Origin of the sequence: Actinomadura sp. RB99, assembly GCF_014706005.1 — a bacterium.
Lineage (GTDB): Bacteria > Actinomycetota > Actinomycetes > Streptosporangiales > Streptosporangiaceae > Spirillospora.
Window position 1 is genome coordinate 1 of record NZ_JABMCA010000076.1, and the last position, 46,094, is coordinate 46,094.

The window sequence follows — 46,094 nt, forward strand, 5'->3', positions numbered from 1 at the left end:
TCAAAGAAATCCCCACCACCCCCGAAGAGATGGCACGGGGCGACCCGGCCGAACCGGCCAGGTCGATAAAGGCACTGGCTTTTAACACGCTGTTGAGTTCTCAAGAAACGGACACCCACCGTGTGAGATCCGCTTTCGCGTTTCCCGCTCCGGGGCGACTGCTCTTACTTTATCAGATCCGCTCGGAGTGTCAATTTCCGGGCTTTTCCGATTGCCTTTCCGGTCCGCTTGCGCGTCCCTTCCGGGCGGTGTTGCCATTTCACCAGATCCGGCGCGATTTGCAAAATCGGCCCTTACCGATGCCATCACCGCACGGCTGACACGGCGAAGCCGCGTCGGCTGCTGAGTGGTGGTTTCCCCGTCGGCCGGCCGCCAAGAGGGCGTCCTGCATCCGTGAGGGGGACGAGGGGTTAACTTACGTGGTCCGCGGAGCCTCGTCAAATCGACACGCTCCAGCGCCGGTGCGGGGACGCCCTGCTCCCGGGTGCGGCGCGCTGAGCAGGGTCGATGCGCACGGGGCGAGCGGGACGGGGCCGTCGCCGGAATGTCCGCCGCCCTCCCTACGCTCTAGCGATCACCCAATGAGAGGACGGATATGACCGACAATGAGCGCGCTCTGGTGCTGGGCGGAGGCGGGGTCGCGGGCATCGCCTGGCTGAACGGGCTGCTGTTCGGGCTCGCCGAGGAGGGCGCGGACGTGACCGGAGCCGACCTGCTGGTCGGCACGTCGGCGGGCTCCGCGGTGGCGGCGCAGGTCGCGAGCGGGCGGCCGTTGAAGGAGCTGTACGCGCGGCAGGCGGACCCGGCTTTGCAGAACCGCGAGCTGGTGCCGACCGGGGTGTCGGTGAGCACGGTCATGGAGACCTGGATGCAGCTCGCGTACGAGAACGAGGGCGATGCGGCGGCGGTGCGGCGGGGGCTCGGTGCGCGGGCGCTCGCGGCCGAGACCGTGACGGAGGCCGAGCGGCGCGCGGTGATCGAGGAGCGGCTGCCCTCCCATGAGTGGCCCGCGCGGAAGTTGCTGGTGACGGCCGTGAACGCGCTGACGGGCGAGCTGCGGGTGCTGGACCGTGACTCGGGCGTCGGGCTGGTGGACGCGATCGCGGCGAGCTGCGCCGTCCCGATGATCTGGCCGCCGGTGACGATCGGCGGCGTCCGGTACGTGGACGGCGGGGTGCACTCGGCGAACAACCTCGCTCTGGCCGCCGGGTACGAGCGGGTCCTGCTGCTCGCGCCGATGGACGACCCGACCCTGGACGACGAGATCGGCGCGGTGAAGGCCGCGGGCGGTCAGGTCAAGGTGATCCGTCCGGACGAGGCGTCGACGGCGGCGTTCGGCGCCGATCCGCTGGACCCGTCGACGCGGACGCCGGCCGCGGGCGCGGGGCTCGCGCAGGGCAGGGCGGCCGCGGCGGAGATCGCCGCCTTCTGGAACTGACCGGCCGACGGTCCGCGGCGGCCGGCGGGAGCCGCCGCGGACCGCGGCACGGTCAGGAGGTGGTCGCCGGTTCCGCGGGCGGGACGGCGGCTTCCTCGTCCTGCGGGGGCGTGCGCGTGAAGACGTTGAACACGAGGTTCAGCACGATCGCGCTGATGCTGCCGATGGTGATGCCGCTGTTGAGGATCGCCGCGACGTCCTTGGGCATGTTCTCGCCGAACTGCGGGACGACGGTGGGCAGCAGCGCGAGCGCGATGCTGACGGCGACGACGAGGGCGTTGCGCTCCTGGCGGAGGTCGACCTTGCCGAGGGTCTGGATGCCGACGACGGCGACCATGCCGAACATCGCGACGGCGGCGCCGCCGAGGACGTCCGGCGGGATGGACGCGACGTAGGCGGCGGCCTTCGGGAACAGACCGAGGACGATCATGACGGCGCCGGCCGCCACGACCACGAACCGGCTGCGCACCCCGGTGAGCCGGACGAGCCCGACGTTCTGCGCGAAGCACGTGTAGGGGAAGGCGTTCAGGGAGCCGCCGAGGAAGGTGGACAGGCCGTCGGCGCGCAGCGCGCGGGTGATGTCGGCGTCGGTGACGTCCTTGCCGACGATCTCGCCGGTGGCCTTGGAGTCGCCGACGGTCTCCACGACGGTGACCATCATGACCAGCAGCATCGCGATGATCGGTCCGATGTGGAAGGTCGGGGCGCCGTAGTGGAACGGGGTGGTGACGCCGAACCAGTCGGACTCGCCGACCTGGTCGAAGGCGGTGTCGCCGAGGGCGTAGGAGACGACCGTCCCGCCGACGAGGCCGAGGAGCACGGCGATGCTGCTGAGGAACGGCCGCCGGAGCCGGTAGAGCACGATGATGAACAGCAGGGTGCCGCCCGCGTACATGAGGTGCTTCCAGCTGCCGAAGTCCTTGCCGGCGGCCTTGGCGGCGGCGCCGCCGGCGGCGTCGGTGAGCGCGTTCGGCAGCAGCACCAGTCCCATGATCGTCAGGACGGTGCCGGTGACGAGCGGCGGGAAGAACCGCAGCACGCGGCCGAGGAACGGGGCGGCGACCAGGGTGACCAGGCCGGCGGTGATGGTGGCGCCGTAGATCGCGAGGAGCCCGGCGGTGGCGTTCTCGGCGCCCTGCCCGATGGCGATCATCGGTGCGACGGCGGTGAACGTGACGCCCTGCACGATGGGCAGCCGGATGCCGATCCTCCAGACGCCGAGCGACTGGATGATGGTGGCGATCCCGCAGGTGAACAGGTCGGCGTTGATCAGGTAGACGAGCTGCTGGGGGGACAGCCCGATGGCGCCGGCGACCAGGATCGGGACGACGACGGCGCCGGCGTAGAACGCCAGGACGTGCTGGAAACCGTAGAGGGCGAGCTTGGGGACGGGGAGCACCTCGTCGACGGGGTGCCGGCGCGGTCCTTCTTCGGGCATGCCTGCCTTGCCTTCCGGGGGTGGGTCCGACCAGGTGGACGCCCTGATCACGACGGCAGAAGATACCGGTTTCCGGATCTCGCGCCGTCGCCCGGCCCCACCCCTCGGGGCCGCGGCGGCTACGCGGGGTCAGTGAAGGCGGCCTCGCGCTTCTCGAAGTAGGCGCGGACGGCCTCGGCCTGGTTCGGCGAGCCGCGCAGCGCGCCGAGCTCGCGGGACTCCTCCAGGTACTGGCCGGCGAGGTCGCCGCCCTCGGCGGCGCGGTTGAGCAGGCGCTTGGCGGCGCGGATCGCGTCGGGGCTCCGGCCGGCGATCTCGCGGGCGAGGTCGGTGGCGGCGGCGCGCGGGTCGCCGGCGGTGCGGGTGGCGAGGCCGAGGCGGACGGCCTCGTCGCCGCCGACCATGCGCCCGGTGAAGGTGAGCTCCTTGGCGACGTCCTCGCCGACGAGGCGCAGGAGGGCGGCGGTGCCGGTCATGTCGGGGACCAGGCCCCAGCGGATCTCCAGCACCGACAGCTTCGCGTCCGGCGCGACGATCCGGATGTCGGCGCCGAGCGCGATCTGCAGGCCGCCGCCGAGGGCGTGCCCGTGGACGGCCGCGATGACCGGCTGCGGCAGTTCGTGCCAGGTGTGCACGGCCTGCTGGCCGAGGTTGGTGATGCGGCCGGGCTCGCGGTCGGTGATGTCGGACGGCGGCCCCTGGGACCGCTGCCCGCCGGAGGACCCGGCCCCGGAGCCGCCGCCGGACGGCGCGTCCCCGGCCATCGCGGCGAAGTTGGCGAAGTCGAGCCCCGCGCAGAACGCGCGGCCCTCCCCCGACAGGACGACGGCGCGGACGGACGGGTCGGCCGCGAGCGCGTCGCCGGTCTCCGCGAGCGCCTCGAAGGTCGCGAGGTCGAGGGCGTTCAGCTTGTCGGGGCGGTTGAGCCGCACGTCGGCGACTCCCTCGTGGACGTGCACGGTCACGCGGTCGGTCATGCCGGCCCCCTTCGTAAGTGCGGTCTTACTCGACCGATCATCTCAGGAGATGTCCTTGATGACCGCGTTGCCCGCGGCGGCGGCGCGGGCGTAGAAGCCGCGGAGGACCTCGACGTCCTCGGCGAGCCATCCCCTCGTGACCATGTCGCTTCCGTCGTGGTCGTGGAAGGAGTACGGGCCGATCTCCAGCAGCAGGGGGTAGCGCTCGCGGATGAGGGCATCGAAGTCGATCCCGCGCAGGTGGGCGTCGACGGCGCGCACCTCCGCGGGTCTGAGCAGGATCGGCGTGTTGAGGCGAGAGGTGCCGCCGGTCAGGACGAGTCCGCCCATGACGACGTCGCGGGCGGGCGCCGGGCCGAGCGGGACGCCTTTGGCGTCGTCGTCGTTCTCGCATCCCGTCAGCAGGATGTGGATCGCGTCCCAGGTGCGCGTCGTGTGCGCCGATTCCAATTCGCGGAGCGACTCGCCCCACGCGTCGTAGAGCCGGCGCAGGCCGCCGCGCAGGCCGTGCGGATGGTCGAGGAGCGCGTGGACCTCGGTCCAGTCGTGCCTGCCGAGCGTCATCCAGAAGCCCACGGCTGCCCCCGGCCGATCTCGTTCATGCCGGACATTGTGCCCGCCGTTGATCAGGTCACGGGAACGATTTCCGCGCGGGCCAGGCGGCCGCCCTCGATGTCGAGGAGGCCGATGGTGCCGTGCGGCTGCCGGCGCCGGTCCGTCGGCGAACCGGGGTTGAAGATCCGGACGCCGTCGCCGGTCTCGTCCAGCGGGATGTGGGAGTGCCCGAAGACGACGAGATCGGCGGCGGGGAACCAGCGCCGCATCCGGGCGGTGCGGCCGCGGGCCTGGCCGCTGTCGTGGACCATCGCGACGGCGAGCCCGCCGAGGTCGAGTTCGAGCCGTTCGGGGGCGCCCCACGCCGCGACGTCCGGGCCGTCGTTGTTGCCGAGGACGGCGTGGACGGGCGCGTACTCGGCGAGCTCGTCGAGGACGGACGCGACGCAGACGTCCCCGGCGTGCAGGATGACGTCGGCGCCCCGCAGGTGCTCGGCGACCCGCGGCGGGCACCCCTTCCAGCGCCGGGGCGCGTGGGTGTCGGAGACCACCACCGCTCTCACGCCTCCATTGTCCGACGGCGGGCGCCGGCGGCCCGCGCCGGGGTCGCCCGGCAGTGGCAGGCGTCGAGACCAGGGGCGCGATCAGGGGGCGGGGCGGACGTGGCCGAGCTTGTCGGGGTTGAGGACGGCGAACAGCCCCCGCACGCGGCCGTCGCGGACGTCGAACGCGGTGAGCTGCTCCTGGCCGTCGATGTGCGTCCAGAGCGCGGGCGCGCCGTTGGCCTCGACGATCCGGACCTCGCCGAAGCCGTAGCGGGAGCCGAGCCCGGTGATGAACGCGGCGATGGCGGCGCGGCCCTCGACGGGGCGGAGCGCGGCGCGGACCCTGCCGCCGCCGTCGTTCCAGGCCACGACGTCCTCGGCGAGCAGCTCGGTGAGGGCGGCGAGGTCGCCGCCGCGTGCGGCGTCGAGGAAGCGGCCGAGGAGCTCGGTGTGGTCGGCGGTGGACGGGCGGAACCGGTCGCGGCCCTCCGCGAGCCGTGCCGCCGCGCGGCGGTGGTGCTGGCGGCAGGTCGCGGCGGGGACGCCGACGATGCCGGCGATCTCCTCGTAGGGCAGTTCGAACGCCTCGCGCAGCACGAACACGGCGCGTTCGGGCGGCGACAGCCGCTCCATCATGTGCAGGGTCGCGTAGGAGAGGGTGTCGGTCATCTCGGCGGTCTCCAGCGGCCCGAACGCGGCGGCGGACACCGGTTCGGGCAGCCAGGGGCCGGGATAGGCCTCGCGGGTGACGCGGGCGGAGCGGAGCTGGTCGAGGGCGAGCCGCGACACGATCGTCACCAGGTAGGCGCGGGCGTTGCCGACCTCGGCGGGGTCGGTCCGGGTCCACCGCAGGTACGCCTCCTGGACGGTGTCCTCGGCGTCCCACATGCTGCCGAGCAGCCGGTAGGCGAGCCCGAGCAGCAGCGGGCGGTGCTCCTCGAACGCGCCGGCGGCGTCTTCTCGCTCGTCCATGCGGGCGATCATGCCGCGTCGCGGCCGGCGGCGCCCGCCCCGCCGGCCTCCATGCCGTGCACCCAGCTCGGGTGGCGGGGCCGCCAGTCGAGGCGGAGCCGGGCGCGGCTGTTGTCGGCGCCGCGCAGCCCGTTCATGAACGCCACGCCCCAGCCTCCGACGGCGAGCCGGGCGAGCGCGGCGGGAGCGCGTTTGGGCGCGGGCGCGTCCAGCATCCGGGCGTAGCGGGTGAGGAAGTCCGCCATCGTGACGGGCGTGTCGTCGACGATGTTCAGGGCGCCGGTGACGTCCTTGTCGAGCGCGGCGACGATCGCGGTGGCGGCGTCGTCGGCGTGGGTGAAGGACAGGACGGCGTGGCCGCCGCCGACCACCGGCACCTTTCCGGCGCGGACCTGGGCGGTGAACGACCCGTCGGGCGCGTAGGCGGACCCGGGGCCGTACAGGTGCCCGAAGCGCAGGACGAGGCCGCCGGCTTCGGCGGTCATCGTCTCGAGGTCGACGAGGGCGGCCAGGACGGGCGCGAACTGCTTGGGGGTGCGCTCGGTCCACAGCGGCGCGTCCTCGTCGGCGAGCCCGGCGGCTGGCCGGTAGGCGTAGGCGAGGCCCTGGGCGAGGACGCGGGCGGTCCCGGCGGCGCGGGCGGCGTCGTAGAGGTTGCGGGTGCCCTCGGTGCGCAGGCGGTTGGTGACCGCGAAGTCGCGGGCCAGGTGCTTCGGGTCGAGGGCGGCGGGGATGGCGGTGAGCAGATTGACGACCGCGTCGGGCGCGGCCTCGCGGACGGCGCGGGACACCGCGTCCCGGTCGAGCGCGTCGGCGGCGAGGGTGCGTCCGGCCGGGCCGTCCCCGGAGCGCGACAGGCCGATCGCCTCATGGCCGACGGCCTCGAGCAGCGGCATCAGCCGGCGGCCGATGACTCCGGTGGATCCGGCGACGAGAACGCGCATGACGACTCCTGATGTCCGTCCCGGCATGGGCCGGGAGAAGGTCGCTTACGGCATCAGGACGGGGCGGGTCCGCCGGACGTGACAGTCCCGGATGTGATTCAGGGCACATGACCGGATCCGGGTGATTTAGCCACTCCGGGATCTGGACACCGGTGGGAAACAACTGTAAGCGCGGTGTCATTACCCCCTGCTGACCTGCGGGGTTACGCTCGAAGTCCTCGTGAATCGTCCACGGGATCCGGCCGTACGCCCCCGGCCGCTCCGACACGGCGACCCAGCACCGCGAGGGTCAAGGGGGCGGCCGGGCACCGAGGTGGAAGACCACTCCCTTGCACCGTCCCGGAGCCCGGCCGCCGCCCCTGCCGGCTACGAGGTCAGGTAGAGCTTGCGGTCGAAGACGCCGGAGCCGGGGGTGCTCTCGCCGCGGCCGATGGCGGCGCCGCTGCCGGTGCCGCTGGACGGGCAGAGCCCGCTGCTGCCGGACTCGCGGACGAGCTGGATGGCGCTGGACTTGCCCTGGAGGTCGTCGTCGGGCAGCGGCCGGTTCGGGTTGTCGCGGTTGTAGACGTCGAACGTCAGCCCGTCGGAGCCGCCGGTGCGGAAGCCGTAGATGCACGTGACGGTGAGGCCGAGCACCTGGCCCTTCAGGGTGATGCGCAGGTCGCCGCCGATGGCGATGACGCCGTCGCGCCCGCCCTGCACGGGGGCGTAGCCGATCTGACCGGACCGGTCGGACACGCCGCCCAGGTCGAGGACGGTGGCGGGCGAGCTGAACCCGTTGGACGTGTGGCACGCGCCGATGGAGGCGGCGGTCAGCTCGCCGGCGCCGGCGGAGGTCGTGGTGCCCTGCATCTGCGCGCTGTCGCAGGTGCCGGTGACGTTCGTGCCAAGGAAGCTGGTGGAGAAGTTCAGCGTGCCGACGGTGGAGATCTGCCAGTTCCCGGCGTAGGGCGCGCCGGTGGCGGTGTCCTGGCGGATCGTGGTGGTCGCGGCGGACGCGGGGCCTGCGGCCAGCGCGAGCGCGGCGCACGCGACGGCCGCCGGTGCGGCGAGCCGGGCGAGTCGGGCGGGAGCTTTCACGGGGTTCCTCCTCGGAGAGGGTTTCCTGCGTCCGCGCGCGGGGGCGCCCGCGCGCGGCCCCCTGCGCGCGGCCCGCGGTTTCCCGCCGTGACCGCGCCGATCACTCCTCGTTCATACCCGAGTGATCCCGGAAAGGGTAGAGCGATCGAGAAAGAGACCCGCAATTCATAGGATTCCGATAAACGGACGCCGGAGATCGCTCATCCGGCCGCGAATCGGCGCTCGGCGAATGCCGGTTCCCACCGGAACTTATAACCGAAATCGGATTGGAACGATCACATGGCGGGAAATTCGGCGGATGTGCGGAATCCCGGTGGGAAGGCGCGCGGCCGGGCTTGGGAGGTAGTGGACGGACCCGGCCGCGCGCCTGGTCCGTCAGCGGAACGCCGGCGTCATCGCGTAGACGCGGTTGGGCTTGTTGTAGCCCACGAAGACGCGCGATCCGCGGCCCGCGGGAGCGACGGCGAGGCCCTCGCTCTCGCCCGTCAGCGGGATGGTGATCGTTTCCAGGATCGTGCCGGCACGGTCCAGCACGGTGATCGTGTTGTTGGTGTAGTACAGGACCTTGTCACCGGACATTTCCAAACCCTGCGGAACGCCCTGGTAACCGAGCGGGAACGTCGAGCGGACATTCCCGCCGAGGTCGGTGAAGGCGAAGACGAACGGGCCGTTGTCGCCCGGTCCGGCGTGGACGAGCAGCCCGTCGCGCCGGTCGTCCACGGCGACGAGACCGGAATTGCCGAGGGAGCCGAAATCGATGGTGCGGACGATGCGCGGCTCGCCCGTCCAGTCGACGACGTTGACCTTGGTCGGGTTGGTGCCGCCGCCGGTCGCGACGTAGAGCAGGCCGTCGGCGCCGCGGACGCTGATCTCGGCGGCGTGCCCGACGTCGAGCGGCGCGCTCTCCCTGACCTTGGTGCCGTCGGGGCGGTACTCGCGGATGACGCCCCGGCCGCCGCCGACGTCGAAGCCGACGAAGAAGCGGCCGCGGTGGTAGGCCAGGCCCTGCATGTTGCCGGTGTCGGGGACGTTGAAGACGAGCTCGAAGGTGTAGGAGCGTTCGGCCGCGGCGGCGGGGCGGGCCGTGCCCGCCAGCGCGGCGGCGCCGGCGAGCGCGGCGGCGCCCGCGAGGCCGAGGGCGGTGCGTCGGGTCAGCGGGGTGTCGGCGGGTAGGCGGGTCGGGTGCATCGTGCCTCCTCGTGGTGGGGGTCGCGCGGGGAGTCGGGGCGGCGGCCGGGGTCAGGCCGGTCGCGGCACGGTGAGGGCGCCGGGGTTCGCGCAGTGCAGGAGGGGCTCGCCGCGCAGGTGGCGGCCGACGTCCTCGGCGATGATGCGGGCGGCGTTCGCGGCGGTCTGCTTGCTGGCGCCCGCCAGGTGCGGGGTGACGATGACGTTCGGGGTGGTCAGCAGCCGCGACCCGGCGGGGATGGGCTCCTCGGGGAACACGTCGAACGCGGCGGCGAACAGGTGCCCGGACTCGACCGCGTCGCAGGCGGCCTCGTAGTCCAGCAGCGATCCGCGCGCGCAGTTGACGATGATCGACCCGGGCGCCATCGCGGCGATCTGCGCGGCGCCGATCATCCCGGTGGTCTGCGGGGTGGCGCGGGCGTGCAGGGAGACGATCTGCGCGCGCGCCAGCAGGTCGTCGAGCTGCACGAGTTCCGCGACGTCGGCGAGGTCGCCGAGATCGTCCAGGTACGGGTCGTGGACGAGGACCTTCGCGCCGAGCGCGGCCAGCATCCGGGCGACGCGGCGCCCGACCGCGCCGCAGCCGACGAGCCCGACGGTGCTGCCGAGCAGTTCGAAGCCGACGGCCTCGTAGCGGTAGTAGTCGCCGCGCCACTGGCCCGCGACGAGGTCGCCGTGGGTCTGCGGGATCCGCCGGACGGCGGCGAGGATCAGCGCGAGGGTGTGCTCGGCGGTGGCGCCGGCGTTGCGTCCCGGGGCGTAGCAGACGGCGACGCCGTGCTCGGTGGCCGCCTCCAGGTTGGCGTTGACGGGCCCGCCGCGGCTGATCCCGAACAGCTCCAGGTCGGGGCACGCCTCCAGGACGCGGCGGGTGAGCGGCGCCATCTGGGTGACGCAGATCCGCGCGCCGCGCAGCGCCTCGATGAGCCGCTCCTCGGTGCCGGACGCCTCGTCCACCTCGGCGACCCGCCCGAACGGCTCGACCGGCCACGGCAGCGTGAGCTCGGTGAACTCCAGGTCGCCGGGGGCGGCGGCGCGCAGCGCGTCGATGAACAGGCGGTTGCGGACGAACAGGTCACCGGCCGCCAGGACGCGGGTCGTCATTGCAGGCTCCAGGGAACGAGCGATCCTTCGATCGCGGTGTTGAACTCCAGGAGGGCGGCGTCGCCGTCCCGGAGCCGTATCTCGGTCAGTGCGCAGTTGCCCAGCGACGGGAACCGCCGCCGGTAGTCCTTGAGCGGCAGCCCCAGCAGCCGGCACAGCGCGAGGCGCAGCGCGGTGGAGTGCGCGACGACCAGGACGCGGCCGCCGGGGTGCCGTCCGGCGATGTCGTGCAGGCACGCGGTGAAGCGGCGCGCGGCAGCGGCCGGGTCCTCGCCGCCCGGCAGGTGGCCGGCGACGGGGTCGGCGCGGAAGGCGCGCAGCGCGTCGGGGAACGCGCGCTCCATCTCGTCGCGGGTGAGGCCCTCGCCGCGCCCGAAGTGCAGCTCGCGGAGCCGCGTGTCGACGACGGGGTCCGCGCCGATCGCCTTGGCGGACGGCTCGGCGGTGATCCGGGCGCGGCCGAGGTCGGAGCACCAGACGGCGTCGGGCCGGGCGGCCTCCGCCCACGCGCCGAGCAGCCGGGCCTGCTCCAGGCCGCGCCGCGTGAGCGCGACCTCGCTGGTGCCGGCGTAGCGGTTCTCGGCGTGCCATTCGGTCTCGCCGTGGCGGACGAGCACGAGGCGCGTCATCGGGCCGTCCTCTCGCGTGCGTGGTCGGCGGTGGGTGCGGGCAGCCACCCGCGCTTCTCCAGTTCGCCGACCATGCGCAGGTAGGCGTCGTCGAACCGGCCGGTGCTCCCCGGCCGCGGGTCGACGGTGGCCGCGACGGCGACCATGCGGGAGGCGACCTCGGCGACGTCCCGTCCGGCGGACGCGGCGAGGACGGCGGCGCCGAGCGCGGGCTCGGCCTGTCGGGGCAGCACGACGGGCCGTCCGAGGACGTCGGCGCGCAGCTGGCACCAGTACCGCGACTTCGCGGCGCCTCCGGTGAGGGTGAGATCGCCGCCGGTGGGGGCGCCGAGCAGGTCGAGGTGGTCGAAGCAGAGCCGTTCGATGAACGCGACGCCCTGCAGGACGGCGGCGTAGGCGTCGGCCTCGTCGCCGGTCGCGCCGAGCGTGAACCCGCGGGCGTCCGGCGCGACGAACGGGAACCGCTCCCCCGCGCCGACGAGCGGGTAGGTGAGCGCGGCGGCGGGTTCCCGCTCGGCGGCGCGGCGGTCGAGGCCGGCGAGGTCGCGGCCCGGGTAGTCGCGGGTGAGGGCGCCCGCGCCGGTGCTGGACGCGCCGCCGGGCAGCCACCGCCCGTCCGGCGCCTTGTGGGAGTACACGACGCCGAACGGGTCGTGGACGAGGTCGTCGGTGACGCCCTTGAGCACCAGCGTGGTGCCGAGGACGGAGTTCCACGAGCCGGCTGTGAGGCGGCCGGTGCCGAGCTGGGCGGCGCACCCGTCGGTGGCGCCCGCGATCACCGGCGTGCCCTCCGGCAGCCCGGTCGCCGCGGCGGCGTCGGCGCCGACGGTGCCGAGCGGGGTGCCGGAACGTTCCAGCTCAGGGAGCAGCTCCGCCGGGACGCCGAGCGCGTCGAGGACGTCCAGCGGCCACGCCTCGGCGACGAGGTCGGCGCCGGTCTTGAGGGCGTTGCTGAGGTCGGCGGCGACGGGCCGGCCGGTCAGCCGCCGGTTCACGAAGTCGGCCTGGTGCGCGAGGCGCGCACCGTCCGGCAGGCCGGGGGTGTTCTCCAGCAGCCACAGCAGCTTCGGCAGCGCCCAGGCGGGCTGCATGCGCTGGTAGCCGAGCCTGCGCCACACCTCGCCCCCGGCCTCGTCGATCCTCTCGACGGCGCCGGCGGCGCGGGTGTCGTCGTACATCAGCGCCGGGGTCAGGGGCCGCCCGCCGCGGTCGGTCAGCAGGACGGTGCCGGACGTGCCGTCCACCGCGACGGCCTGCACCGCGCCCGCCGGGACGTCGCGGAGCGCCTCGCGGCAGGCGGCGGTGACGGCCGTCCACCACAGCTCCGGGTCCTGCTCGTGGCGCGGACCGTCGCGCCGGCCCGACAGCGGCGCCGTCCCGCTGCCCGCGACCTCACCGGACGCCGTGACGGCCAGTGCCCGCACGCTTTGCGTGCCGAGGTCGATCCCGACCCACACGGGTTCGGCGCTCACCGCTCACCCCCGCGCTCGCGCATCGCGGCGAGCGTGGGCCACGCGGGCGCGGTCGCCCGCCGGATGTCCAGGAAGTCCTGGTACGCCTGCGCGTAGTGCGCGGCGCGCGCGGGATCGGGGTCGCAGACCTCGCCCGGCCGGACGTATCTGGCGGCCGCTTCCCCGGCGTCCTCGGCGCGGCCGGTGGCGAGCAGCCCGACGATGAACGCGCCGCGCGCGCCCGACTCGGCGTCGGCCGACCGGACGACTGGGACGCCCGTGACGTCGGCGAGCATGCCGAGCCAGAACGCGCTCGCGGAGCCGCCGCCGCTGACCCGCAGCTCGGTCGGGCGGGTCCCGGCCGCCTCCAGGCAGTCCCGGACCACCAGGCTGAGCCCTTCCAGGACGGCGCGGGCGAGGTCGGCGCGCTCGTGCTCGACGGTCAGGCCGTGGAAGGCGCCGCGCGCCCGCGGCTCCAGGAACGGCGCGCGCTCCCCGGCGGGCGACAGGTACGGCAGGAACACCAGGCCGCCGGCGCCGGGCGGGGACTGCGCCGCCAGCGCGGACAGCGCGGACGGGTCGTCGCCGAGGCCGAGCGTCCGGCGGGCCCAGTCGACGACCTGGCCGCCCGCGAGCGTCGGGAACGCCCGCAGCCACCGGTCCGGCAGGCCCATCGCGACCGTGAAGCCGGACGGCTCGCCGTCGAGGCGCGGCTCGTCCACGACCATCTCCGTGCACAGCGTCGTGCCGAGGATCGTGCACGCCTGCCCGACGTCGACCGCGCCCGCGCCGATCGCGGTGGACGCGATGTCGTAGGGGGCGAGGACGACCGGGATCCCGGCGGTGAGGCCGAGCGCGCCGGCGGCGTCGGGCGTGAGCGGGGCGGCCCGCTCGCCGTCGCCGAGCAGGTCCGGCAGCAGCGCCGCCGCCCACTCCATGCCGTAGAGGCGGAGCAGGTCGCGGGAGAACCCGCGCTCGCGGACGTCCATGAACGGCGCCGACGCGTCCGAGGAGTCCACCGCGATCCGGCCGGTGAGCCGGGAGAAGACCCAGCCGCCGCAGGTCAGGGACGCCGCGGACCGGGCGAGCCGGTCGGGGTCGTGCTCGCGCAGCCAGGTGAGGATCGCGTTGGGCAGCCCCGGGAACGGCAGCGACCCGTTCGCGCGGAACGCCTCGGCGATGACGCCGGAGCGCGCCCAGCCCTCGACGGCCGCGGCGGCGCGGCCGTCGTTCCACAGGATCGCCGGGCCGGTCGGCTCGCCGGCGGAGTCGACGAGCCAGCAGCCGTCGCCCTGCGCGGTGAGCGCGAGCAGGTCGACGCCCGCGCCCGCCGCCGCGACCCGGGCGGCGGCCTCGCGCACCGCGCCGGCCACCGCGTCCCAGACCTCGGCCATGTCCTGCTCGGCCCGGCCCGGCGCGGGCCGGGACACCGTCGTCGGCCGGCGGACGACGGCCAGTTCCGTGCCGTCCTCGGCGTATCCGACCGCCTTGATCATCGTGGTGCCCGCGTCGACGCAGACGACCGCCATCGGCTCTCCCGTGAGGTGCGGAAACAGGGTGTCAGGCGCGGCCGTGCGTCCGCCGCGACCGGCGGGCGACCGAATCCAGCGCCACGGCCAGCAGCAGCACCGCGCCGGTGACCATGAAACGGTAGGACGAGTCGAGGTTCAGCAGCGTCAGCCCGCTGGAGATCGACTGGATGACGACGATGCCGAGCAGCGCCGCGAACGCGTTGCCGCGCCCGCCGAACAGGCTCGTCCCGCCGATGACGGCCGCCGCGATCGCGTTGAGGTTCACGTCGCCGCCGCCGCTGCTCTGGTTCGACGCCGCCAGCCGGGCCGCCGCGAGGATCCCGCCGACGGCGGCGAGGGTCGTGCACACCACGAACGCCGAACTGTATACCGCCTTGACGTTGATGCCGGCGCGCCGGGCCGCCTCGACGTTGCCCCCGACCGCGTACACCGACTTGCCGTACTTCGTCCGGGACAGGACGTAGTGCGTCGCCAGCACGAGGCCGAGGAACAGCACGAACATCCAGCCGACGCCGCGGTCCCGGCTCAGGTACCAGACGGCGACCGCGAGGCCCGCCAACAGGACGGCGCTGCGCAGCACGAGCGTCTGCTCGGTGGTGGCGGGCAGGCCGGCCCTGCGGCGCGCCGCCGCCCGCGCGTGGCCCGTCCAGTACAGCGCGCCGGCGCCCACCGCGACCAGCGCGTACGCCAGCCACGCCGGGACGAAGTCGAGCTGCGCGAACGTCACCAGCCACGAGTCGAACGGCAGGTTGATCGAGCCCTTCGGGCCGAGGATCCACAGCTGCAGGCCGAGGAAGCCGAGCAGTCCGGCGAGGGTGATGACGAAGCTCGGCACGCCGAGCCGGTTGAACACCTGCGCGTAGAACCAGCCGATCAGGCAGCCCGCTGCGGCCGCGGCGACGAGCGCCACCACGGCGGGCATCCCGTGGTCGACGAACAGCACCGCGGTGGTGGCCGCGCTGAGCCCGCTGATGGAGCCCACCGACAGGTCGATCTGCCCGACCAGCAGCATGAACACCACGCCGAGCGCGATCACCCCGACCGGGACGCACTCCATCGCCAGGTTCACCAGGTTCGCGCTGGACAGGAACACCGGGTTCAGGATCTGCATGACGGTCCAGATGACCACCAGCCCCGCGACCACCGGCCACACGCCGAGGTCGCCGCCGCGGACCCGGTCCGCCATCCCGGTGAGGGTCGCGCGCAGGCCGCGGTCCTGCGGCTCGCCGGGCGGCGCCTGCTCCACCGGCGGCGCCGTGGTGAGATCACTCATCGCCGTCCCCCTTCGTCGTCGCGATGCGCGCGACGGGCTCGCCCTCGCCGTCCTCGCCGGCGGCCGCGCCGCCGGTGCCCGTGTCCGATGCGGTGCCGGACTCCGCGGCGGCGTCCTCCGCGGACGGGCGGGCGCGCTTGGAGCGGCGGCTGACCACGTTGTCGGTCGCGCCGGTGATCGCCGCGACCAGCTCCTCCGCGGACGTCGCCTCCGCGTCGAACACGCCGTTGTTGCGGCCGAGCCGCAGCACCGCGACCCGGTCCGCGACCGCCTTCACGTCCGCCATGTTGTGGCTGATCATGATGACGCCGAGGCCCCGCTCGCGGAGCCGCTCGATCAGGTTCAGCACCTCGGCGGTCTGCGCGACGCCGAGCGCGGCGGTCGGCTCGTCCAGGATGATGACCTTCGGGTCGCCGAGCAGGGAGCGGGCGATCGCGACCGTCTGCCGCTGCCCGCCCGACAGCGCCGCGACCGGCGCCTCCACCGACGGGATCTTCGCCGACAGCTGGCGCAGCAGCTCCCGGGACCGGACCTCCATCGCGACCTCGTCCAGCCGCAGCGCGCGCAGCTCCCGGCCGAGGAACAGGTTCTCGATGACGTTGAGGTTCTCGCAGAGCGCGAGGTCCTGGAAGACGGTCGCGATACCGAGCTGCTGCGCCGCCGCGGGGCTCGGGACCGACACCTCGCGGGACTCGAAGGTGATGGTCCCCGCGTCCGGCGGGTGCACCCCGGACAGGACCTTCACCAGCGTGGACTTGCCGGCGCCGTTGTCGCCGACGAGCGCGACGACCTCGCCCGCCGCGACGTCCAGGTCGACGCCGGTGAGCGCGGCGACCGCGCCGAAGGACTTGCTGATGCCGCGCAGCGACAGCAGCGCGCCGTCCTTCGCGGCGGCCGGGGCGGGGGCCGTGGGGGTGGGCGTGGGTGACATGACCGACCTTCGTGGATCGTTGCCTGTGCCGAGCCGGTGCTCGATACCGGTGCTCGGGCCGCTACTTGATGCCGAGCTGGGTGCAGCCCGCGGCGTAGTCGGCGGTGCAGACCTGCGACGCCTTGAGCGCACCGCCCGGTCCGAGCAGCACGGTGGCGATGTTGTCCTTCGTCACCACGGTCGGCGTGAACAGCTCCGACGGGGTGTTGAACAGGGTCGCGTTCGGCTTCGGCTTCTCGCCCTTGACCAGCTCGTACGCCGCCTGCGCCGCCGCCTCCGCGACGATCTTGATCGGCTTGGAGATGGTGTTGTACTGGTCGCCGTTCACGATCCGCTGCGCGGCGGCGAGCTCGGCGTCGTTGCCGGTGACCGGCGGGACCGGCTTCCCGGCCGCCTTGAACGCGGCGACGCTCGCGCCGCCCGTGCCGTCGTTGGCGGCGACGACGCCGGCGATCTGCCCGCCGAACTTGCTGATCTGGCCGCTCACCCAGTCCTGCGCCTTGGCGGGCTCCCAGCCGGGGGTGTCGTACTCGGCGAGGAGCTTGAAGCCGGACGGGTCGACCGCGCTGTGGATGCCCTTCTTGATCAGGTTCGCCGCGGCGTCGGTGGGCGAGCCGTTGACCTCGAGGATCCCGCCCTTGGCCTTGGCCTGCTTCAGGTGGTCGACCAGCGACTGGCCGATCATCGCGCCGATCTTCTCGTTGTCGAAGGAGACGTAGAAGTCGGCCTTGGCGGCGGGGATGGGCCGGTCGTAGGCGATCACGGCGACCTTGCGGGACTGCGCCATCCGGACGATGGACGCGGCCGCCGCCGAGTCGACGGGGTCGATCACGATGGCCTTCACGCCCTGCGCCAGCACCGAACTCGCCTGCTGCTGCTGCTTCGAGGCGTCCGCGCCCGCGTTCTGGTACAGCACCGAGCAGCCGCCGCACAGCTGCTTCATCTTGGCCTTGAACAGCGGCGCGTCGTACAGCTCGTAGCGGGTCGAGGCGATGTCCGGCATGAGGAACGCGATCTTGGCGTTCTTGGCGTCGCCGCCGGTCGAGCCGGCGCTCTTCGACGAGCACGCCGCGGCGGGGGCGAGCACGGCCAGGGCCGCGCCGGCCGCGGCGGCCGTCCGGAGGGAAAGCTTCGTCACTGGGGTCTCCTCGGTGCTGCGCCCGTGGGGGGAAGGGCGGCCGATCCAGCGCGGCGGCCGTCCGAGCCGGGTCCGGCGGCCGTCGCGGGGAGAACGTAACATCAGGAACGTTAGAAGTGTCAATACCAGGACGTTAACTAACAATCGGTGGCGTGATCTGGTGGCGAAGCGACGTCAGAACGCCCACGTCACAACTCGATATCGACCGTGCAGGCCCTCTAGGCGGCACGGGTCGTCATGGTGTTGGTTCTAACATCGCCCATCACATGACGGGCGGGCGGACGCGCGGAACGAGCGCTCGGACGCGCGGAACGGACGTGCGCAGGCGAGGGAACGGACGTGCGCAGGCGCGTGGAACGAGCGCGCTCAGGCGCGCGGGGCGACGTCGTAGGCGACCTTGTGCAGGTCCAGTTCGCGGAGCGCCGCGGCGGACGCGCCGTCGTCGGTGATCACGCGCTCGAACTCGCCCAGCGGCGCCACCCGGTGCAGCGCGGTGCGCCCCAGCTTGGTGTGGTCCACCAGCAGGACGTTGCGGACGGCGCTGCGCAGCATCGCGCGCTTCACCACCACGACCCGCTGCTCCTGGTGGCAGGCGTTGCCCGCGGACACCGCCGACGTCGACACGAAGCACATGTCGACCTGCAGCGACTCGATCGCCTCGACGCACGAGACGCCCATGAAGGAGTTGTGCAGCGGGTCGTAGTCGCCGCCGAGCGCGATGAGCCGGACGCCCTGCACGGGCGCCAGCAGGTTCAGGCCGTCAAGGAAGTTGGTGACGATCGTCAGCGGGCCGGCGTCCTTGATCCGGCGGGCGAGCGCGAGGGCGGTGGTGGAGTCGTCCAGCATGATCGCCATGCCGGGCTCGACCAGCTCCGCCGCCGCGGCGGCGATCGCCTCCTTCTCCTCGCGCATGGACTTGCCCCGGTAGGCGACGCTGCTCTCGAAGACGCCCGAGCGCTGCGCGGTGACCCCGCCCCGGTACTTGCGGACGATGCCCTGCCGCTCCAGCTCGTCGAGGTCGCGGTGGATGGTCATCAGGCTGACCCCGAACCGCTCGACCAGCTCGGCCGCCGTCGCCGAGCCCTGGGCGAGGACCGCCTCGGCGATCGCGTCCTGGCGTTGCGCGGGCCCCCGCCGCTGCCGGTTGCTCATGCCCCGCTCCTCCGTCCGGACGCCGCGAGCGCGGCGGGTCGAAGCGAAGTTAACATCACCGATGTTAAGACCTCAACCGGCGCTGTCACTCCCCGTGGTGGCGGGCAGGCCGGCGTCGCGCCATGCCTTGAAGCCGCCGACGACGTCGGTGGCGCGGGTCAGGCCGAGGTCGTGCAGGGCCGCGGCGGCCAGGCTGGAGGTGTAGCCCTCGGAGCAGAACACGATGACGCGCACGTCGTGCCCGGTGGCCTGCGGCAGGCGGGCGTCCGACCGCGGGTCGAACCGCCACTCCAGGACGTTGCGCTCGACGATCAGTGCGCCGGGGATCTCGCCCTCGGCGGCGCGCTGCGCGGCGGGGCGGATGTCCACCAGCAGGGCTCCGTCGCGGGACTCGGCGTGCGCCGTGCCGGGGTCGAGCCGGTCGAGCCGGGCGCGGGCGGCGGCGAGGATCTCATCGATGCTGCGAGGCATGTCCCCCAGCATGGCAGCAGATTCCCTACTGAGCGAGTCGGAAAACAGGCCTGCCGCGTCCCGCCCTGGTCCGATCCCGCTCGCGCGGGCCGGGGCGGTCTGCCCGTCCCGCTCCGCGCGGTACTACCGTCGTCGCCAGGGGTGCCGCCTCGGCGCGGCGGCCCGGGTCCAAAGCGTAAGGGGCGGATGTGGGCGATCAGGGCGATCTCGTGGCGGCGCTGCGGCGCGCCGGGGTCAGCGGGGTGGACGATTCGGCGCTGGCACGGTCCATGTACGCCTCGGACGCCTCGCTGTACCGCGTCTCGCCCGCGGTCGTGGTGACGCCCCGGGACACCGGCGAGCTGCCCGCGGTGCTGGCGGTGTGCCGGGAGTTCGCGGTGCCGCTGACGATGCGGGGCGCGGGGACCTCCATCGCGGGCAACGCGGTCGGACCCGGCGTGGTCGTGGACGCGAGCCGGCACCTGAACCGGGTGCTGGAGATCGACCCGGACGCCGGGACGGCGCTGGTCGAGCCCGGGATCGTGCAGGCGCGGCTGCACCGGATCGCGGGCGGGCACGGGCTGCGGTTCGGGCCCGACCCGTCCACCCGGACGCGGGCGACCCTCGGCGGCATGATCGGCAACAACGCCTGCGGATCGCGGGCGCTCGGCTACGGCCGCACGTCCGACAACGTGCTCGGCCTGGACGTGGTCGCCGGGACCGGGGAGCGGCTGCGGCTCGGCGACGTCCCCGGCGCCCCCGCCGGGGGCACCGCCCAGAGCCCGCTGCTGGACCGGCTGCGCGACCTCGTGAACGGGCGGCTAGCGCTGATCCGCACCGAGTTCGGGCGGTTCGGCCGGCAGGTGTCGGGCTACTCGCTGGAGCACCTGCTGCCCGAGCGGGGCTTCGACGTCGCGCGGGCGCTGGTCGGCAGCGAGGGGACCCTCGCGGTGACGCTCGCGGCGCGGCTGCGGATGGTCCGCGAGCCCGCCTGCCGGCTGCTGGTCGTGCTCGGCTACGGGTCGATGGCCGAGGCCGCCGACGCCGTCCCGGCGATCCTGCCGCACGGCCCGGTGGCCTGCGAGGGCCTGGACTCCCGGATCACCGACGTGGTGCGCGGACGGCGCGGCCCGGACGCGGTGCCGCCGCTGCCCGAAGGCTCGGGCTGGCTGCTGGTGGAGCTGGCCGGCCCGGAGATCGGCCCGCTGCGCGACACCGCCCGCAGGATCGTCGCCGAGTCCGGGAGCGCAGGCTCGGCGCTGGTCGAGGACACGGCGCTCGCCGACGCGCTCTGGCGGATCCGCGAGGACGGCTCGGGCCTGGTGGCGCGCACACCGGACGGCCGGCAGGCGCACGCCGGCTGGGAGGACGCGGCCGTCCCGCCCGAGCGGCTCGGCTCCTACCTGCGCGAGTTCGAGGCGCTGCTCGACGGGCACGGCCTGTTCGGCGTCCCGTACGGGCACTTCGGGGACGGCTGCGTGCACGTCCGGATCGACTTCCCGTTCGACCGCCCCGGCGGCACCCGCGTGTTCCGCGACTTCCTCAACGAGGCGGCGGCGCTCGCCGCGCGGCACGGCGGCACGATGTCCGGCGAGCACGGCGACGGGCGCGCGCGCGGCGAACTGCTGCCGCACATGTACTCCCCTGAGGCCCTCGACCTGATGGCTCAGGTCAAGGACCTCTTCGACCCCGACGACCTGCTCAACCCGGGGATCATCGTCCGTCCCGCCCCCGTGGACGCCGACGTGCGGACGGCCGGCATCGCCCCGGTCACCCGCGCGGAGCTGCCGACGCTCGGCCTCGCCTACCGCGGCAACGCGGGCGACCTGGCGCGGGCCGTGCACCGCTGCACCGGCGTCGGCAAGTGCCGCGCCGACAACACCGGGAACGGCGGCGTGATGTGCCCGTCGTACCTCGCCACCAGCGAGGAGAAGGACACCACGCGCGCGCGGGCCCGCGTCTTGCAGGACGTCGTCTCCGGCCACCTCGGCCCCGACGGCTGGAGGACCCAGGCCGTCCACGACGTCCTGGACCTCTGCCTGTCGTGCAAGGGCTGCGCGTCCGACTGCCCCACCGGCATCGACATGGCGTCCTACAAGGCCGAGGCCCTCCACCAGCGCTACCGGCGCAGGCTCCGGCCGCGCGCCCACTACGCCCTCGGGCGGCTGCCGCGCTGGACGCGCCTGGCCGCGAAGGCGCCCGCCGCCGTGCCTGCACTGAACGCGGCGATGCGGTCGCGCGCGCTGCGGCCGCTGATCGCCTGGGCCGCCGGCATCGACCGCCGCCGCTCGCTGCCCGCCTTCGCGCCCGTCCCGTTCCGCCGCCGGTTCGCCTCCCACCGCAGCCCGGCGGGCCGCAACGGCGAGGTGGTCCTGTTCGTCGACACCTTCACCGACGCCTTCTCCCCGGACGTCGCCGAGGCCACCGTCAAGGTCCTCGAACACGCCGGCTACCAGGTGTCCGTCACCGCGCGCCCGGTCTGCTGCGGCATCACGTGGATCTCCACCGGGCAGCTCCACGGGGCGCGCGCGCAGCTCCGCCGCACCGTCCGGGCCCTCCTCCCGCCGGTGCGGCGCGGCGCGAAGGTCGTCGGCATGGAGCCGTCCTGCACCGGCGTGCTCCGCTCGGACGCCGAGGAGCTCCTGCGGGGCGTGGACGCGGCCGCCGCCCGCGAGGTCGCCGCCGCCACCCGCACCCTCGCCGAGCTGCTCGCCGAGACCCCGGACTGGACGCCGCCCGACCTGTCCGGCGTCACCGGCGTCGCGCAGCCGCACTGCCACCACCACGCCGTCATGGGCTGGACGAAGGACGCCGCCCTGCTCAGGGGCGCGGGCGCCGAGGTCGCCCGGCTCGGCGGCTGCTGCGGCCTCGCCGGCAACTTCGGCGTCGAGAAGGGCCACCACGAGGTCTCCGTCGCGATCGCCGAGCACCAGCTGCTCCCGGCCGTCCGCGACGCCGCCGAGGACGACGTCGTGCTCGCCGACGGCTTCAGCTGCCGCACCCAGCTGGCCGACCTCGCCTCACGCGAGGGCGAGCACCTGGCCCAGCTCCTGGCCCGCCACCTCCCGGAGTGACGTTCAGCGGCGGGCGAGGGTGCGCGACAGGGTGAGGGCCGCGGTGTGGACCGCCGGGGCGACGGCGGCCAGCCGCATGCGGTTGGACCACCCGGAGACCGACAGCGCGCCGATCGCCTCGCCGTCCGCGCCGAGGACGGGGCTGGCCGCGCAGAGGATGCCGTTGCCGGACTCCTCCCGGTCGTAGGCGACGCCCTCCTCGCGGATCCTGGCCAGCTCGCGGGTGAACAGCCCGGGCGCGACGACGGTGCGCTCGCCGACCTTGACCAGCCCGGCGTCCAGCACCGCCTGGACGACCTCGGGCGGTGAGAACGCGAGGATCGCCTTGCCGACGCCGGTGGCGTGCGCGGGCAGCCGGCCGCCGACCTGCGAGGGCATCCTCGGGGCGTCGGAGGCGCCGAGGATCTCCACGTACACCACCTCGGCGCCCTCCAGGACGGCGAGGTGCACGGTCTGCCGCGTCGCCTCCCGCAGGTCGGACATGTAGGGGACGGCGGCGTCCCGCAGGACGCGCTGCCGGGGCACCCGCTGGCCGATCTCGAACAGCCGGAGGCCGAGCCGCACCCGCGTCCCCTGCCGCTCCAGCAGGCCCGCCTCCACCAGGTCGAGCGCGATGCGGTGCGCCGTCGAGCGCGGCAGGCCGCTGCGGCGGGCCAGCTCCGCCGCGCCGAGGCCGTCGTCGTCCGCCCGGAAGGCGGTCAGCACCGCGACGGCGCGGCGCAGGAACGTGTCATCGGACGGCATGGCCCCACTGTAGAAGACGTGTCCCACCACGTGGGACGACCGCGTTGCCCGGAGGGCCGCCGGCGCGGAAGGCTCGTCGCAGAGACGACGAAAGGAACGGCCATGGACCCGGGCTCTGCTCCTCCCGAGGGGGGACGACACCCCACGCCCGCCGGCCCGGCTGCGCCGGAATGGGTCGAGAAGGCCGCCGGCGCGCTGCTCGACGCGTACGCCACCGGCGTCCCGATCCCGCCCCTCACCGCGTCGCACCCCGACATGTCGGTGGACGACGCCTACGCGATCCAGCGCGCCCAGGCGGACGCGTGGACCGCCGCGGGCGCCCGGATCAAGGGCCACAAGGTGGGCCTGACGTCGGCCGCGATGCAGCGCCAGATGGGCGTGGACCAGCCGGACTTCGGCATCCTGCTCGACTCGATGTTCCTGCCGGAGAGCGCCCCGATCGACGCGGGCCGCTTCCTGCAGCCGCGGGTGGAGCCGGAGATCGCGTTCGTGCTGGGCCGGCCGCTGTCCGGGCCGGGCGCGACGGCCGCCGACGCCGTCGCCGCGGTGGAGTACGTGCTGCCCGCGCTGGAGGTCATCGACTCCCGGATCGCGGACTGGAAGATCACGCTGCCGGACACCATCGCCGACAACGCCTCCAGCGGCGGCCTGGTGCTCGGCACCCGGCCCGTCCGCCTCGGCGACCTCGACCTCGCGCTGATGGGCTGCCTGCTGCACCGCGACGGCGTGCTGATCGACACCGGCGCCGGCGGCGCGGTGCTGGGCTCGCCGATCAACGCGCTGGTGTGGCTGGCCAACGTGCTCGGCGAGCGCGGCGTCGCGCTGGAGCCCGGGCACGTGGTGCTGCCCGGCTCGATCACCGCGGCCGTCCCGGTCGCGCCCGGAGAGACGCTGACGGCGACGTTCGCCGGGATCGGTTCGGTCACCGCCCGGTTCGGAAAGGAGGAGCTCACATGAGCAAGCTGACGGCCGCCATCGTCGGGCCCGGCAACATCGGCACCGACCTGCTGGTCAAGCTGACGCGCAGCGAGCTGATCGACGTCCACTCGATGGTCGGGGTGGTGCCCGAGTCCGACGGCCTGGCCCGCGCCCGCAAGATGGGCGTGCCGGCGTCGGCGGAGGGCGTGGACTGGCTGCTGGACCAGCCGACGCTGCCCGACCTGGTGTTCGAGGCGACGTCGGCGAAGGCGCACCTCGCCAACGCCCCGCGCTACGAAGAGGCCGGGATCACCGCGATCGACCTGACGCCCGCCGCGGCGGGCCCGCTGGTGTGCCCGCCGGTCAACCTGGACACGGTGTCGGACGCGCCGAACCTCAACATGATCACCTGCGGCGGGCAGGCGACGATCCCGATCGTGCACGCGGTGTCGTCGGTCGTCCCGGTGCCGTACGCGGAGATCGTCGCGTCGATCTCCTCGCGGTCCGCCGGCCCCGGCACCCGCGCGAACATCGACGAGTTCACCGAGACCACGGCGCGCGCGATCGAGCAGGTCGGCGGCGCGGTCCGGGGCAAGGCGATCATCATCCTGAACCCGGTCGACCCGCCGATGATCATGCGGGACACGGTGTTCTGCGCGATCCCGTCGGACGCCGACACCAAGGCGATCTCCGCGTCGATCGAGAAGATGGTCGCCGAGGTCGCCACGTACGTGCCGGGCTACACGCTGCGCGCGGAGCCGCAGTTCGACGAGCCCCGCGACATCTGGAACGGGATGGCCCGCGTCGCGGTGTTCCTGGAGGTCCGCGGCAACGGCGACTACCTCCCGCCGTGGGCCGGCAACCTCGACATCATGACCGCGGCCGCCGCCCGGGTGGGCGAGCAGCTCGCGCGCAGGAAGGTCACCTCATGACGGAGCAGACGGCGGAGAAGATCCGCATCACCGACTCGACGCTGCGGGACGGCAGCCACGCGATGGCGCACCGCTTCACCGAGGAGCAGGTCCGCGGCGTGGTGCACGCCCTGGACAGCGCGGGCGTCGAGGTCATCGAGGTGACGCACGGCGACGGCCTCGGCGGCTCGTCGTTCAACTACGGCTTCTCGCTGGAGGACGACGTCAAGCTCGTCGCCGCGGCCGTGGACGAGGCGACGCAGGCGAAGATCGCGGTGCTGCTGCTGCCGGGCCTCGGCACGGTGAAGGACCTGAAGATGGCGCACGACGCGGGCGCGTCGGTGGCCCGGGTCGCGACGCACTGCACCGAGGCGGACGTGTCGCTGCAGCACTTCGCCGCGGCCCGCGAGCTCGGCATGGAGACCGTCGGGTTCCTGATGCTGTCGCACCGGGTCGGCCCGGAGGAGCTGGCGAAGCAGGCGCGGATCATGGTGGACGGCGGCGCGCAGTGCGTGTACGTCGTCGACTCGGCGGGCGCGCTGGTGCTCGGCGAGGCGCAGGAGCGGATCAGCGCGCTGGTCAAGGAGATCGGGCACGAGGCGCAGGTCGGCTTCCACGGCCACCAGAACCTCTCCCTCGGCGTCGCCAACTCGGTGCTGGCGCAGCAGAACGGCGCCCGGCAGATCGACGGGGCGCTGTGCGCGCTCGGCGCCGGCGCGGGCAACTCCCCCACCGAGGTGCTGGTCGCGACGTTCGAGCGGCTCGGCATCCCGACGGGCGTGGACGTGCAGGGCGCGATGGCCGCCGCCGACGACGTGGTGAAGCCGTTCCTGCACCGGCTGCCGTTCGCGGACCGCGGCGCGATCACGCAGGGCTACGCGGGCGTGTACTCCAGCTTCCTGCTGCACGCCGAGCGGGCGGCGGAGCGCTACGGCGTGCCGGCGCACGAGATCCTGCAGAAGGTCGGCGAGGCCGGCTACGTCGGCGGCCAGGAGGACATGATCATCGACGTGGCACTGCAGCTCGCCGCCGAGCGCGACCGCGCGTCCTGACCGGTCCCGGTCCCTCAGGCCCGGGAGCCCGCTCAGGCGAGCGGGCTCCCGTCCAGATCGTCGAGGAGGGCGCGGGGGTCGTCGTAGACGGCCGCCGCGCCCGCCTCTTGCAGCTCCTCCCGGCTCCATCCGCCGCTGAGGACGCACGCGCACGGCATCCCGGCGCGCGCGGCGGCCTCGACGTCCCAGCGGGTGTCGCCGACGAACACGGCGCGCCCGGCGGGGACCCCGGCGCGCTCCAGTGCCAGTTCGACCAGGTCGGGGGACGGTTTGCTGGCTCCGACCTCCGATGACGAGGTGGCCTCGTCGATCGCGTCGTCGGCGTCCAGGGCCGCGCGCAGCGCCTTCAGCTCGGGGGTGGCCGCGGAGCTCGCCAGCACGACGCGGCGGCCGCGGCGGTGGCAGGCGCGCAGCAGGTCGGCGGCGCCGTCGAACGGCTTGAGCCGCGTCCAGTACTGCGCGTAGAGGGCGCTGTGCGCCGTCCGGATCGCGTCGTCGGCGTCGCGGTCCCGGTCGCTCGGCAGCAGGTGGTCGAGCAGCTTGTCCGAGCCCATCCCGATCGCCCGGTGGACGCTCGCCATCGGGACGGTGTGGCCGTGCTGCAGGAACGCCTGCCACCACGTCGTGGCGTGCAGGTAGTTGGTGTCGACCAGCGTCCCGTCGACGTCGAAGAGCACAGCATCGATCATGCCGGGGCCCTACCCGGCAGGCGCCGGGGGAACCGGCGCCGGCCGCACCGTTGGGCGCGCGTGCGGCCGGCGTCGGGGCTTCGGCGGCGGGCGTCCGGGACGCCGGACCGGTCCGTTGCCCGGAACTCTAGGCGCACTTTGGCGACACGCCAATAGCTGTTGGCGCATCGCCAATAACGAATCCGCTGGCTCCGGCGGCGCGACCGACCTGGGAGGCCGCGGCGCGCGTCACCGCGCGCAAGCGACCGCCCCGCGGCCGGAGCCGCGGGGCGGTGGGCGGACGGGGCCGGCGCGTCAGTGCTCGTGCACGATGACGCCTCGGATGTTCTTGCCGTCACGCAGGTCCTGGTAGCCCTCGTTGACCTGGTCGAGCGTGTACCGCTTCGTCACCAGCGCGTCCAGGTCGAGCTTGCCCTGGTCGTACAAGCGCAGCAGGCGCGGGATGTCGTACTGCGGGTTCGCCGACCCGAACAGCGTGCCCTTGATCGTCTTCTCGAAGAGCGTGAGCACCGCGCCGGACACGTGGATCGTCAGCTTCTCCGGATGGGCGAGCCCGGTCACCACGAGCGTGCCGCCCTTGCCGATGACGTTGAACGCGGCGCCGACGACCTCCTCGTCCACCACGCCGACGGTCACCAGCGCCTGGTCGGCGCCCTGCCCCCAGGTCAGCTCCATCACCTTGGCGAGCGCCTCGTCAGCGTCGCCGAACGCGTGGGTGGCGCCGAGCTCGACGGCCTTGTCCCGCTTGAACGCGACGGGGTCGACCGCCACGATGTTGGCCGCGCCCGCGTGCCGGGCGCCCTGGACGGCGTTGATGCCGATGCCGCCGATGCCGAACACCACGACGGTGTCGCCGGGCCGGACGCCGCCCGCGTACACCGCGCTCCCCCAGCCGGTCGGGACGCCGCAGCCGACCAGCACCGCCGTCTCCAGCGGCAGCCACTCGTCGACCTTCACCACCGAGTGCTGCGAGACCGTCGCGTACTGGCTGAACGTGCCGATCATGCACATGGCGCCGTAGTCCTCGCCGCCGCCGTGGAAGCGGAACGTGCCGTCGGGCAGGTCGCCGTTCAGGATGGTGGCGCCCATGTCGCAGATGCTCTGCCGCCCCGTCGAGCAGTACCGGCACGTCCCGCAGTTGGGGATGAAGCTGCACACGACGTGGTCGCCTGGCGCGACCTTGGTGACGCCGGTGCCGACCTCCTCGATGACGCCGGCGCCCTCGTGCCCGCCGACGATCGGGAACCGCGGCACCAGGTCCCCGTCGGTGAGGTGCAGGTCGGAGTGGCACAGGCCGGCCGCGACGTAGCGGATGAGGACCTCGCCGTCCTTCGGCCCGTCCAGGTCGAGCTCGGTGATCTCGAACGGCTTGCCGGGTCCCGCGAGTACTGCTGCCCTGGTCTTCACGCGCCTGACCTCCGGTCCGTGAGTGAGGTACCTCACAACGTAACCCCGCGGGCGGTCCCCGGAAAGGGCGCGGGCCGGGGCGGGGCGCGCCCGGCGAGCCGGACGCGCCCCGCCCTCACTCCGGGTTCTCGATCCGCACCAGGCCCTCGGCGACCGCCCACTCGATGGACGCGCGCAGCGCCCCGCAGTGCCGGATGCGGGCGCCCGGCTCCCCGGCCGCCACCCGCGGGGCGATCTCCCCGCAGGCGGCGCCCGCCGCGGCGGTCCACTGCACGCTGGTGTGCGGCGGGCTCTTCTTCTCGACCAGGACGCGGGCCCCGCACGCCCGGCACTCGACCGGCTGCACCGCTAGCTCCGCATCGACTCGGGGACCGTCGAGAACAGCACGCCGTTCGCCACGTTCTCGGCGACCTCCTCGCGCCACGTCTCGACGGCGCGGGAGGTGTCGATCTCGAACTCGAACCGGTCGGTCATCTCGGGCGTGACGTCCTCGACGTCCACGTAGAACTGCTTGTACCAGCGGCGCAGCTGGTAGACGGGGCCGTCCTGGTCGCACAGCAGCGGGTTGTCGATCGCGGTCTTGTTCTTCCAGATCTCGACGTCCTGCATGAAGCCGAGCCCGACGCCCTCGGCGACCTGCGCGGCGGTCGCGTCGGCCTCCTCGGCGGACATGCCGGGGAACTTCTTCACGATCACGCCCCACTGGAGCATGAAGGACGTCGGGCTGATCGGGTAGTGGCAGTTGATCAGGACGGTCTCGACCGTCATGTCCTCCGCCTTGTTCCACAGGTAGTCGATCATGTAGGACGGGCCGTAGTAGGCGGCCTCGGACTTCTGCTCGATCTTCTGCGGCGGGCCCGGCACGAACCCGAGGTAGGCGTCGTCGCGGGACGTCCCGTCGAAGAACTGGGTGGCGACGTGGCCCTCGAAGACGTTCTTGAAGTACGTCGGCAGCGCGTAGTGGATGTAGAAGAAGTGCGCCATGTCCACGACGTTGTCGACGATCTCGCGGCAGTGCGAGCCGTCCACCCGGAGCGTGTTCCAGGTCCAGTTGCTCCACTCGTCGCTGAACGCGCCCTCGATCCGCGGGATCGTCACCTCGGGCGGCGGCGGGTTGCCCTGCGGGTCGTTCCAGACGAACAGCTGCTTGTTCTCCTCCAGCACCGGCCACGCGCGGGTGCGGGCGCCGCGCGGCGCGCGCTTGGCGTAGGGGATGCCGGCGCACTTGCCGTCGCCGCCCCAGCGCCAGTCGTGGAACGGGCAGGCGATCACGTCGCCCTTGACGGTGCCCTGGGTCAGGTCGCCGCCCATGTGGGGGCAGTAGCCGTTGAGGACGTTCAGTTTGCCGTTCTCGCCCTGGAAGACGACGAGCTTGGTACCGAACGCCTCGACGGCATGCGGCCGGCCGTCGCGGAACGCGTCGGCCAGGCCGAGGCAGTGCCAGCCCCGGGCGAACCGCTCCGGGGGCGGGGCGGCCTCGATGACGCGGTGGTTCATGACGTGCCTCCTTGCGCGGCCGGCTCGTCGCCGGCGGCCTCGACGGTGGCTGCTTGCTGGGCGATGTGGGTGGCGGCGGCGTAGCCGAAGGTCATGGCGGGGCCGATGGTGGCGCCGGGGCCGGGATAGGTCTCGCCGGTCACCGCCGACGAGCAGTTCCCGGTGGCGTACAGGCCCTCGATGGCGGACCCGTCCGCGCACAGCACGCGGGCGTCGGCGTCGGTGACGAACCCGCCCTTGGTGCCGATGTCGCCGGGGACGACCGGGACCGCGTAGAACGGGCCCTTCTCCAGCGGCGCGAGGTTCGGGTTCGGCAGCGTCGGGTCGCCGTAGTAGTTGTCGTAGGCGCTGTCGCCGCGCCCGAAGTCGGCGTCCTTGCCGGCGCGCGCGAACGCGTTGAACCGCTCGAAGGTCGCTTCGAGCCGCCCGGCGGGGACGCCGATCGCGGCGGCGAGTTCGGCGGGCGTGCTCCCGGTCCTGAGGAAGCCGCTCTCCCGCCACTTCTTCGGGAACGGCTGGCCGGGGAACAGCCCGACGAACACGTAGCGGGCCTTGGCGCGCGCGTCGACGATCATCCAGGAGTCCATCGCGGGCGCGCCGTGCGCGTACATCCGGTCGACGAACTCGTGGTACGGCAGCGACTCGCGGGCGTACCGCTCGCCGTTCCCGTCCACGATCACCATGGACGGGATGGCGCGGTCGGCGACCAGGAAGAACAGCCTGCCGTCCGGGGTCGGGACGGACGGCGCGCCCCACACCTTGTCCATCAGGTCGACGGCGGCGCCGAGCCGCAGCCCGGCGCGGAGCGTGTCGCCGGTCTGGCCTTCGGCGGCGTGCGTCCACTCCGTGCTCGTCGGGGACGGGAGGTACCGCTCGCGCAGCGCCTGGTCGTGGGAGAACCCGCCCGCCGCGAGGACGACGCCGCGCCGCGCGCGGACCGTCACGTCCCGGCCGCCGCGGCGGACCGTGACGCCCGCGACCCGGCCGTCCTCGACCACCAGGTCCCGGAACGGGCTGGACAGCCACAGCTCGCCGCCCGCCTCGGCGAGGGCGAGCCGCAGCCGCGCGACCAGCGCCTCGCCGAGCGACAGCAGGCGGCGTCCGGTCAGCAGGGCGCCGACCGCGCGGAGGCCGACGCGCGCCGACGCCCGCTTGCCCTGCCACGTCCGGGTGACCATGTTGATCTTGCCGAAGTCGGCGGAGGTCATCGTCAGCCCGTAGGTGGGGAGCCCGGCGCGGCGCATCTTCGCGAATTCGGGGCCGAGCTTGCGGCCGTCGACGATGCACGGCTCGACGGACCGTCCCTCCGGCTTCCCTCCCGGCGCCTCCGGGTAGTAGTCGGAGTAGCCCGGCGTGTACGCGAACCGCACCCAGCGCGTCCGGTCGCGCAGGAACCGCAGCATCTCCGGGCCGCGCGTCAGGTAGGCGTGCTTGCGCTCGCCGGGGACGCGGTCGCCGACCGTCGCGTCCATGTACGCGCGGGCGTTCTCCAGCGTGTCGCGCTGCCCGGCCTCCTCCAGGTAGAGGTTGTTCGGGATCCAGACCGCGCCGCCGGACAGGGCCGTGGACCCGCCGTACCGGTCGGTCTTCTCCACGACGAGCGCGGTCAGGCCGCGCGCCCGGGCGGTGACCGCGGCGGTGAGGCCGCCCGCGCCGGAGCCGACCACCACGACGTCGTACTCGTGTTCTCGTTCCATGTTCCTTCTCCGGCTAGTGGAAGGCGCCGGCGGCGTAGTCGCCGCGGAAGTACAGCAGGGGGCCGCGGTCGCGCCGGTCGTGCAGCTCGCGGACGGCGCCCACCACGATGAGGTGGTCGCCGGCCTCGTGGACGTCCTCGATCGCACAGTCGATCGCCGCGAGCGCCCCGTCAAGGTGCGCGGTGCCGTGCGGCGAGGCCGTCCAGCCGACGCCGGCGAACTTGTCGGAGCCGCTCACCGCGAACGCCCGGCACACCTCCCGCTGGTCCTCGGCGAGGACGTTGACGGCGAAGCGGCCGGTCGCGGCGATCCGCGGCCAGCTCGTGGACGTGCGGGCCACGCAGAACATGACCAATGGCGGGTCGAGCGACAGCGACGCGAACGACTGGCAGGCGAGGCCGGCCGGGATCCCGTCGCCGTCCACCGACGTGACGACGGTGACGCCGGACGCGAAGCGGCCGAGCACGTCCCGGAACCCGGCTCCCGAATCCGGACCGCTCATACCATCGTGTCCGTCACCTCGAAGCCCAGCGCGCCCTGCCCGTACAGGGTCAGCGCCCGCTCCGGGTCGTTGACGGCGTGGACGCGCCCGGCGTGCGCGTCGCGCCAGCCGCGCTGCACCGGGTGGCCCTCCTTGAGCGCGTGGCCGCCCGCGTTCTCGAACAGCAGGTCGACGGCCCGGATCGCGCGGGCGGTCGCCATCACCTGGTCGCGGCGGGTGCGCAGCCGCAGCTTCAGCGAGAACTCCCGGCCCGCCTCGGCCGCCGCCGTCAGCTCCCGGATGTTGCGCTCCATCAGCGTCCACGCGGCGTCGATCTCCCCCGCGGCGGTGGCGATGCGGACCTGCGCGTGCGGGTCCTCGGCCACCTTCTGACCGCCGTAGGAGACGCGGATGCGCTCGCGCGTCGCCTTCAGGTAGGCGTCCAGGGCGCCCTGCGCGATGCCCGCGATCGGCATGCTGATCGTCGTGGAGAACACCGCCGCGAACGGCAGCCGGTAGAGCGGCGCCTTGTTGACCTCGTGGCCGGGGCAGTCGCACGCGGAGGTGTCGGTGAAGCTCAGCGTCCGGTGCTCGGGGACGAACGCGTCCTCGACGACGATGTCGTTGCTGCCGGTGCCGCGCAGCCCGATGGTGCGCCAGACGTCGTCGATCCGGTAGTCGGCGCGCGGCAGCAGGAACGTCCGCATGTCGACGGGGTTGCCGTCGGGTCCGGGGACGAGCCCGCCGAGGAACACCCAGTCGGCGTGGTCGCACCCGGAGGAGAAGCTCCACCGGCCGCTGACCCGGAACCCGCCGTCCACCGGCGTGATCTTCCCGGTCGGCGCGTAGGACGAGGAGATCCGCGTGTTCGGGTCGGCGCCCCACACGTCCTCCTGAGCCCGGACGGGGAACAGCCCGAGCTGCCAGGGGTGCACCCCGACGACCGAGGCGACCCAGCCGGTGGACCCGCAGGCCGCGGAGATCTCGCGGACCGCGGTGTAGAACGTCACCGGGTCCGCCTCGTGGCCGCCGAACGCCTTCGGCTGCAGCAGCCGGAAGAACCCCGTCCCGGCCAGCTCCTTGATCGTGGACTCCGGGACCCGGCGCGCCTCCTCGGCCTCGCCGGCTCGTGCCGCGATCGCGGGCACGAGGTCGCGCACCGCCTCCAGAACCTGCTCGCTCATGCGGGTCCCCTGCGGGGGGACGACCCCCCGCACCCCCCGGTTCGCTTCGCTCATGCCTGCTCCTTGCTCGGACATCCGTCCCCCCGGCGGCCGGTCAGGGTGATCCGGCTCACCCGGGAGTTGCGTGCACGCTAGGCATGGTGTTCCAATTAGAAATACCAACTTCCCGCTGAGCGGGAGACAAGCCGGGAGGAACAGCCCATGCCGGCACCCGCCGCGGCGTCCGCGCCGCCCCTGGAGTCCTCGATGCTGGCCCGCGCGGCCCGCATCCTGTACTGCTTCACCAGCACGAGCCCCGAGCTGTCGATGAGCGAGGTGGTCCGGCGCACCGGGCTGCCCCGCTCCTCGGTGCACCGCATCCTCGACCAGCTCGTCCGGCTGCGCGCCCTGGAACGGACCGGGTCGCGCTACCGGCTCGGCCTCGGCCTGCTCGAACTCGGCGCGCTCGCCGTGCACCAGAACCGGCTGCGCGAGACGTCCCTCCCCCACCTGCGCCGCCTGCACGAGGCGACCGGCGCGCTCGTGCACCTCGCCGTGCTGGACGGCCCCGAGATCGTCTACCTGGAGAAGATCGGCGACGTGCCGGAGGGGCGGGTGCCCTCCCGGCTCGGCGGCCGGCAGCCCGCCTACTGCACCGGCGCCGGAAAGGCCCTGCTGGCGTTCGCCGGCGAGGACGAGCTGGCCGAGACGCTCGCCGCCGGGCTGCCCGCCCGCACCAGGTTCACGATCACCGACCCCGGCGCGCTCCGCCGCGAGCTGGCCTACATCCGCGACCACGGCGTCGCGTTCGACCGCGAGGAGGGGCACCAGGGCGTGTCGTGCGTCGCCGCGCCGCTCCGCGACGCGACAGGGCGCGCGGTCGCCGCGATCTCCGTCTGCGGGCCGCCGTCCCGGATGGACGCGCGCCGCGTCGTCCCCCCGCTGCTGACGACCGCCCGCGAGGTGTGGCGCGCCCTCTTCACCGCCGGGCCCCACCGCCGCGGCCGCTGACCGGCGGTGGTCTCCCGCTGATCGGGAAGGCGCGCGGGCGCGCCCGGCAGGGGTTCCTACGGTGTGAGCCACCTCTCACCACCCTTCCAGGAGGACCCCCATGCCTTCGATTCGTGGCGCGGGCGCCGTCGCGCTCATCGCCGGCGGCCTGCTCGTCTCCCCCGTCGCGGTCGCGGCGGCACCCGTCCCGGCCGCGGCGGCCGGCGCGGTCACATCGCCGCAGGACGCGCTGCAGGGCACCGTCAACTTCCGCGACCTCGGCGGATACCGGACGGTCTCGCACGCGCGCGTCCGGCCGGGCCTGGTGTTCCGGACGGATGCGCTGAACCGCACGACGGACGCCGACCTCGCCGCGCTGGCCGCGCTCGGCGTCCGCGAGGTCGTGGACTTCCGCACGCCGGCCGAGGTCGCGGGCGACGGCGCGGACCGGCTGCCGCCCGGCCTGGCCGTGACGGCGCGCCCGATCTCCGACGGCGGCATGTACGCGGCCGTGAACGCGGCCATCGGGTCGAAGGACCCGGTCAGGCAGGAGGCCGTCCTCGGCGGCGGGCGCGGCGCCGAGACCATGCGCGTGCTCTACCGGACCTTCGTCAGCGACGCCGGTTCCCGGGCCGCGTTCGGCCGGACGCTGCGCGACCTCGCCGACCCGTCGCGGACGCCGCTGGCCTTCCACTGCACCAGCGGCAAGGACCGCACCGGCTGGATGAGCTACCTGCTGCTGCGCGCGCTCGGCGTCCCGGAGAATACCGCCCGGAACGACTACCTCCTGTCGAACCGGTACCGGCAGGACGCCGACGCCGCCACGCGGGCGCAACTGAAGGCTGCCGGGTACATGCAGGACCCGGACCTGCTCATCCCGATCCAGGAGGTCCGCGCCGACTACCTGGACGCGGCGCTCGACCAGGTGCGGCGCTCGTACGGCACGCTCGACCGCTACCTGCGCGCCGGACTCGGCCTCGACGCCCGCACCGAGTCCCGCCTGCGCCACCGCCTCCTCGCCCGCTGACGGAGCGGGCGGGGTCAGCCCGTGGTCAAGCCGCCGTCGACCGGTAGCTCGGCGCCGGTGATGTAGGCGGACGCGTCCGAGGCCAGGAAGAGGACGAGGCCCGCGACGTCCTCGGGGACCCCGGCGCGGCCGAGCGGCACCCGCGGCGCCTTGCCCGGGCCGCGCTCCACGCCGATGCTCGCGATCATCGGGGTGTCGATGACGCCGGGATGGACGGAGTTGACGCGGATCCCGTCGGCGGCGAGGTCGAGCGCGGCGGAACGGGTCAGTCCGCGCAGCCCGGACTTGCTCGCGCCGTAGGCGGAGTGGCCGCGGATGCCGCGCAGCCCGGCCGTGGACGAGATGTTCACGATCGACCCGCCGCCCCGCGCGCGCATGGCGGGCACCACCGCCCGGATGCCGAGGAACGGCCCGACGAGGTTGATCCGCAGGATCTCCTCGAAGTTCTCGCGGGTCTCCTCGGCGACCGGGGCGGTGCGCCAGACCGCGGCGTTGTTGACCAGCACGTCCACGCCGCCGAACGCCTCCTCCGCGACGCCCGCGACGCGATCCCAGTCGCCGGCGGACGTCACGTCGTGCCGGACGAAGCGGGCGGCGTCCCCAATGGACGCCGCCACCGCCGCGCCCTCGTCCTCCCGCACGTCGGTGAGCACGACCCGGGCGCCGGCCTCGGCGAACGCCCGCGCCTCGGCCTCGCCCTGCCCGCGCGCGGCGCCGGTGACGATCGCGACCTTCCCGTCGAGCCTCATCCGCGGGACCCGGCCGTCCGCTCGGCGGCCCGGAAGTGCGGGATGACGGTCTCGCCCCACTGGCGGATCGTCTCCATGCACACGTCCTGCGGGACGGTGCCCATCTGGATCAGGCACATGATCTCGTCCACGCCGATGTCGGCGAGCCGCTGGACGTACTCGATCGCGTAGTCGGCGGTGCCGTAGGCGTGCTCGGCGTTGAAGGTGCCGGTGTCCTGCGGACGGGCCGGGATGTTGGCCTCGTTGAGCTTGGCGACCAGCGCCTCCTTGTCGCGGGCGAGCGCGGCGATGTTGTCGTCGTCCTCGGTGTCCTCGGCGGGGGCGGGGCCGTTGCCGTACCAGTGCGCGATGGCCTCGGCGAAGAACCGCTGGCCGCGCGCGCCGATCCGGAGGGCGCGGTCGCCGTCGTCCAGGACGGTCGTCGGGCACAGCGCCACGAACTTGTCGGTGGTCTCGGTGCTGACGAGCCGCTCCGGGGTGCGCGTCCGGACGGTGTCCCAGTAGAGGTCGTACATCTCCTTGACCTCCTCGGGACCGGCGAAGCCCATCACCAGCGCGCCGACGCCGAGCGCGGCGGCGAGCCGGACCGTGTCGCGCTTCGAGCAGGCCATGTAGAGCGGCGGGTGCGGGGTCTGCACGGGCCGCGGCAGGATCTTCGCCGGGCCGACGTCGAGCAGGTCGGTGTGCCAGTCGACCTCGTCCTTGCGCCAGGCGTTGGCGAGGAACCGCAGCGACTCCTCCATCTGCGGGTAGGTCGCGGACGGCTCGACGCCGTACATGCCCATCTCCATGCGGGTGGAGCCGCGCCCGCCGCCGACGTCGAGCCGGCCGCCCGACAGCGCGTCCAGCATCCCGACCCGCTCGGCCACCCGGACGGGGTGGTTGTAGTTGAACGGCATGCAGATCACGCCGTGCCCGATGCGGATGCGGGACGTCCGCGCGGCGACCCAGCTGAGGAAGATCTCGGACGCGGTCATGTGGGCGTAGCGCTCGAGCCCGTGGTGCTCCACGGCCCACACGCGGTCGAAGCCCATCTCCTCGCCGTAGACGGCCTGCTCGACGCTGTCGAGCAGGAGCCGCCGCTCGCGCTCGGGGGTCGGGTTCGCCAGCTGGGCCTCGAAGATCATCGAGAACTGCATCGGGGGGCACCTCCAGTATTCCGGTTCGAAATATTCCTAACAGATATATGCCGCCGCCGCCACATGACCGTCCGGCATATAGCGGCGACTACGCTGGCCGGGTGAGCGACACGGCACCGCATGGCGGCACGGCAAAGGGCGGCACGGCGAAGGACGCGGCGGCGGGGGACGCGACGCCGAACCTCCCGCCGACCAGCTGGGCCGTGCTCGGGCTGCTCTCCTTCGGCGAGGAGCTGTCGGGCTACGACCTGAAGAAGTGGGCCGACTGGAGCCTCAAGTTCTTCTACTGGAGCCCCTCGTACAGCCAGATCTACGGCGAGCTGAAGCGGCTGGAGAAGATCGGGTACGCCACGTCCCGCGTCGAGCTGACCGAGAGCACCCGCGGCAAGCGCGTGTACGCCATCACCGAGGAGGGCATGGCCGCGGTGTCGCGCTGGGCGCGCGAGGCGCCCGTCGAGCCGCCCGTCCTCAAGCACGGGGTCATGCTCCGGACCTGGCTCGGCCACCTGATGGAGCCGGCCCGGCTCCGCGAGATCCTCCGGCAGCACGGCGAGTACGCCGAGAAGATGAGCCGGCGCGCGGCGGCCGACGCCGGCGGCGCCGCCGAAGTGGCCGAATGGGCCTACCCCGAGCTGGTGCTGCGCTGGTCCCAGCGCTACTACGAGGCCGAGCGCGAGCTGACCCGCCGGATGCTCGCCGACCTGGACGAGATCGCCGCCGAGTCCGCGAAGGACGGGCCGCTCACCTCCTGAGCGCATGGCCGAAGCCGCCGCGGAAGAACAGCAGCGGCCGCGCGGCCCGCACGGCGGCGAGGTCGCGGACCCGCCCGATCACGATGGAGTGGTCGCCGCCCGGCAGTTCCCGCTCGACGTCGGCCTCGATCCACGCCAGCGCGCCGTCCAGCAGCGGCGAGCCGCCCGGTGCCGGCGTCCAGGACACCCCGGCGAACTTGTCCCGGCCGGCCATCGCCCGGCACAGCCCGCCCTGATCCGCGGCCAGCACGTTCACCGCGAACCGGCCCGCCGCGCGCACCCTCGGCCAGGTCGTGGACGCCGCGCCCGGGCAGAAGCACACCAGCGGCGGGTCCAGCGACAGCGACGAGAACGACTGGCAGGCCATGCCGACCGGCTCGTCCCCGTCCATCGCCGTGACCACCACGACGCCCGTGCAGAACGCGCCGAGGACCCGGCGCATACGCTCCGCGCCGACCTGCCCCGCCGCTCCCTCCGCTCCCGCCGTCTCCTCCATCGTCGCGTGCGCCGCCATGCGTCCTCCTGATGCACCGAAGCGAAATATTTCTAATAGAAACATTCCGATTAGAAGCATCCCTGTGGTTCCATGTCAAGGCGCCCGGTCACCCCCGTCCGGCCCGAAGGAGCGACATGCCACCCCACCCCGCCCCCGCCACGATCCCCGCGCTCGTGCGGCACGCCGCCCGCGTCCACGGCGACCGCGAGGCGCTGGTGACCGAGACCGCGCACGGCCCGGTCCGCCGGACGTTCGCGCAGCTCGGCGCCGATGTCGAGGCGGCGGCGCGGGCGGCGGCCGGCGCCGGCGTCCGGCCCGGCGACCGGGTGGCGATCTGGGCGCCGAACAGCGCGGAGTGGATCGTCGCGGCCCTCGGCCTGGTGAGCGCGGGCGCGGTGCTCGTGCCGCTCAACACCCGCTACCGGGCCGCCGAGGCGGCCGACATCCTGCGCCGCAGCCGCGCCACCGCGCTGTTCACGGTGCGCGGCTTCCTCGGCAACGACTACCCGGCGATGCTGGCCGCCTCCGGCGCCCGCCTGCCCGATCTCAGGCTGACCGTGCTGCTGGCGGGCGAGCCCGACGGCACCGCCGTGAGCTGGGCCGATCACCTCGCCGGCGGAGCCGCCGTGAGCGCGGACGAGGCGCGCGAGCGGGCGGACGCGGTGCGCGCCGAGGACGTGTGCGACATCGTCTTCACCTCCGGCACCACCGGACGCCCCAAGGGCGCGATGTCGACGCACGGCCAGACGCTCCGCGTCTTCGAGGCGTGGAGCGCGGTCGCCACGCTGCGGCCGGGCGACCGGTACCTGCTGATCAACCCGTTCTTCCACACGTTCGGCTACAAGGCGGGCGTGCTCGCGTGCCTGCTGAACGGCGCCACGATGCTGCCGGAGGCGGTGTTCGACGCCGAGCGGGCGGCGCGGCGGCTGGCCGAGGAGCGGGTCACCGTGCTGATGGGCCCGCCGACGGTCTTCTCGTCGCTGCTGGCGCTGCCCGATCGGCCGCCGCACGCGCTGCGGCTCGCGGGGACGGGCGCGGCCGACGTGCCGGTCGACCTCGTCCGCCGGATCCGCGCCGAGCTGGGCGTGCCGGACGTGTTCACCGCCTACGGGCTGAGCGAGGCCGCCGGTGTGGTGTCGGTCTGCCCGGTCGACGCCGACGCCGAGACCGTCGCGCGCACCACCGGCCCGGCGCTGCCGGGCACCGAGATCCGGATCGCCGCGACGGACGGCCGGCCGCTGCCGCCCGGCGAGACCGGCGAGATCCTCGTGCGCGGCTACAACGTGATGAAGGGCTACCTGGACGATCCGGACGCGACCGCGCGGGCGGTCGACGCGGACGGCTGGCTGCGCACCGGCGACTGCGGCCGCCTCGACGAGCGCGGCTACCTGACCGTCACGGGGCGGCTCAAGGACATGTTCGTGGTCGGCGGGTTCAACGCCTACCCGGCGGAGATCGAGGGCGTGCTCGTCCGCCATCCGGCGGTCGCCGACGCGGCGGTCGTCGGGGTGCCGGACGAGCGGCTCGGCGAGGTCGGCGCCGCGTACCTGGTCCTGCGGGACGGCGCGGACGGGGCGGTCGGCGGCGAGGAGCTGACCCGCTGGCTGCGCGAGCGGCTCGCCAACTTCAAGGTGCCCCGGCACTTCCACGTCGTCGACGAGCTGCCGCGCAACGCGAGCGGGAAGGTCGTCAAGCGGGACCTGCGGGAGCGGGCGTGATCAGCCGGGGGCCTGGGTGGGCGTGCCCGCGGGCGGGACGGCCCGCCCGGAGGCGAGCAGCTCGTCCAGGTCGGCGAGCATCTGGTCGGCCAGGTCGCGCTCGGCCGCGTAGTAGCGGGTCGCCCAGCGCGCCACCAGTTCGGGATAGGCCCAGCCGGACACGGACGCGGCGTACGAGCGGGAGTACTCCGCCTCCTCCAGCAGCCGCTGGGCGTCGTCGCGGTGCTCGGTCACGATCTGGCGGAGCCGCTCGGGCGTGGCCAGGTGGCCGAGCCACACGCGCAGGGCCGTCCCGTGCTTGAGGACGGGCGGCTCGACCGGGGCCCGCTCGACCCAGCCGCTGAGCGCGTCGCGGCCGGCGGGGGTGATGGTGTAGACGCGCCGGGACCGGCCGTCGGCGGCGGTGCCGAGCCGCGACTCGGCGTACCCGACGCGCTCCAGCCGCTTGAGCTCGGTGTAGATCTGGCTCATCGCGGGGCTCCAGTAGAAGAACCGCAGGATGTGCTCGGCCCACTGGCGGATCTCGTAGCCGGTCAGAGCCTCGCCGAAGGACAGCACGCCGAGCACGGCCCACGCGGTCGCGGGCAGCCGTTCGCCGGGCGGTTCGGAGGGGCGCGCCATGGCGACCAGCCTAGCCACCCGCCGGGGTCTGACGCGTCACACCCCGACACTTGATGTTCCAATTTGGAATACGCTGCAGAGAAAGCGCACGTCAGAGCAAGGAGAGGGACATGTCCGGACTGCGGGACAAGGTAGTGATCGTGACGGGCGGGGCCCGGGGCCTGGGCGCCGCGGCCGCCGCGCGGATGGCCCGGGACGGCGCGCGGATCGTCGTCACGGACCTGCTGGAGGAGCCGGGCGCCGCGACCGCGGCCGAGGTCGGCGGCCTGTTCATGCGGCACGACGTCACCGAGCGGGACGGCTGGCGGGCCGTCACCGAGGCGGCGCTCGGCGCCTACGGCCGGATCGACGGGCTGGTCAACAACGCCGGCATCGCGTCCAACTCGCTGATCGAGAACGAGTCCCCCGAGTACTTCGAGAAGGTGCTGAGGATCAACCTGTTCGGGGTGTTCCTCGGCATGCAGGCGGTGATCGAGCCGATGCGGGCGGCGGGCGGCGGCTCCATCGTCAACATCTCCTCCGCGGCCGGGCTGACCGCGCTGCCGCTGACCTCCGGGTACGGCGCGTCCAAGTGGGGCGTCCGCGGCCTCACCAAGATCGCCGCGACGGAGCTCGGCCGGCACCGGATCCGGGTCAACTCGGTGCACCCCGGCATGACCTACACGCCGATGACCGCCGAGCACTCCACCCTGGGCGAGGGCGGCTTCCCGCTCGCCGCGCTCGGCCGGGTCGGCGTGCCCGAGGAGATCGGCGAGGCGGTGTCGTTCCTGATCTCGGACGCGGCGGCCTACGTGACCGGCGCCGAGCTGGCCGTGGACGGCGGCTGGACCGCCGGCGAGGTCGTGATGATGGCGCAGGCGGCCGGCTGACCATGCCGCTCGACCCCCGCGCGCAGAAGATCGCCGCCGCGATGACGGCGGGCTTCCCCCCGATCGGCGCCGAGGTCACCGACGCGGCGCGGGCGCGGCGGCTGCTGGCCGCCGCGCCCGGTCCCGACCTCGAACCGATCCCCGTCGCCCGGACCGAGGACCGGACCCTGCACCCGGACCAGGGCGACCTGCCCGTCCGGATCTACTGGCCGGACGGCGCCGCACCGCACCCGGTCACGGTGTTCTTCCACGGCGGCGGGTTCACCCTCTGCGGGCTCGACAGCCACGACCGGTTCTGCCGGATCCTCGCGTCCGGTGCCGGGACGATCGTGGTCTCGGTCGACTACCGGCTGGCGCCCGAGCACCCGTTCCCCGCCGCGGTCGAGGACGCGCGGGCCGCCGTCGCCTGGGCGCACGCCAACGCCGCGTCGCTCGGCGGCGATCCCGATCGCCTCGCGGTGGCCGGCGACAGCGCGGGCGGGAACCTCGCCGCGGTCGCGTGCCTCGCCGCCCGCGACGGGGCGGGCCCGCCGATCGCGTTCCAGGCGCTGGTCTACCCCGTGACCGACGCGGGGCAGGACACCCCGTCCTACCGCGAGCACGGCGAGGGGAAGTTCCTCACCGCGGCGCACATGCGCTGGTACTGGGAGCAGTACCTGGACGACCCGTCCGACGCGGACCACCCGTACGCCTCGCCGCTGCGGGCCCCGGACCTGTCCGGCCTGCCTCCGGCCTTCGTGCTCACCGCCGAGTGCGATCCCCTGCGGGACGAGGGGGAGGCGTACGCGGCGCGGCTCGCCGAGGCCGGCGTCCCCGTCGAGGTCCACCGGATCGAGGGCGCCTTCCACGGCATCTTCGGCCTCGACCACGTGCTCCCGGCCGCCGTCGAAGCACGCCGGCTGACCACGGGCGCGCTCCGCGCCGCGCTCGGCACCGGGGCCGGCAGGACGTAGCGGCGCGTCCCCGCTCAGGGCGCCCCCGGCACCAGCGCTTTGCCGCGATAACGATCTACTACGTGGGTTGTAGTAGATTGGAGGGAAGCGTACGTGAACGAGGCTTGGGGCTGCCGTGACGGGGGCGAGCGTGACGGGCCCGTGCGCCGCCCGCCCGGGACCGGCCGCGCCGGCCATGGCGACGACGCCTGCGGCCGTGCCGCCGGTGTCAGCCGCTCCGGCCGGGGGCGTCGCGCAGGGTCGCGAAGATGTCGTCGAGCAGGGGGCGCGCGGGCGTCCGGCCGTGCTCGACGTACCACTCGTGGCCGAGCGCCCAGCGGAACACCGGCCGGGGAAGCCTGAGCAGCACCGCCAGCGTCCGGACGCCCGTGTCGGCTCCGGCCTGCGTCGCGTGGGCCGCCATCGCCGCGCGCTTCTGGCGGGCGAAGCGCCGCACGTCCACCCGGTGGGTGAGCGCCTCGGGGGCGCTGTAGGCGGCGGCGAACCGGGACGGCGAGAAGTCCGCGGGGACGCCCGGCAGCCGGGCGACCAGCGCGAGCGCGCGGCGCAGCAGCCGCCGGTCCACCGTGGCCTCCAGCACGACGCGGGTACCGGCGAGCTCGGCCGCGCGGGTGCCGACGCGGTGCACCTGCACATGGTCGGGGTGCCCGTACCCGCCCGCCGGGTCGTAGACGGTCAGGACGTCGGCGCCCTCCTCGTCCAGGATCGCGGCCAGCCGCGCGGCGGCCTCCTCCACGTCGGCGTGCGCGAAGGAGCCGGGGGCGCCCGACGGATCGGACGCCATGCCGGAGTCGGCGTAGCCGAGCCATTCGACGCGGGCGCAGCCGAGCGCGCGGGCGGAGTCGCGGAGCTCGGCGACGCGCCGCTCGCCGAGCCGCCCGTCCTCGCGGTCGGCGGACGCCGCCAGGCCCGCCTCCCCCACCGTCGCCATGACGAGGACGACCCGGTGGCCGCCGGCGGCCGCGCGGGCGAGGGTCCCGGCGGTCAGCAGCGCCTCGTCGTCGGGGTGGGCGTGGAAGGACACCAGCGTGTACGGCACCGGTCAAGTGTGCCGGAGGGGAACGCGGGCCCGGCGCGGGGAGCCCGGCGATGAGGATCGCGCACCTGACGGACTACTACCTGCCGCGGCTGGGCGGGGTGGAGATGCACGTCCACGATCTGGCGACCCGGCAGCAGGAGGCGGGCCACGACGTCACCGTGATCACCTCGTCGGCGCGCCCCGCCGGGCTCCGGCGCCGGGACCCCGCGATGCGGGAGGACCCGAACGGGCCGCGCGTGCTGCGGCCCACCGAGCGGATGGCGTTCCCGACGACGCTGAACCCCGGCGGGATCGTGGCGGGCCGGCGGCTGGCGCGGTACGGCAAGTACGACGTCGTGCACGTGCACGCGGGCCCGTTCACCCCGCTGGCCGTCGCGGGCGCCACGCTGGCCGCCCGGATCCCGACCGTGGTGACGGTGCACTCGCTGATCTCCTACATGGAGCCGGCGTTCCGGGTCCTCGACGCGGCGACGGGCTGGTCCGCGCTGCCGGCCGTGTGGACGGCCGTGAGCGACACCGCGGCCGAGCCGGTGCGCCGCCTGGTCTCACCCGCCCCGGTGTTCGTGCTGCCCAACGGCATCGACGCGCAGGAGTGGCGGGTCGATCCGCTGCCCCGCACGCCGGGCGAGGTGCTGGTCGTCGCCGTCATGCGGCTGGCGCCGCGCAAGCGGCCGCACCACCTGCTGCGGATACTGCGGCGGGCGCGGGCGGCGCTCGGCCCGTCCGCCGGGCTGCGCGCGGTGATCGTCGGAGACGGGCCCGAACGCCGCTCCATCGACCGCTACCTGCGCCGGCACGCCATGACCGGCTGGGTCGAGCTGCCCGGACGGCTGGAACGCGACGGGATCCGGGCCCTGTTCCGGCGCGCCGACCTGTTCGTCGCCCCCGCCGTACTGGAATCGTTCGGCATAGCCGCCCTTGAGGCGCGGTGCGCGGGCCTGCCCGTCATCGCGCGCACCGAGGGCGGCATCGGGGAGTTCGTCACCGACGGCCAGGACGGCCTGCTGGCCGCGAGCGACGGCGCCATGGCCGACGCGATCGTCCGGCTGGCGTCCGACGAGGCGCTGCGGGCCCGGATGGCCGCCCGCGCCCGCGCGGTCCAGCCGCCGGTGACCTGGCCGGGCGTGCTGCGCCGCACCGAGGACCTGTACGGCCTGGCCATGGAACGGCTGGACAGGGCGCCCGACGGGCGGCCCGAGAGAAGGGTGGGCTGAACCGTCCGCGCGTTGCTCCCGCGCCCCGCGGCGCACGACACGGGCCCGCGCGCCGCCGGAAGGCCGCGCCGCAGGAGGCCGTGGCTCGTCGGCGAGCTGCTGATCGTGCTGGTGCTGCTGAAGGTCTACGACTACGTGCGCTCGCTCGCCGACGCGCGGCACGGTGCGGCGCTCGCGCACGGCCGGGACGTCCTCGCCGTGGAGCGCGACCTGCACCTGGACGTCGAGCTCGGGCTGAACAGGTGGCTGACCGGGCATCACGGCATGGCGTGGGCCTCCGTCGAGTGGTACCAGCGGGCGCACATCGGCGTCACGCTGACCGTCCTCGCCTGGTGCTACATCGCCGGGCCGGACCTCTACCGGCCCGCGCGCAACGCCCTCGTCCTGACGAACCTCGCCGGGATGACGGTCTTCTTCGTCCTGCCGGTGATGCCGCCGCGGCTGCTGCCGGGCGCGGGGTTCGCCGACTCGGTGGCGCTCGCCGGTTTCGGGACGACGCACGGCGGCCCGGTGCCCGCCGACCAGTACGCGGCGATGCCGTCCCTGCACCTGGCCTGGGCGACGTGGGTGGTGGCGGTGGCGGTCGCGCTCCTGCGCCGCCACCGGGCGCGCTGGCTCGCGGCGCTGTACCCCGTGACGACCGCGTTCGTCGTCATGGCGACCGCCAACCACTTCCTGCTGGACGTCCTCGCCGGGATGGCGGTGACGGCGGCGGCGGTCCTCGCGACCGGCCTGGTGTGGGCCGGGAACGGGACGGTCCGCGCGGGCGGTCAGATGATCCGGCGGCGCAGCAGGACGGCGAACACGCAGGCGCCCGGCAGCAGCGGCAGCCAGACGGTGATCAGCCGGTACCCGACGACCGCGCCGAGCGCTGCGGCCGACGGCACGCCCGCCCACACGAGCCCGGCGACCAGCACCACGTCCAGCCCGCCGATGCCGCCGGGCGAGGGCACCAGGGCCGAGACCGAGGAGACGACGAGGTAGACCACGACGACGCTGGTCACCGTGATCGGGACGGACAGGCTGCGCAGCACCGCGAACAGCACGAGGCCGTGCAGGAGCGGCGAGGACAGCGAGCCGAGCCACAGCGCGGTGGCGCGCCCGGGGTGCCGCAGGACCATGCCGAGCCCGGCGAGCTCGTGCCGCAACTGCCGCCCGCCCGCCGCGACGCGGGACCGCAGGACGCGGGCGAAGCGGGCCGGGCGCAGCCACACCAGCGCGACCGCCGCGGCGACGACGGCGGCCGCGAGGCCGCCCTCGATCCACGGGTTCCCGGCGACGGCGGCGGCGACCTCCCGGGGCCGCGGCCAGTGCCGCTCCCCCAGCATGCCGAGCGCGGACGGGACGCCCGCGACGGCGACCGCGAGCAGCAGCAGGTGCGTCACCAGCCCGGCCAGCGAGTTCAGCCCGACCGAGCCCATCGCGGCGCCCCGGGTCAGCCCGCAGCGCCGCAGGAACCGCACGTTGATCGCGATCCCACCCGACCCGGCGGGCAGCAGCTGGTTGGCGAAGGACGCGGCGACCTGCACCGCGAACAGCCGGCCGACCGGAGGCCGCACCGGCATCGAGCCGAGTTGGGTGACGGTGCCCACGCACCACATCGCGGCGGTGGCGAGCGCGGCGAGCAGCAGCCAGGCCCGGTCGGCGCCCATCAGGCTCTCGCCGCCCGCGTCGAGCGCGACCCGGTGCATGAGCGCGAGAACGACGACCGCGCCCGCGACCGCGGTGCCCAGCACGACGCGCGGCACCGACGCCTCCGCCGACAGGACCCGCCCGAGGGCCGCGAGCACCGCGCGCGGGGAACCGGGCGTGCGCGCCGAGCCGGGCGTGCGCGGGGTCGCGCGGCGGCGGCCCGCCGGGGCGTCCGGTCCCCCGCGGGCCGCGTCCTGATCAGCTCCGGAAGGTGTCACTCTCCGCCCCGTCCGCTCGAACGTCCCCTGCTCCGGCCCCGTGCGCGCCCTGCCCGGCCGCGTGCCCCGCCGGCGCCGCCGCCGCGTCGGTCACCGCGTCGAGCGCCGCGTTCTGCACCGCCAGGTGGGCGACCCAAGACGATCAACCCGCTGCTCGGCGACACCTGCTTCATCGGAAGCGACGCGG

General features: G+C 74.1%; 44 protein-coding genes and 1 pseudogene. 14 read left to right on the forward strand and 31 right to left on the reverse strand.

What is annotated here, in order from left to right; translation table 11 throughout:
• Both amrb99_RS50305 and amrb99_RS40755 read left to right on the forward strand, forming a co-directional pair.
• Positions 1–320 (forward strand): hypothetical protein (locus amrb99_RS50305; protein WP_206700294.1); only part of this gene is annotated, 320 nt, incomplete at its 5' end.
• A gap of 275 nt (positions 321–595) precedes the next feature.
• On the forward strand, positions 596–1,438 hold the full coding sequence (locus amrb99_RS40755; protein ID WP_190866660.1) for a patatin-like phospholipase family protein: 843 nt from the start codon (positions 596–598) through the stop codon (positions 1,436–1,438).
• 52 nt (positions 1,439–1,490) lie between these two features.
• Here amrb99_RS40755 and amrb99_RS40760 read toward each other — a convergent pair whose 3' ends face one another.
• The 17 genes from amrb99_RS40760 to amrb99_RS40840 form a co-directional block, all read right to left on the reverse strand.
• Positions 1,491–2,876: a nucleobase:cation symporter-2 family protein gene (locus amrb99_RS40760; RefSeq protein ID WP_190866662.1), complete on the reverse strand. Its 1,386-nt coding sequence runs from the start codon at positions 2,874–2,876 to the stop codon at positions 1,491–1,493.
• A 119-nt stretch (positions 2,877–2,995) separates the two neighbouring features.
• The gene (locus amrb99_RS40765; RefSeq protein ID WP_190866665.1) at positions 2,996–3,853 is read right to left on the reverse strand and encodes a crotonase/enoyl-CoA hydratase family protein; all 858 of its coding nucleotides are present in this window, start codon (positions 3,851–3,853) and stop codon (positions 2,996–2,998) included.
• A gap of 42 nt (positions 3,854–3,895) precedes the next feature.
• Complete coding sequence (locus tag amrb99_RS40770; RefSeq protein ID WP_190866667.1) at positions 3,896–4,429, reverse strand: DUF1877 family protein; 534 nt, start codon at positions 4,427–4,429, stop codon at positions 3,896–3,898.
• Positions 4,430–4,479: 50 nt separating this feature from the next.
• Positions 4,480–4,971, reverse strand: a complete 492-nt coding sequence (locus tag amrb99_RS40775; RefSeq protein WP_190866669.1) for a YfcE family phosphodiesterase — start codon at positions 4,969–4,971, stop codon at positions 4,480–4,482.
• Between the two features lie 81 nt (positions 4,972–5,052).
• On the reverse strand, positions 5,053–5,925 hold the full coding sequence (gene sigJ, locus amrb99_RS40780; RefSeq protein ID WP_241756412.1) for an RNA polymerase sigma factor SigJ: 873 nt from the start codon (positions 5,923–5,925) through the stop codon (positions 5,053–5,055).
• 8 nt (positions 5,926–5,933) lie between these two features.
• Entirely contained in the window at positions 5,934–6,869 is a 936-nt protein-coding gene (locus amrb99_RS40785; RefSeq protein WP_190866673.1) for an NAD(P)-dependent oxidoreductase, read from the reverse strand.
• A gap of 366 nt (positions 6,870–7,235) precedes the next feature.
• Positions 7,236–7,949: a hypothetical protein gene (locus tag amrb99_RS40790; protein ID WP_190866675.1), complete on the reverse strand. Its 714-nt coding sequence runs from the start codon at positions 7,947–7,949 to the stop codon at positions 7,236–7,238.
• Between the two features lie 375 nt (positions 7,950–8,324).
• Positions 8,325–9,137: a hypothetical protein gene (locus tag amrb99_RS40795; protein WP_190866678.1), complete on the reverse strand. Its 813-nt coding sequence runs from the start codon at positions 9,135–9,137 to the stop codon at positions 8,325–8,327.
• A 51-nt stretch (positions 9,138–9,188) separates the two neighbouring features.
• Complete coding sequence (locus amrb99_RS40800) at positions 9,189–10,241, reverse strand: 2-hydroxyacid dehydrogenase (protein ID WP_190866680.1); 1,053 nt, start codon at positions 10,239–10,241, stop codon at positions 9,189–9,191.
• Positions 10,238–10,870 (reverse strand): histidine phosphatase family protein, encoded by a 633-nt coding sequence (locus tag amrb99_RS40805; RefSeq protein ID WP_190866682.1) that lies wholly within the window; start codon positions 10,868–10,870, stop codon positions 10,238–10,240. The genes amrb99_RS40800 and amrb99_RS40805 overlap by 4 nt, the downstream gene beginning before the upstream one ends.
• Positions 10,867–12,342: an FGGY family carbohydrate kinase gene (locus tag amrb99_RS40810; RefSeq protein WP_347257065.1), complete on the reverse strand. Its 1,476-nt coding sequence runs from the start codon at positions 12,340–12,342 to the stop codon at positions 10,867–10,869. Before amrb99_RS40810 ends, amrb99_RS40805 begins: the two co-directional genes overlap by 4 nt.
• Positions 12,339–13,850, reverse strand: coding sequence for an FGGY-family carbohydrate kinase (locus tag amrb99_RS40815; protein ID WP_190866684.1), 1,512 nt, complete (start codon positions 13,848–13,850; stop codon positions 12,339–12,341). Before amrb99_RS40815 ends, amrb99_RS40810 begins: the two co-directional genes overlap by 4 nt.
• A gap of 31 nt (positions 13,851–13,881) precedes the next feature.
• Positions 13,882–15,126 (reverse strand): sugar ABC transporter permease, encoded by a 1,245-nt coding sequence (locus tag amrb99_RS40820; RefSeq protein ID WP_206700295.1) that lies wholly within the window; start codon positions 15,124–15,126, stop codon positions 13,882–13,884.
• Positions 15,119–16,057 carry an ATP-binding cassette domain-containing protein gene (locus tag amrb99_RS40825; RefSeq protein WP_190866687.1) on the reverse strand — a complete coding sequence of 313 codons (939 nt, stop codon included), beginning with the start codon at positions 16,055–16,057 and terminating at the stop codon, positions 15,119–15,121. The genes amrb99_RS40820 and amrb99_RS40825 overlap by 8 nt, the downstream gene beginning before the upstream one ends.
• 61 nt (positions 16,058–16,118) lie before the next feature.
• Positions 16,119–17,195: a substrate-binding domain-containing protein gene (locus amrb99_RS40830; RefSeq protein ID WP_206700296.1), complete on the reverse strand. Its 1,077-nt coding sequence runs from the start codon at positions 17,193–17,195 to the stop codon at positions 16,119–16,121.
• A 366-nt stretch (positions 17,196–17,561) separates the two neighbouring features.
• Positions 17,562–18,347, reverse strand: a complete 786-nt coding sequence (locus tag amrb99_RS40835; RefSeq protein WP_190866691.1) for a DeoR/GlpR family DNA-binding transcription regulator — start codon at positions 18,345–18,347, stop codon at positions 17,562–17,564.
• A gap of 72 nt (positions 18,348–18,419) precedes the next feature.
• Positions 18,420–18,818 (reverse strand): rhodanese-like domain-containing protein, encoded by a 399-nt coding sequence (locus amrb99_RS40840; RefSeq protein ID WP_206700297.1) that lies wholly within the window; start codon positions 18,816–18,818, stop codon positions 18,420–18,422.
• A 188-nt stretch (positions 18,819–19,006) separates the two neighbouring features.
• On the opposite strand from amrb99_RS40840, the gene amrb99_RS40845 reads away from it, so the two are divergent.
• Positions 19,007–21,871, forward strand: coding sequence for an FAD-binding and (Fe-S)-binding domain-containing protein (locus amrb99_RS40845; RefSeq protein ID WP_347257066.1), 2,865 nt, complete (start codon positions 19,007–19,009; stop codon positions 21,869–21,871).
• A gap of 3 nt (positions 21,872–21,874) precedes the next feature.
• On the opposite strand, the gene amrb99_RS40850 is transcribed toward amrb99_RS40845, so the two are convergent.
• Positions 21,875–22,615, reverse strand: a complete 741-nt coding sequence (locus amrb99_RS40850) for an IclR family transcriptional regulator (protein ID WP_190866696.1) — start codon at positions 22,613–22,615, stop codon at positions 21,875–21,877.
• Positions 22,616–22,717: 102 nt separating this feature from the next.
• Here amrb99_RS40850 and amrb99_RS40855 point away from each other — a divergent pair, with 102 nt between their 5' ends.
• From amrb99_RS40855 to dmpG, 3 genes are read left to right on the forward strand one after another with little or no spacing between them, the layout of a single operon-like run.
• On the forward strand, positions 22,718–23,572 hold the full coding sequence (locus amrb99_RS40855; protein WP_190866698.1) for a 2-keto-4-pentenoate hydratase: 855 nt from the start codon (positions 22,718–22,720) through the stop codon (positions 23,570–23,572).
• Positions 23,569–24,465, forward strand: a complete 897-nt coding sequence (locus tag amrb99_RS40860; RefSeq protein WP_190866700.1) for an acetaldehyde dehydrogenase (acetylating) — start codon at positions 23,569–23,571, stop codon at positions 24,463–24,465. The genes amrb99_RS40855 and amrb99_RS40860 overlap by 4 nt, the downstream gene beginning before the upstream one ends.
• Entirely contained in the window at positions 24,462–25,496 is a 1,035-nt protein-coding gene (dmpG, locus tag amrb99_RS40865) for a 4-hydroxy-2-oxovalerate aldolase (RefSeq protein ID WP_190866702.1), read from the forward strand. The genes amrb99_RS40860 and dmpG overlap by 4 nt, the downstream gene beginning before the upstream one ends.
• Before the next feature lie 32 nt (positions 25,497–25,528).
• Here the strand turns inward: dmpG and amrb99_RS40870 are convergent, their stop codons facing one another.
• The 7 genes from amrb99_RS40870 to hsaA form a co-directional block, all read right to left on the reverse strand.
• Complete coding sequence (locus amrb99_RS40870; protein WP_190866704.1) at positions 25,529–26,185, reverse strand: HAD family hydrolase; 657 nt, start codon at positions 26,183–26,185, stop codon at positions 25,529–25,531.
• Between the two features lie 294 nt (positions 26,186–26,479).
• Positions 26,480–27,592, reverse strand: coding sequence for an NDMA-dependent alcohol dehydrogenase (locus tag amrb99_RS40875; RefSeq protein ID WP_190866706.1), 1,113 nt, complete (start codon positions 27,590–27,592; stop codon positions 26,480–26,482).
• A 115-nt stretch (positions 27,593–27,707) separates the two neighbouring features.
• On the reverse strand, positions 27,708–27,938 hold the full coding sequence (locus tag amrb99_RS40880) for a hypothetical protein (RefSeq protein WP_190866708.1): 231 nt from the start codon (positions 27,936–27,938) through the stop codon (positions 27,708–27,710).
• 2 nt (positions 27,939–27,940) lie between these two features.
• Complete coding sequence (locus tag amrb99_RS40885) at positions 27,941–29,089, reverse strand: Rieske 2Fe-2S domain-containing protein (RefSeq protein ID WP_190866710.1); 1,149 nt, start codon at positions 29,087–29,089, stop codon at positions 27,941–27,943.
• Positions 29,086–30,786: an FAD-dependent oxidoreductase gene (locus amrb99_RS40890; RefSeq protein ID WP_190866712.1), complete on the reverse strand. Its 1,701-nt coding sequence runs from the start codon at positions 30,784–30,786 to the stop codon at positions 29,086–29,088. The genes amrb99_RS40885 and amrb99_RS40890 overlap by 4 nt, the downstream gene beginning before the upstream one ends.
• Before the next feature lie 13 nt (positions 30,787–30,799).
• Positions 30,800–31,288 (reverse strand): flavin reductase family protein, encoded by a 489-nt coding sequence (locus amrb99_RS40895; protein ID WP_190866714.1) that lies wholly within the window; start codon positions 31,286–31,288, stop codon positions 30,800–30,802.
• A complete protein-coding gene (gene hsaA, locus amrb99_RS40900; RefSeq protein ID WP_241756413.1) occupies positions 31,285–32,505 on the reverse strand; it encodes a 3-hydroxy-9,10-secoandrosta-1,3,5(10)-triene-9,17-dione monooxygenase oxygenase subunit in 1,221 nt (406 codons plus the stop codon). Before hsaA ends, amrb99_RS40895 begins: the two co-directional genes overlap by 4 nt.
• A gap of 147 nt (positions 32,506–32,652) precedes the next feature.
• Here hsaA and amrb99_RS40905 point away from each other — a divergent pair, with 147 nt between their 5' ends.
• Together amrb99_RS40905 and amrb99_RS40910 are read left to right on the forward strand one after the other, a co-directional pair.
• Positions 32,653–33,441 (forward strand): IclR family transcriptional regulator, encoded by a 789-nt coding sequence (locus amrb99_RS40905; RefSeq protein ID WP_190866716.1) that lies wholly within the window; start codon positions 32,653–32,655, stop codon positions 33,439–33,441.
• A 100-nt stretch (positions 33,442–33,541) separates the two neighbouring features.
• Entirely contained in the window at positions 33,542–34,447 is a 906-nt protein-coding gene (locus amrb99_RS40910) for a tyrosine-protein phosphatase (protein ID WP_190866718.1), read from the forward strand.
• Positions 34,448–34,461: 14 nt separating this feature from the next.
• Here the strand turns inward: amrb99_RS40910 and amrb99_RS40915 are convergent, their stop codons facing one another.
• Positions 34,462–35,196: a glucose 1-dehydrogenase gene (locus amrb99_RS40915; protein WP_190866720.1), complete on the reverse strand. Its 735-nt coding sequence runs from the start codon at positions 35,194–35,196 to the stop codon at positions 34,462–34,464.
• Positions 35,193–36,335, reverse strand: a complete 1,143-nt coding sequence (locus tag amrb99_RS40920; RefSeq protein WP_190866722.1) for an LLM class flavin-dependent oxidoreductase — start codon at positions 36,333–36,335, stop codon at positions 35,193–35,195. The genes amrb99_RS40915 and amrb99_RS40920 overlap by 4 nt, the downstream gene beginning before the upstream one ends.
• A gap of 101 nt (positions 36,336–36,436) precedes the next feature.
• Here amrb99_RS40920 and amrb99_RS40925 point away from each other — a divergent pair, with 101 nt between their 5' ends.
• Positions 36,437–37,087: a PadR family transcriptional regulator gene (locus amrb99_RS40925; protein ID WP_206700298.1), complete on the forward strand. Its 651-nt coding sequence runs from the start codon at positions 36,437–36,439 to the stop codon at positions 37,085–37,087.
• Here amrb99_RS40925 and amrb99_RS40930 read toward each other — a convergent pair.
• Positions 37,077–37,601, reverse strand: coding sequence for a flavin reductase family protein (locus tag amrb99_RS40930; RefSeq protein ID WP_190866726.1), 525 nt, complete (start codon positions 37,599–37,601; stop codon positions 37,077–37,079). The two genes, amrb99_RS40925 and amrb99_RS40930, sit on opposite strands and share 11 nt — an antisense overlap.
• Positions 37,602–37,717: 116 nt before the next feature.
• On the opposite strand from amrb99_RS40930, the gene amrb99_RS40935 reads away from it, so the two are divergent.
• Positions 37,718–39,301, forward strand: a complete 1,584-nt coding sequence (locus amrb99_RS40935) for a FadD3 family acyl-CoA ligase (RefSeq protein ID WP_190866728.1) — start codon at positions 37,718–37,720, stop codon at positions 39,299–39,301.
• On the opposite strand, the gene amrb99_RS40940 is transcribed toward amrb99_RS40935, so the two are convergent.
• Complete coding sequence (locus amrb99_RS40940; protein WP_190866730.1) at positions 39,302–39,922, reverse strand: PadR family transcriptional regulator; 621 nt, start codon at positions 39,920–39,922, stop codon at positions 39,302–39,304.
• 110 nt (positions 39,923–40,032) lie between these two features.
• Between amrb99_RS40940 and amrb99_RS40945 the strand changes: the two genes are divergently transcribed.
• Both amrb99_RS40945 and amrb99_RS40950 read left to right on the forward strand, forming a co-directional pair.
• Positions 40,033–40,791 (forward strand): glucose 1-dehydrogenase, encoded by a 759-nt coding sequence (locus amrb99_RS40945; RefSeq protein ID WP_190866732.1) that lies wholly within the window; start codon positions 40,033–40,035, stop codon positions 40,789–40,791.
• Between the two features lie 2 nt (positions 40,792–40,793).
• Positions 40,794–41,744, forward strand: coding sequence for an alpha/beta hydrolase (locus amrb99_RS40950; protein ID WP_190866734.1), 951 nt, complete (start codon positions 40,794–40,796; stop codon positions 41,742–41,744).
• A 208-nt stretch (positions 41,745–41,952) separates the two neighbouring features.
• Here the strand turns inward: amrb99_RS40950 and amrb99_RS40955 are convergent, their stop codons facing one another.
• Entirely contained in the window at positions 41,953–42,783 is an 831-nt protein-coding gene (locus amrb99_RS40955; RefSeq protein ID WP_347257067.1) for a PIG-L family deacetylase, read from the reverse strand.
• Between the two features lie 50 nt (positions 42,784–42,833).
• On the opposite strand from amrb99_RS40955, the gene amrb99_RS40960 reads away from it, so the two are divergent.
• Both amrb99_RS40960 and amrb99_RS53510 read left to right on the forward strand, forming a co-directional pair.
• Positions 42,834–43,997, forward strand: coding sequence for a glycosyltransferase family 4 protein (locus amrb99_RS40960; protein ID WP_190866736.1), 1,164 nt, complete (start codon positions 42,834–42,836; stop codon positions 43,995–43,997).
• Positions 43,998–44,195: 198 nt separating this feature from the next.
• Positions 44,196–44,708, forward strand: a pseudogene (locus amrb99_RS53510) (phosphatase PAP2 family protein); the annotation flags it as partial.
• Between the two features lie 59 nt (positions 44,709–44,767).
• On the opposite strand, the gene amrb99_RS40965 reads toward amrb99_RS53510, so the two are convergent.
• Positions 44,768–45,907, reverse strand: a complete 1,140-nt coding sequence (locus tag amrb99_RS40965) for a lysylphosphatidylglycerol synthase transmembrane domain-containing protein (RefSeq protein WP_190866738.1) — start codon at positions 45,905–45,907, stop codon at positions 44,768–44,770.
• Between the last annotated feature and the right edge of the window lie 187 nt (positions 45,908–46,094).

Excerpts from the sequence above, each read along its gene's own strand:
- amrb99_RS40850 (WP_190866696.1), bottom strand. The coding sequence starts at position 22,615 with ATGCCGTCCGATGACACGTTCCTGCGCCGCGCCGTCGCGGTGCTGACC.
- amrb99_RS40825 (WP_190866687.1), bottom strand. The coding sequence starts at position 16,057 with ATGTCACCCACGCCCACCCCCACGGCCCCCGCCCCGGCCGCCGCGAAG.
- amrb99_RS40800 (WP_190866680.1), bottom strand. The coding sequence starts at position 10,241 with ATGACGACCCGCGTCCTGGCGGCCGGTGACCTGTTCGTCCGCAACCGC.
- amrb99_RS40820 (WP_206700295.1), bottom strand. The coding sequence starts at position 15,126 with ATGAGTGATCTCACCACGGCGCCGCCGGTGGAGCAGGCGCCGCCCGGC.
- dmpG (WP_190866702.1), top strand. The coding sequence starts at position 24,462 with ATGACGGAGCAGACGGCGGAGAAGATCCGCATCACCGACTCGACGCTG.
- amrb99_RS40940 (WP_190866730.1), bottom strand. The coding sequence starts at position 39,922 with ATGGCGCGCCCCTCCGAACCGCCCGGCGAACGGCTGCCCGCGACCGCG.
- amrb99_RS40795 (WP_190866678.1), bottom strand. The coding sequence starts at position 9,137 with ATGCACCCGACCCGCCTACCCGCCGACACCCCGCTGACCCGACGCACC.
- amrb99_RS40895 (WP_190866714.1), bottom strand. The coding sequence starts at position 31,288 with ATGAGCGGTCCGGATTCGGGAGCCGGGTTCCGGGACGTGCTCGGCCGC.
- amrb99_RS40855 (WP_190866698.1), top strand. The coding sequence starts at position 22,718 with ATGGACCCGGGCTCTGCTCCTCCCGAGGGGGGACGACACCCCACGCCC.
- amrb99_RS40835 (WP_190866691.1), bottom strand. The coding sequence starts at position 18,347 with ATGAGCAACCGGCAGCGGCGGGGGCCCGCGCAACGCCAGGACGCGATC.
- amrb99_RS40950 (WP_190866734.1), top strand. The coding sequence starts at position 40,794 with ATGCCGCTCGACCCCCGCGCGCAGAAGATCGCCGCCGCGATGACGGCG.
- amrb99_RS40905 (WP_190866716.1), top strand. The coding sequence starts at position 32,653 with ATGCCGGCACCCGCCGCGGCGTCCGCGCCGCCCCTGGAGTCCTCGATG.
- amrb99_RS40785 (WP_190866673.1), bottom strand. The coding sequence starts at position 6,869 with ATGCGCGTTCTCGTCGCCGGATCCACCGGAGTCATCGGCCGCCGGCTG.
- amrb99_RS40935 (WP_190866728.1), top strand. The coding sequence starts at position 37,718 with ATGCCACCCCACCCCGCCCCCGCCACGATCCCCGCGCTCGTGCGGCAC.
- amrb99_RS40870 (WP_190866704.1), bottom strand. The coding sequence starts at position 26,185 with ATGATCGATGCTGTGCTCTTCGACGTCGACGGGACGCTGGTCGACACC.
- amrb99_RS40960 (WP_190866736.1), top strand. The coding sequence starts at position 42,834 with ATGAGGATCGCGCACCTGACGGACTACTACCTGCCGCGGCTGGGCGGG.
- amrb99_RS40890 (WP_190866712.1), bottom strand. The coding sequence starts at position 30,786 with ATGGAACGAGAACACGAGTACGACGTCGTGGTGGTCGGCTCCGGCGCG.
- amrb99_RS40910 (WP_190866718.1), top strand. The coding sequence starts at position 33,542 with ATGCCTTCGATTCGTGGCGCGGGCGCCGTCGCGCTCATCGCCGGCGGC.
- amrb99_RS40915 (WP_190866720.1), bottom strand. The coding sequence starts at position 35,196 with ATGAGGCTCGACGGGAAGGTCGCGATCGTCACCGGCGCCGCGCGCGGG.
- amrb99_RS40920 (WP_190866722.1), bottom strand. The coding sequence starts at position 36,335 with ATGCAGTTCTCGATGATCTTCGAGGCCCAGCTGGCGAACCCGACCCCC.
- amrb99_RS40945 (WP_190866732.1), top strand. The coding sequence starts at position 40,033 with ATGTCCGGACTGCGGGACAAGGTAGTGATCGTGACGGGCGGGGCCCGG.
- amrb99_RS40885 (WP_190866710.1), bottom strand. The coding sequence starts at position 29,089 with ATGAACCACCGCGTCATCGAGGCCGCCCCGCCCCCGGAGCGGTTCGCC.
- sigJ (WP_241756412.1), bottom strand. The coding sequence starts at position 5,925 with ATGGACGAGCGAGAAGACGCCGCCGGCGCGTTCGAGGAGCACCGCCCG.
- amrb99_RS40760 (WP_190866662.1), bottom strand. The coding sequence starts at position 2,876 with ATGCCCGAAGAAGGACCGCGCCGGCACCCCGTCGACGAGGTGCTCCCC.
- amrb99_RS40860 (WP_190866700.1), top strand. The coding sequence starts at position 23,569 with ATGAGCAAGCTGACGGCCGCCATCGTCGGGCCCGGCAACATCGGCACC.
- amrb99_RS40755 (WP_190866660.1), top strand. The coding sequence starts at position 596 with ATGACCGACAATGAGCGCGCTCTGGTGCTGGGCGGAGGCGGGGTCGCG.
- amrb99_RS40840 (WP_206700297.1), bottom strand. The coding sequence starts at position 18,818 with ATGCCTCGCAGCATCGATGAGATCCTCGCCGCCGCCCGCGCCCGGCTC.
- amrb99_RS40765 (WP_190866665.1), bottom strand. The coding sequence starts at position 3,853 with ATGACCGACCGCGTGACCGTGCACGTCCACGAGGGAGTCGCCGACGTG.
- amrb99_RS40805 (WP_190866682.1), bottom strand. The coding sequence starts at position 10,870 with ATGACGCGCCTCGTGCTCGTCCGCCACGGCGAGACCGAATGGCACGCC.
- amrb99_RS40930 (WP_190866726.1), bottom strand. The coding sequence starts at position 37,601 with ATGGCGGCGCACGCGACGATGGAGGAGACGGCGGGAGCGGAGGGAGCG.
- amrb99_RS40815 (WP_190866684.1), bottom strand. The coding sequence starts at position 13,850 with ATGGCGGTCGTCTGCGTCGACGCGGGCACCACGATGATCAAGGCGGTC.
- hsaA (WP_241756413.1), bottom strand. The coding sequence starts at position 32,505 with ATGAGCGAAGCGAACCGGGGGGTGCGGGGGGTCGTCCCCCCGCAGGGG.